The organism is Halomonas sp. KHS3, from assembly GCF_000830495.1.
In the GTDB taxonomy this organism is placed as follows: Bacteria; Pseudomonadota; Gammaproteobacteria; order Pseudomonadales; family Halomonadaceae; genus Vreelandella; species Vreelandella titanicae.
This window is the reverse complement of record NZ_JWHY01000011.1, coordinates 229,698-281,614: the sequence shown is the minus strand read 5'-3', so window position 1 is coordinate 281,614 and position 51,917 is coordinate 229,698. Positions and strand designations below refer to the sequence as shown.

Below are 51,917 nucleotides of genomic sequence, written 5' to 3'. Positions count from 1 at the left end.
CCACAACACTCATCTCAACAGACACCAGCGCTGATGCGGCCAGCGACGCGTAGCCAAACCACGGCTAGCGCTGAAGATGATTGGGAAGCTTTTTAAGCCAGCGTTTCTCGCCGCTTAGGCTGCGTTTCCCCCTCCGCCATTGCTGTAAGAGGGGGGGGGAGTGAGCGCTTAGTTACCTGACGAGTTTAGTGCTACTGCAACTTCTTCAACCTGTAGCGCCAGACTCTGCAGGCCGCCGCCGGAGAGGTACCACAGCGCGGGCGTTAGCATAATGACCCGCGCTTTCTCAGCTCCCGCATCTAAGAGCGTTTGCGCTAAGGCATCCGCGTCGGCGGGTTCATCGCCAATCGCGGCGCTGCGATCAATCACCAGTACGACCTGCGGATCAATTTCGCTAATCGCCTCAGGAGAAAGCGGGGTAAAGGTACGGGTACCGCGGGTTTCAGAAGTGACACTTTCGGGCATCTCTAATGCTGCAATGCCCAGTACGTCGTGAACGACCGGGTGCTGATTCAGCATCAGATTGCCGCCGTTGTGGGTTACCACCAGCGTGCGAGGAGCGTTGCTTAGCGCTTCGCGCTGGGTCTCAATCTCGGCATGCAGTGTACCAAGCGCCTCTTCGGCTTTGCTTTCCACTGCTAAACGACTCGCTAGTTCGCGTACATTAGCGTCAAAAGTAGCCAGGTAGTCGTCACCCTGTAGGCTGGTGTTGAGCAGCGGGGCGATTTCGCCAAGCCCCTCTTCCCACTCACCCTGGCGGCCAGTGTAAAGAATCAGGCTAGGCTCGCTTTCGCCAAGGGCATCCATATCCGGTGAGCGCAGGCCGCCAATATCGGTGACGTCATCGGCTGCATACTGCTCAAGATAGCTAGGCAGGCTGGCTTTCGGTACACCCACTACCTGCTCGTTTAAACCTAGTGCATCCAGCGTATCCAGGCTGCCTAAGTCGAAGGTGGCGATTCGCTGGTCGGCGCTCGCGGTGGCGCTGGCAGTTGCTAAGAGTATAGCGGTGGTAGTGGTAGCGAACTTCATTGGGTTTCCTTTTGTGAGAAAGAATTTTATATGCGATGTTTTCTCATGTTCTCAAGGATGCTGACTTTTGTCGCTATTGGGTGATGGAACAGTATGTTGCAGAAAACGCGACCGCCCTCACAAACTGAGGGCGGTGGGTAGCGCTTACGGCTGTTTAAAAAAAAGAGGGTAAAGAGGTTAAGAGGCGACCCGGAAAGGATTGCGTGGGTCGTTATCCCAGGCCAGGAAGGGTTGGCCGGTCTCCTGGGGCACCATGGTGATGCAGTTCTCCACTGGGCAGGTTATCTGGCACAGGTTGCAGCCCACACACTCCTCTTCAATCACTTCATAGCGGCGCGATCCGTCCTGCTCGGTGAGCTTGGCAATCGACTGGTGGGAGGTATCCTCGCAGGCGATATAGCAGCGGCCACATTCGATGCATAGATCCTGGTCGATCTTGGCGATGGTTTTGAAGTTGATGTCTAGGTGTTTCCAGTCGGTGGTTTGCGGTATCGCTTTACGGGAGAACGCCTCGATGGAGTCGTAGCCTTTTTCCGCCATCCAGCGAGAGAGGCCGTCTTTCATCTCCTCCACAATCCTAAAGCCGTTGAGCATCGCTGCCGTACACACCTGCACGCTGCCGGCACCTAGGGCGATAAACTCCGCCGCATCCCGCCAGGTGGAAATGCCGCCAATGCCGGAGATGGGCAGAGTTGGTGTGGCCGGGTCGCGGGCGATTTCCGCCACCATGTTCATCGCGATGGGTTTGACAGCGCTACCGCAGTAGCCGCCGTGAGTGCTCTGGTGGCCGACGGTGGGCTTGGCGACCATATTGTCCAGGTCGATACTGGTAATCGAGTTGATGGTATTGATCAGCGATACCGCGTCGGCCCCACCCCGCAGTGCTGCTTGGGCACCGACGCGAATATCGGTGATATTAGGTGTGAGTTTGACGATTACCGGTTTGGAGTAATGCTTCTTGCACCAGTAGGTGACTTTCTCGATCAGGTCGGGGTTTTGGCCCACCGCCGCGCCCATGCCGCGCTCCGGCATTCCGTGGGGGCAACCCAGGTTGAGCTCGATGCCGTCCGCGCCAGTGGCTTCCACTAGCGGCAGAATGTAGGCCCAGGCTTCTTCATTACAGGGCACCATAATGGAAACGATCAGCGCACGATCGGGCCAGTCCTTTTTCACCTGAGTGATTTCTTTAAGGTTGATCTCCAGCGAGCGGTCGGTAATCAGCTCGATATTGTTAAAGCCGATCACCTCGCGGTTTTTTCCGTAGTGGGCTGAGTAGCGGGAGGAGACATTCACCGCAGGCGGCTCTTCGCCAAGGGTTTTCCATACCACGCCGCCCCAGCCAGCTTCATAGGCGCGTACCACGTTGTAGGCTTTATCGGTGGGCGGTGCAGAGGCCAGCCAGAATGGATTGGGGGCTTTAATGCCAGCAAAGTTAACCGATAGATCAACGCCATTAACCACGCTGTCACCGCTGTCTTTCTTACCCGGTGGTGTAAAAGTGAGTGTGTTCATGCGGCCTCCTGCTTGGCGACAAGTGCCTGATGAATGGCGTGAGCCGCCAGTTTGCCGTGTTGCACGGCCTGAACGGTAAGGTCTTGACCGGGCTTCACACAGTCGCCACCGGCATACACATTGGGCAGTGAGGTTTGGAACATCTCATTAACGTGAATGCGCTCGCCGTCCCGGGCAAGCTCAGCGGCGGTGGTATCGCTTAGGCTCGCGCCTTCGAAGCCTTGGCCGATGGCGGTGAAGACAGCATCGGCGGCGATCTCAAAGGTTTCTCCAGTAGGGGTTAAGCGGCCCGCTTGATCATGGGTCTTGGCAAAGCGCATGCCCGTCACGCGGCCTTGATCGTCCAGCAGAATCTCGTCGGGCTGGGCCCAGGTCACCATCCGCACGCCGTTGGCTTTGGCAATCTCTTGTTCATGGTCGGTGGCGGACATGGCTTCAATGCCGCGACGATAAACCAGCGTGACCTCGGTGGCACCTAAGCGCGCCATTTGAGTCGCCATATCAATGGCGGTATTGCCCGCGCCAATCACGATACAGCGTTTGGCCACCGCAAGGCTGCCCAGATCGTCGGTCTGGCGCAGGGTTTTGATGTAGTCCACGGCGGGCATCAGCCCCGGTGCTTCATCGCCGGTTAGCCCCAGGGCGCGGCTGGTGCCCAGGCCCAGGCCGAGAAATACGCTGTTGTACTGCTGATGCAGGGTGGCCAGTTTCAGGTTATCGCCCAGGCGTTGGCCGTACTGGATGTCGATGCCACCGATCTCGAGCAGAAATTCGACTTCCTTACGGGCGAAGTCGTCGGTCATTTTGTAGCGGGCGATGCCGTACTCGTTCAGCCCGCCAGGCTTTTGTTCGGCTTCAAAGATGGTCACCTGATGACCGAGCATCGCCAGTCGGTGCGCGCAGGAGAGCCCGGCAGGTCCGGCGCCGACCACGGCCATATGACTGCCGGTAGAAGTGGCGCGTTTGAAGGGGTGGCCGTCGAACTGCATATGGTCGGTGGCATGACGCTGCAGCAAACCGATCAGCACCGGCTGGCATTCGGCGTCGTGGTTGCGCACGCAGCTACGCTCGCAAAGAATTTCCGTGGGGCACACCCGGGCGCAGCTGCCGCCTAAAATGTTGGCTTCCAGAATGGTTTCCGCCGCGCCGTTGATATTGTTCTCGCTGATCTGGCGAATAAAGCTGGGAATATCAATATCCGACGGGCAAGCCTCGACGCAGGGCGCATCAAAGCAATAGAGACAACGCTGACTTTCGATCATCGCCTGGCGATGGGTCAGCGGCGGATGTAGATCGCTAAAGTTGCTTGCCAGCGTATCCGGGTCGTAGGTGCCGACCTCTTTTGCGCTGGGTAGGTGGTTCAGTGGGCTAGTCACAGTAAAGCCTCCGCTGTTGTTATGGGCACAGCTGTTATCTTTTTACGGCCATCGGCGCATTCAGCTCGGCGCGCTTGGCCAGCAATTCGAAGACACCGGGGTAGGCGGGGCGCTCCAAATAGCGGCCCGCACCGCGCTCGGCACGCAGCTCACCATCCCGCCACACCCATTTGCCCTTGCTAATGGTGTGACGGGCAATGCCGCGCACCGTTTTGCCCTCGAAAATGTTGAAATCGACGTTCTGGTGGTGGGTTTTGGCAGAAATCGTCCGGGTGCCGTTGGGATCCCACACCACGATATCTGCATCGGAACCTACTTGAATCGCCCCTTTGCGCGGGTAGAGGTTGAAAATCTTGGCGGTGTTGGTCGATGTCAGCGCGACAAACTCCTGGGGCGACAGCTTGCCGGTGTTGACGCCTTCATCCCACAACACGGCGAGGCGGTCTTCCACGCCAGCGGTGCCGTTGGGGATTTTAGTAAAGTCATCCTTGCCCGCGGCTTTCTGATCGGCACAGAAACAGCAGTGGTCGGTGGCGGTGGTTTGCAGATTGCCCGACTGCAAGCCGTGCCAGAGCGCTTCCTGGTGGCCCTTGGGCCGGAAGGGCGGGCTCATCACGTGGGCAGCGGCGCGGCCCCAGTCGGTATCCTGGTAGACGCTATCGTCGATGAGCAGGTGCCCGGCTAAGCATTCGCCATAAACCGGATGACCCTGCTGGCGGGCGTAGGCAATTTCATCGACGGCATCTTTGGTGGACACGTGAACCAGATAGATCGGTGCGCCCAGGGTGCTGGCAATGCGAATCGCCCGGCTGGCCGCTTCGCCTTCCACCTGGGGTGGGCGCGAAAGCGGATGGGCTTCCGGCCCGGTCATGCCCTGGGCGAGCAGTTTTTGCTGCATGTGGTAGACCAGCTCACCGTTTTCGGCGTGAACCGTAGGCACCGCGCCTAGCTCCAGACAGCGCGAGAAGCTTTCCACCAGAATGTCATCAGTGGCCATGATCGCGCCCTTGTAGGCCATAAAGTGTTTGAAGCTGTTCACCCCGTGTTCATGAACCAGGGTGCCCATTTCCTCTCGCACGCTATCGTCCCACCAGGTAATCGCCACGTGGAAGGCAAAATCGGTGGCGGCTTTTTCCGCCCAGCCTTGCCAGGTTTCGAAGGCCTCAAGGAGCGACTGACCTGGCTGTGGGATCACGAAGTCGATGATCGAAGTGGTGCCCCCGGCCAAGGCCGCGGCGGTGCCGGTATAGAAATCTTCGCTGGCCACGGTGCCCATGAACGGCAGTTGCATGTGCGTATGGGGATCGATACCGCCGGGCATCACCAGTTGATCGCTGGCATCGACAATTTCACACCCTTCAGGGACATCTAGATCGGTGCCAATCGCATGGATTTTACCGTCGACACACAGTACGTCTGCGCGGTAGGTATCGGCGTGGGTGACCACGGTGCCGCCCTTGATTAATAAGCTCATCGTTCGCTCCTGTTGTTTTTAAATGGAAAACTTAACCAGCAACCTGTTTTTTACCAGCAGAATCATTCACCGTCGGTCAGGCGGGTATAGGTTTCCGGGCGACGGTCGCGGAAGAACTGCCAGTTGTTGCGTACCTCCCGCACCATGTCCAAATCGATCTCGTGCACCAGCAGCTCGTCTTCTGTTTCGCTGGCCTGAGCTTCGATTTTGCCGCGGGGGTTAACGATATAGCTGGAGCCGTAAAAGTCGCCGATGTTCCACGGCGCCTCGGTTCCAACTCGATTGATCGCAGCGATAAAGCAGCCATTGGCGGCGGCAGAGGCAGGTTGCTCTAACTCCCACAGGTATTGGGAAAGACCGGCCACGGTGGCGGAAGGGTTGAAAATCACCTCAGCGCCGTTGAGAGCAAGCGCCCGCCAGCCTTCGGGGAAGTGACGGTCGTAGCAGATATACACGCCGATTTTGCCGTAGGCAGTATCGAACACTGGCCAGTTGGATTTTCCCGGCTTGAAGAAGAATTTTTCCCAAAAACCGGCTACTTGGGGAATATGGGTTTTGTGGTACTTGCCTAAGTAACTGCCGTCAGCGTCGAATACCGCTGCGGTGTTGTAGTAAACACCGGTTTCAGTCTCTTCATACACCGGCACGATGATCACCATGCGGTGCTCGGCGGCGAGCTTCTGCATCATCTGGCAGGTAGGGCCTTCCGGTACCCGCTCGGCGGCGGCGTACCACTTGCCGTCCTGGCTGGGGCAAAAGTAGGGCTGGTTAAACACTTCCTGGAAGCAAAGCACCTGCACGCCCTGGTCAGCCGCTTGCTGAATCATTGGCAGATGTGCCTCGTTCATGGCGTCGCGAATAGCTTCTGGTTCAAGATCGGTGCTGGTTTTCAGGCCCATCTGAATCAACCCGATTTTCATATTCTGCATGAGACGCTCCCTCTGATTGTTGATGTGTAGCGTATGTTTGTAGTGTTCTTGAAACTAGTTTTGTAAAGCTGACGAAATAGACAGCTTTTGTTGAAAGTAGCGCTGGGTAGGTGGTTTTAGCAAGTCTTTAAAGGAGATTTGTTAAATCGTCTTTAACTCATTGAGTTTGCTTGTTTTTATTGTTCCATTTGGTGATATTCACTTTTTTGGTGAGGTCTTGCACTGTTTTGGATGGTTTTTTTATTCTTTTAAAATCATTGGTTTGGTATATTTCTAGCGAGTTTGTTTGGTTTTTTTCTGTTTGAAATTGGTGCAAATATTTTTTTTGATCTAGCTTTGTTTAGTTGGTTTTTGTTTTAGGTGGGGAAAATATAAAGATAACAAGCTAACAATAATAATGTTGTCCAGTAAGGCAGCTTTTTAATCAATGAGTTAATTGACCTGCTTTTTCAAGTAGGCATGCTTATTGCTTGTTTTCTAAAAGCTATGGTTTCTAAGAACGATGGTTTTGAAAAACAATGTTTTCTAAAAGCCATGATTTCTAAGCGCCTTTTTGAAAAGCTCCACTGGCCGTGGGAGCTAGGCAGCGCAATAACGCAATGCTGAGGAGATAAAAAATGACCGAAACAACCTCTCAGATGGTGGATCGAGGTGGGCTGATAGAGCTAGATGTAGGGGACGATGTACGCAGTAGTTCGCGCTTTAATGAGGATATTGCGCCTACCCAGGCCAGCGAGCGCACCTGGAGTAAGTGGAATATTGCGGCACTCTGGGTAGGCATGTCGATCTGCGTGCCCACCTACACCCTAGGCGGGGTATTAACCGCCTACTTCGGGCTGAGCGTGGGGGAGGCGTTGTTTGCCATTTTGTTGGCCAACGTGATCGTGCTGATTCCTCTTACCTTAAACGCCTTTCCCGGTACGAAGTTTGGTATTCCTTTTCCGGTGGTTTTACGCTCTTCGTTCGGTATTTTAGGTTCCAACGTACCCTGTCTGGTGCGCGCCCTGGTCGGCTGCGGCTGGTTTGGTATTCAAACCATGTTTGGCGGTTTGGCCATTCATCTGTTGCTCTCCGAGTTGATTCCCGCTTGGGCTGCGATGGGCGGTGTTGGTGAAGTCATCGGCTTTTTTGTCTTTGGTGCGATGAACCTCTATGTGGTGATTCGTGGTGCAGAGTCGATTAAATGGTTGGAAACCTTCGCCGCACCGCTGCTGTTAGCCGTTGGTGTTGGGCTGATGATATGGGCGTGGCCAAATATGTCGATGTCCGAACTACTGGCACAGCCGCCGTCGCGGCCTGAAGGGGCATCGGTATACGGCTACTTCTTCGCGGGCTTAACCGCCATGGTGGGTTTTTGGGCCACGCTGTCGCTGAATATTCCCGATTTCAGTCGCTTTGCCAAAAGCCAAAAAGATCAGATCGTTGGTCAGGTGATTGGGCTGCCGCTAACGATGTTTTTCTTTGCCGCACTCGGTGTCGTGTTAACCGCTGCTTCCGAAACGCTGGTAGGGGAAACCGTTGCCGACCCGGTACGTTTGATTGGCTATATCGACAGCCCCTTCTGGGTGGTACTGGCGATGCTGTTGATCATTATCGCCACGATCTCTACCAATACGGCTTCTAACATCGTGTCGCCTACCAACGATTTTCAGAACATTGCGCCCAAATTGATTAACCAGACGCGCGGCGTGCTGATGACTGGCGCGGTGGGCGTGTTGTTGATGGGCTACGATCTGCTGCAAAAAGCGGGCGTTATTCCGCCAGGGGTTTCTCTGGAGCAGATGTACTCCAACTGGCTGCTGGGTTACTCCAGCCTGCTGGGGCCCATCGCGGGCATCATGGCGGTGGACTACTTCCTGATCAAAAAGCAGCGTTTGGATGTGCCCAGCCTGTATATGGATAACCATGCTTATCCTGCGGTGAACATCGCGGGTTTTATCGCCTTTGGCGTGCCGGTGGCGCTTACGTTGCTATCGCTGTTAACTGGCACCATGAACTGGTTCTACGACTACGGCTGGTTTACCGGCTCGGCGCTGGGGGCAATTGTTTACTATGTGGCAAGCCAAGTGTTGGCGTCATCGCCCCAGGCGGGGCCAGCGCCGATAATGGCCAATGAGGCAACCGAGCAGCGTTAAACATACTGCCGGGTTTAGCTGCTTTTGATTAAGCGTAGAAACGCATCGACCACTCGGTTGGGGCGGCGGTCGTGGCGGGTGATCAGCACAAAGGGGATGCGGTAGTGCTGCGTGTTGGCATGCAACGCTCGCATCTTGCCCGCTGCCACCCACTGTGCAGCTACGTGTTCAGGCAGAAAGCCGATAAATCGCCCGGTAAGAATCAAAAAAGCGGCGCCTTCTCGGTCGGATGCTGAGGCACGAAGGCTTAGCGCATCATGCGCCTGTCGGGCCTCAACCGGTAGCGGATAGCGGGGCGAAATAGCTGAGTGTTGGGCGATATCAGCACCACTGAGCGTGTCGTCGTCCTCCGTAAACAGGGGATGGCCAGCCGCACAGTAAAGATATGATGGCTCATCATAAAGGTGCCGCGCTTCTAAACTGGTGGGCAGGTTCACTGCAGGCACTACGCCGACGTGCAAGTGGCCATCCATCACCCCTCGAATGACCGCGTCAGAAGGCTCCATATGAATATGCAGCGTGACCTCATGCTCCGGCGCGCTGAGCTCAGCCAGTGCATTGGTCACGTGCATGGCGGGTAGTGTCACCAAATTATCGGTAATGCCGATATTCAGCTCGCCTTTAATCGTTTGGTGCAGGGCGTTAACGTCGCTTTTAAACGTTTCAAGCGCGGTCAGTAGCGTTAACCCTGCCTGATAAATCTCTTTACCCTCTTCGGTTAAACTAAACCCGCCACGCCCCCGCTGGCAGAGCGAAAACCCCAGCCTCCCCTCCAAGTCGTTCATGTGTTGGCTAATCGCCGAACGACTAATGCCCAGCGTGGTTTCCGCCGCGGTAAAGCCACCGCACTCAACGACCGTCTTAAAAATACGGATTAGGCGTATCTCGTAGTCGCTCATTTGGCCCAGCGATGCCATAACAATTTCCTGGTAGATTGGCTATCCATGCATAACGTCACGCTTTTCAGGGCATTAACGGTGATAAAAACTGATATACATCCTAAAAGCACCGCGGCACTATCGGATAAAGCCACGTGTCAGCGCGTGTTATGTATCATTTTTAGTTACTTTTTACACTGTATCAGGTGTCCCCCTGGGTTACCTGAATAAGGCTTCTGCGCGATGTCCGCTACCTCCAATGATGTAAATGATGATGTATTGAAAGCCACCAAGACTTATCGCCAACAGCGCCGCCATGTGATTGGGCTATATCTGCTAGCACTGCTTGTCATGATGGTGCTTTTCGGCTGGCTGCTGAGTGAACAGTATCGGCAAGAAATTGAGGCCGCCGAGTCGCGGATTACCGCCCGCGCTAATGTGGTTGCTGAGTGGGCAAAAGGCGTATTTGCACAAAGCGGGCAAGCGCTTTTTGGGCTTGCTGAGATGCTAACCCTGCAAGGCATGCCAGATAGCGATAATGCCCAGGCCCTTCAGCGCTCGCTAGAAAACCTGACCCTGTATGTGCCCATGGTGGACGAAATCGCTGTGTTGAGCGCTGAAGGCCGAGTAATGGCGAGTGGCCGCAGCAGCCGAAGAGCAGGTGCTGATATCAGCGATACGACGTTGTTTAATGCCTTTAAGCAAGCAGGACAAGAAGAACTGATTACCCCGCTTTACTGGTCTATCAGCGACCAACGCTACTATTTGTACCATGGTCGACGATTAGAAACCTCGTCCGGCGAGTTTGCTGGGGTGGTCATCTCTAGCATTGTACCTGAAGTGTTTGCCGACGCTCTGGAGCAGATGAGTGTCTATGACGGCGAGAGCATTGCCCTGGTCGACCCCGGATTAAAATTTATTGCTCGCTACCCGACCCCCGAAAAGCCATTTTCGATTGGCAGTCAAATTGAGAGTCCAGAAACGGCCGAGTGGCTTACCCGTGGTGAGTCCACATGGTCAATCAACATTGACTCACCTATTGATGGCCGAAAACGGCTGTTTCGCATGCTGAGAGTAGGCGAGTATCCGATGCTGGCTGTGGTTGGCGTTGATCTTCACGAATTGCTCTCGGCCTGGCGGCAGCGTGCTTTGATTTTAATGTTGGTGACGGCAGTGATTGCCCTGCTGGGTGCTTGGGGGGCGCGCCACTACCTGAATCGTTTAGCGTTGTCGCATCAACTGCGTCAGCGTATTGAGGAGCGTGAACAGGCTCGTGCCGAGGCCCAAATCGCTGCTGCCGCCTTCCAGACGCACTTAGGCATCCTTATTACCGATCCACAGGGCATCATTCTTAAGGTGAATGAGACCTTCAGCCGCATTACCGGCTATAGCGAAGCGGAGATAGTGGGTAACAATCCGCGCATGTTTAGCTCTGGGCTACAAAACGCCGCCTTTTACCGCCGTTTATGGAAGCGTGTTATCAAAACCGGCAACTGGGAAGGCGAGATATGGAACCAGCGTAAGAATGGTGAACTGTTTCCCGAGTGGCTAACCATTAGCGCTGTCTACAGCGTTGAGGGCACCTTAACTCACTACGTGGCCACCATGAGCGATATCAGCGAGCGTAAAGCCGCTGAACAAGAGATTCATCAGCTAGCATTTTATGACACCTTAACCGGGTTGGCCAACCGGCGGCTGTTTATGGATCGCATAGGTAATGCTCTTAAAGAGCTTCAGCGCCATCAGCGTTGCGGCGCACTGCTATTTATCGATATCGATAACTTTAAGCAAATCAATGACACTCTGGGGCACTATGCGGGGGATCAAGTATTGCAGAGCGTTGCTCGGCGAATGGGGCAGATGTTGCGCGATACCGATACCTTGGCGCGGCTGGGAAGCGATGAATTTGCGGTATTAATCGAAGGCGTGGATAGCAATTACGCTCAAACCACCCGGCTGGCAGAGCGTATTGCGCACAAGCTGCTGGCAACTCTTAACGAATCAATCACTCTGGCCGAAGAGAGCATCACGGTGACGGGGAGTATTGGTATTGCGATCATGGCCAGCAATGAGTACGGCGTGGATGACTACCTGCAGCAGGTAGATATGGCGCTCTTTCAGGCTAAGAACAACGGCCGCCATGGCGTGTGCTTTTTTGACCCCTCGATGCAGGCTGCGCTTCTGGCCCATGTGAAATTAGAAGCGGATCTGCGCCAAGCGCAGGCCAGCCAGCAGTGGCAGCTCTATTATCAGCCCCAAGTGGATCACCATGGCGTGATCACTGGCGTTGAGGCGCTGCTGCGCTGGCATCATCCTGAACGCGGCATTGTTTCACCAGGCGATTTCATTCCGCTGCTGGAAAGCAATGAGCTGATAAACGATGTAGGCGAATGGGTATTGGAAGATGCCTGCTATCAATTAGCGCGTTGGGCGCAGCATCCACGGCTAAGCAAACTGACCATATCGGTGAATATTAGTCCGCTTCAGTTTCGCGATGAGCAGTTTCTGGCTCGTGTAGAGGGGGTGTTTGCGCGCACTCAGGCGCCGCTTCAGCGGCTAAAACTGGAGGTGACCGAGTCACTGTTTGTGGAAGCGCGAGACGACGCCAGAGATAAAATGCTTGCCCTTAAAGCGCGCGGTGTACGCTTCTCTCTGGATGATTTTGGCACCGGCTACTCGTCCCTGGCCTATTTAGCGCAACTGCCGCTGGATCAACTGAAAATTGACCAATCCTTTGTGCAGCAGGTGCTCGAAAGCCAAGCCAACGCAGCGATTGTCGAGAGTACCATTGCCCTGGCAGAGAGCCTCAATCTAGAGGTCATTGCAGAAGGCGTAGAGACCAAAGCGCAGCAGGCGTGGCTACTGGCGCACGACTGTCACGCTTATCAAGGCTATCTGTTTGGGCGGCCGGTTACTGCAGAGGCCATCGAGAGATTGATTACGGGCGCTTAACCCAGCGTCAGTAAGCGGAGTTGGCCTTCGATATCGAGAGCGGGGCTCGTATCGGGAAGAATAACTTCCAGCCGGGAGTCTTGCCGCCACGCGCTGCTTTCAACGCTCAGCGTACCTCCGGCGCGGTTAAAGCGTTTCCAGCCGCTATCGGTATGAAACACGCCTTTAATGCGTGCCTCTCTGGGGAGTTCTCCCAAACAGGTGGCCAAGCTATCCAGGTCGAAGCGCTCGCTTGGGTGCCAACGTAACCCCGTACTGGTGTAGCCCAGCGAAGTGCCGGTTTCACGCTGGGGCTTGCCGGGCGGGGGCGGAAAATCAAAAAAAGACCCGGCTAAGCTGGGTGTTGCCGCCAACTGTTGATGGTTGGCGGGTACGCTGATATCGCTCCCTTCGGCGCGTCCGCTCTGGGTCAACAGTCCTATGGGGAGTTCGCCTTGGGGAGCTTCCTGCACCCATTTACGCGGCGGCCAGCGCTGTGCCACAAACGCATGAGCGGCGCCGAGCTGCTCGGGCGTGCTCTGGTCGAGCATGGTGAGTGCCACGGCATCGGCCATATCGAGCTGGTCGCGGAAGGTGTCGTGCGTTCGGGAGCGGGCGTCATCTAATCGGCGTGGGTCGAGAGTAGCAATAATATCGCGTACCTCGACCACTTGCTGGAAGGCTTCCCCTCGCAGTAGATCCAACAGACCTGCCGGGTGGCCAAGGCCTGAGGGCTCGATGATGACGCGATCAGGCTTGCTGCGTGCGAGTAAATTCACCAGCGCCGCTTGCAGTACAAAGGCGAGCTGGCAGCAAAGGCAGCCGCCGGGAAGGCCCTTCACCACCACATCATCACGGGCATCAAACATCGCCTGGTCGATGCCGATTTGGCCAAACTCGTTGACCAAAATGGCCCAGGTTTCATCCACAGGCTTCTGTTCGATGAGGCTGTGGATAAGCGTTGTTTTACCGCTGCCGAGAAAGCCGGTAATGATATGCACCGGCACTTTTGCCAACCGTTCTGACGCTGCCAACGCCTAGCCCCCTGTCATATTCATAAAGCGTACTACCTGCACATCGCCATCGGTGGTGAAGTGATGGCGCTCGGGCTTAAGCGGCAGGGCGTTGATGATCGCCTCTTTTAGCGCCTGCATATTACCGGGGTGACGGCGTAGCACGGCGCGAAGATCGACCGAGTGTTCGTTGCCTAAGCACAGCAGCAAGCGGCCTTCCACGGTCACGCGCACCCGGTTACAGGTATCGCAAAAGTTGTGGCTATGGGGGGAAATAAACCCAACCCGGCTGTCGCTATCGGCCATCTTGAAGTAGCGCGATGGGCCGGGTGTGGTTTCGGTCGTGGGGATCAGCGGATAGCGCGTTTCGATCAAGTCTTGAACGTCATCGCTGGAGTAGAAGGTTTCCGCCCGTGAGTGGTCAGAAACATCGCCCAGCGGCATCTCTTCGATAAAGCTAATATCGAGGTTTTCCTGGCGTGCAAAGGTGACCAGGTCGATTACTTCGTCGTCATTGCGACCTTTTAAGATCACCGCGTTGAGCTTGATGCGTTTAAAGCCCGCTTCCTGGGCGGCATGAATGCCGTCGATCACTTTGGCTAAATCGCCGGTGCGGGTGAGCTGCTTAAAGCGCTCCGCATTTAGCGAGTCCAGACTAATGTTCAGCCGCCGCAGACCGCTTGAGTAAAGCTGCTTGGCGTGCTTGCGTAGGCTGGCGCCGTTAGTGGTCATGGTGAAGTCGTTAAGGCCTGGCATGGCGCCGATCTCATCGACCAGTTGCTCAATGCCGCGGCGTACCAGCGGTTCGCCGCCGGTAAGGCGAATTTTCTCGACCCCCAACTCGGTGAAGGCGCGCGCCACCATGGCGATCTCTTCCAGCGTCAGTACCTGGGCGCGGGGCAGAAACGTCATCTCCTCGCTCATGCAGTACACGCAGCGGAAATCGCAGCGATCGGTGACCGAGATGCGCACGTAGCTAATGCGCCGACCAAAGTCGTCGATCAGTTGCTGGTCAGCGTCTGGCTGGACAGATCGCTGCTGATTAGCTTGTGGTTGTGCGGGTCGTTGCTCGGTCATAGCCATCCCGTTAGTGGTTGTATGCTGACTACCTCGCCTGGCTGGGCGCCTGCCTGGTCGTCGGCAAGCTCAATCAAGCAGTTAGCAGCCACCATCGAGGTTAAAATGCCCGAACCTTGGGCGCCGGTGCTGCGCACGTGTAGCTGCCCTTGCTCATCAGTATGGTAGATGCCGCGAATAAAATCAGTACGCCTCAAGCGGCTTTTTATAACGTCATCGGCTATCGCATTGAGGCAATGGGGCGACCTTGTCGGCTGCCCACAAAGCTGATCCAGCAGCGGCGCCACAAACTGTAGAAAGGTTACCATGACGGCTACCGGATTGCCGGGCAGGCCAACAAACGGCGTACGTTTTGCGCCCAGCCAGCCACAGGCCATAGGGCGGCCAGGGCGCAGCGCCACGCGCCAGAAGGCCAGGCGGCCCAATTGTTCCAGCGCCGCACGGGTAAAATCAGCTTGGCCGACGGAAACGCCGCCGCTGGTGATCACCAAATCGCTCTGGGCGGCGGCCTGTTCAAGGGCTTCTGTGGTGGCTGCTAAGTCGTCCGGCAGAATGCCCAGGTCGATGACGTCGGCACCCTGTTCGGTAAGTAATCCGATCAGCGTAAAGCGATTGGCGTCATAAATGCCTGCTTTGGGTAACGGATCGCCGGGGGCAGTGACTTCATTGCCGGTGGAGAAGATCGCGACCTTCGGGCGTCGGCACACCGTTATTTCGGCATAGCCCAAGGAGGCTAAAAGTCCTAGGGATGCCGCATCAAGCCGTGCCCCCTCAGGCAGTGCCGTGTCACCTATGGCAATATCTTCACCGGCCTGGCGAACATGCTGGCCGTGTTTGAGGCGCTCAGGCGACTCAATGATCACATGCTCAGGCTGCTCATCTAGCGGTTCGCGCAGTTGTTCACTCATCACTACTGTGTCTGTGCCCGGCGGTAATGGCGCGCCGGTGGTGATGCGCACGCAGTGACCGGCTGGTACCAGTTCCCGGCGGTACTGCCCGGCCAACACCTCACCGGCAAGCGGCCAATGGGTTTGTTTGGCCCCAACACCTTCCCTAGGTAAGGCTAACGCGACGCCATCCATGGCCGCATTGGTATTTTGTGGCACGTTAATGGGTGCCTGAATGGTCCCCGCCAAGCGGCGGCCGTGTGCCCGTGCCAAAGGGATATTTTCGCTGCCTAGCGGGCGCTCAATCAGGGTGGCAAGCGCATGGCGTGCTTCTTCCACGCTAAGCATCTGCTCGCCAAGATCAAAGCAGGAGAGGGTCATTTCACCTCCTTGCTTGAAGAACCCATGAGTACTTTTTCCAGGTGCAGCTTCTCTTCCTCAGTATTAAGGTTAGCAAAGGCATCAGGGCAGTCCGACATATCAACCTTGCACCAAGCATGGCGAGCATACCAACGATCGATCTTACGCTCGCCCTCGGCCAAGGTGGCGGCCAAATCATCGGCCAGCGAGGTGCGCAGTAGTGCAACTACCGGGTGCAGCCGTTCGCCATCAAAAGCCACAGCGATATCATGCTGGCCAATACCTTGTACCATGCGCGCCACTAAATCGTCAGGTAGGGCGGGGGAGTCGCAGGGAACGACCAGTAGCCACGGCGTTTTTGCCGCCTGCAGGCCGCTATAGATCCCCATCAAAGGGCCTTTAAAGCCGCCTTCGGCACCGTCCATTACAACATCCGCTATAACGCGATCGGCGAAAAAACGGTAGGCGTCAGCATTGCGGTTGGCGTTAATCAGTAGCTCGGCCACCTGACCTTCAAGGCGCTTCACCACATGGCCGACGAGTGGCAGGCCCGCAAAAGGCTCCAGCCCTTTGTCACGACCGCCCATTCGGCGCCCTTCGCCGCCCGCGAGAACCATGCCAGTGAGGTCGTGAGTAGGGATCATGAGCTTGCCTTTTTTGATGAGCGGTATTCTTGCGATGAACGGGCATGGGATGGGCGCGGTGGAATAGCGTCCAGGGCTAAACGGTTTTGGGTGTTGATCGCTTGGAAATGGCGCCCTTTGGCGCGGGCAATTAACATCACGCCGAAGCGTTCGGCCAGTTCGACGCCTTTTTGGGTGACGCCTGAGCGAGAAACCAGCACGCTAATGCCCATTTGTGCCACTTTGAGTACCATTTCGGAAGTCAGTCTCCCGGTGGTGTAGAAAATATCCGCATTGGCGCTGTCGGCCTGTTGTAGCCATTGGCGCCCCGCCAAGGTATCCACCGCGTTATGCCGTCCTACGTCTTCAACAAAGTCGAGTACGTCGGTTTGCTGGCACAGCGCGCAGCCATGAACGGCGCCAGCGCTGCGGTAGGTCTCGTTGTAGGCGTTAAGGTTTTGCAGCAGCTGATAAAGCGTGGATTGTGCCAATTGAGTATCGGGCAGCGCCGTGAGAGCGGTTTGGTCGAGCAGTTTACCAAATACCGTGCCCTGGCCGCAGCCGGTGGTGACCGTACGGGTGCTTAAGCGTATTTCTAAATCCTCGGGCAGATGGCGAGTAATCACTACCGCGGCTTCTACTTCCCAATCGACTTGCACGGCCTCTAAATCAGCCGCGGCGTTCAGCAGCCCCTGATTGCGCAGATAGCCGACCACCAGAGCCTCCGGGTCGTCACCCAAGGTCATCAAAGTGACAATTTCACGCTTGTTGAGGTAGACCGTCAACGCTCTTTCAGCGGCAATCGCCTGCTGGCGTGCATCGCCATACTCGTCAACGATGCTGATCTCGGTAGTGGCCGGTAAGCGGGCTCGGCTTAACTGAAGGGCGTGCATCCGCAATCCTCGCTGCTGATATGAAAGCATCTGAGCCTGATAAAATACCTGAGTAAAAAGGTCAGAGTTGACGATGATGGCGCTGGAGAGGCTTACTTGTCTACCTGTTCGACTGCTATCCGTTCAAAGTCTAGGTGCTTCGCTTAAGTACTGTGCTCAAGTGCTGTGCTTAGATACTTCGCTAAGGGGTTTAACGCGATGTCTGATAATTTACGTTCACTGAGTATCACCCTGGTCGCCGAGGCTAAGCAGGTGAAAAGCTTTACGCTAACCCAGTGGCGTATTGCAGAGCTTACCCTGAGTGATCAGGGCCCCAATGTGCTTAACCTGCAGTTGTCGATGACCGAGCGTGCTGCCTACCGTTTCAACCTGACGTCTGCCACCCCACGGCTATTTGTGCGAGCGGGTTTTACTGGGCAAACACCCAAACCTGATGCGATTACCGCTAGTCAGGACGTGGCAGCCGGTTGGATGGACGGTGAGCAGCAGGTGCTCGAAGCACCAATGCCCATGGCCATTCAGGTCTGGATTGAGAGCTACCTCGCACGCCACGGCGAAGCGCCGATGGAGATGCGCAAGAAAAAACGCAAAGGAGCGGGGCGCGCCAAAGAGACCCCCACCAAGGAGCAGCCGCAATGAGCCGCCTAGAGCGCTGGTCGCGCCTAAAACGCAACGTTCCCCAAGAGCAAGATGCGCCGCCGGTTACAGAGCCCGTTGAGGAACTGGCGGCCAAATCGGATATTTCACCTGATGCCGCGCAGGAAGCGCCAGAGCAGACATCACTAGAACAGTCTCCTGCAGAACAATCGCCTTCAGAACCAGCACCTAAGCCCGGCAGCTTAGACCACACCTTGCCCGACCCTGAAACGCTGGAAGCGGGCAGCGACTTCAGCGCCTTTATGGTGCCAGGAGTAAGCGGAGCCCTGCGGCGGCGTGCTTTGAAGCGCCTGTGGGCCACCGGCAACTACAACGTTCGCGACGGCCTGGATGACTATGATGCCGACTACAATCAGCTGTTAAAGCCCATGGACTCCGAGCTCGCCAGCAAACTGCGCCGCTGGACGCATAAAGTGGAAGAGGCGGTTGATAAGTCGCTAGACGAGCCCGAGTCCCCAAAAGAGTTGGCAGAGAACGAGCAAACAAGTGAGAAACCGGTCGCGCTAGAGGACGACTCCTCAACACCTCGCGATGATGGTGTCAAAACTGTAGAAAACACCTTACTAGACGACCAGTCTGATTATTTATCTGATCCTAAGACGAAAACATGAGATTAGTGATAAAATTATAAAAATCAAATTATTGGGTGTGTTAACAGTCGCCAGCGTTGGCAGCGTTGACGGTAATTAATTTGGCAAAATACGTATTTCGCCATAGGCTGAACTTAGCTTCTATGCATTGTTATGCCACAATAGTTAGATAGTATAACTCAAAATTATAATAAGAATTATTCACTGACCGTGAGAGCGCATGAATCAACGAATCCAACTGGCGTCGCTAGACGACCAGCGCAATGCCGAGGCTCGGGAGACGGTACGCCAGCGTATCTCGTGGCCCGCTAACCTAACGCCTGCCAATGTGACCTATCACAGCCGTGGTCATGCGCTGCTGCTCGGCAGTGAGCGCGATACCCGACAAGCCGCGCGTATTCTGCAAGGGCGTGGTTTGGCTTCATTGACGCTGGTTTTTACCGCGCCCAACGCCGAAGGCGTTGACGACGGAGTTAATGATAGTGACTTGCTCGCTGCCACCGAGATCCTCACCACCCAGGCGCTAACCCGCGCCCAGGCAGAAAAGCTGCGCATTAGCGGCCATTTGGGCATGTTCAAAACGCTGCTTGATGGCGATGAGCCGCTTGATCTTGCCCGTGCGCTGATCGAGCGAGAGGCGTTTGACCTAGTCCTGGATTTAAATGCCTCTCCTTGCCTACCGGTGGAATTACCACCGCCTGGCTATGTGGTAATGCAGTGGCAGAATGTCGAGCAGCGCAACGACATCCTCGACGACTTTGTGGGGCTGGTGGGCGAATTCGACAAGCCGCGTTATTTTCAGGTCAATAGCGACTTATGTGCCCACTCTACCAGCGGCAACATTGGCTGTACCCGCTGTTTGGATGTTTGCCCCGCGGATGCCATCTCCAGCATTCAGGGGCGGATTGAATCTCACATCGAGATTGATCCCTTTCTCTGCCAAGGCGTGGGCAGTTGCACCAGTGCCTGTCCCTCTGGCGCTATCGAATTTCGCCTACCGGAAACGCGCCGCCAGCAGGATACGCTCTCTGCTTGGCTGGGCGCCTACCGCGAAGCGGGTGGCCAAGCCCCGGTGCTGCGTTTTATTACCCATGATTCCCAAGATGCTGAGCGCGCAGCGGGTGTAGTCACCGCAGGTCATATCATCGACGCACCGCTAGAAGAGCTGGGCGCAGCGGGCCATGACCAGTGGCTAACCGCTCTGGCCGCCGGTGCCGCCGAAGTGCGTATCCAACTGCACCCCAATATGCCCGCCCGCTTAAGCGCCTTTTTGACCGATCAGCTCACTCAAGCGCATGCCCTATTGGACGCCCTAGGCCATGACCGTGCTCGCATAAAGCTGATCGAGATAGCCGATGATGCAGGCAGGGATGCGCTACCGGCACTCACCCCGTTGACAGAGTCACCGCTAAGCCTGCCTGAGCCAGAAAAGCGTGCGCGCTTTAACCGTGTGCTAGCGCGGTTGGCTGAATTGGGCAACCCCAACGGCGAGCGGGCTGCTATGCCAGCAGGCGCTGCCTACGGCGCCATTCAAGTCGATAGCGATGCCTGCACGCTCTGCCACGCCTGTGTCAGCAACTGCCCGACCCCGGCATTAAAATCAGGCGGCAAAACGCCCGCGCTGAGCTTCCTTGAAGCGGACTGTGTGCAGTGTGGTTTGTGTGAGCAGGCTTGCCCGGAAAATGCGATTACTCTGATGCCAGGCTTTCTGGCATCCAATGCCCGCGAAACGCGCCACATCTGTCACGAAGAAGCGGCCTTTGAGTGCATCAACTGCGGTAAGCCGTTTGCCACTGTCAGCACGGTCGCTACTATTAAACAGAAATTGGCTAACCACCCCTACTTCGCCGGCGAGGCGATGATCCGCCTGGAAATGTGCGAAGACTGCCGGGTAAAAGATGTCTGGAAAACCATGATTCGCGACCCTGACGCGCAACTGAAGGTATAAGCCGATGACGGATGCACTGCCCACGCTCAAAGAAGCGGATGCGCTACGCGCCGATATCTACCGGCTGTTAGCCACGCTACTGCGCCAAGCGCCAGATCCAGAACTACTCGACTGGTTGGCTGAGCTAACTATCGAGCAAGATGGTAGCCGCCTGGCAGAGTGCTGGCAGTCGTTGGCGGTAGCGGCCAACGGTGCGGATGCTGAGAGACTGCAGCGAGCTCACTTTCGCCACTTGGTCGGTGTGATTCAAGGTGAGGTGGTGCCCTACGCCTCCTGGTACCGCAACGGCGAATTGATGGAGGCGGCGCTGGTGGCGCTGCGCCAAGACCTAAAAGTGCTTGGCTTTGAACGCAGTGAGCATACCCGGGATCCGGAAGATCATCTGGCTGCCCTGTGTGAAGTGATGGCGATGCTGATCGACGCCGAAAGCTCTGAGCAGGGTTATTTCTTTAGCCAACATTTAGCCCCCTGGGCGGCCAGCTGTTTTGCCGACCTGGGGCAGGTAGACACCGCTTTCTATGCAGCGCTGGGGCAGTTGGGTAGCGCTTTTATGGAGAGCGAACAGGCTCGCTTGAGGGTTGATGCGGGCCATACGCCAGTGCGTATTCTTGAGCCTTAACGCAGGCTTCATAAAAGAAACAGCAAAAAAAGACCCGCATAAAAAAGCATGCAAGAGGAGAAACCCATGCAACCGTCACACAACGCTGAGCGCCGTCGGTTTATGAAAACCGTTGGGTTGGGAACCGCCGCTGCTGGCGCCGCGGCGGCAGTCGGTCATGTCACTCTGGCACAGGCTGACACTGCCCCGGTGAAAAACGAAAAACCAACGGTTAACTACCGTGAGACTGATCACGTCCGTGCTTATTACGCCTCGCTGCGTGACTGACGGCGGAATGCCAGGAGATTTGCCATGCGCTTAACTCGCAAAACAGACACCCCCAAGGCCTCAGGGCTGGGTATTTCCCGTCGCCAGTTTCTCAAACGCAGCGGTGCAGCCACTGGCGGTATGGCCGCCGTTGGCTTTATGAGTGCGCCCATGATGCAGCGCTCAGAAGCAGCCGATAAAACACCCGTGCTGGACTCGCCGGTCGAGACCAAACGCACCATCTGCTCCCACTGCTCAGTAGGTTGTGGCGTGTATGCTGAAGTTCAAGAGGGCATTTGGACTAAGCAGGAACCCGCTTTTGATCACCCTATCAACCGTGGCGCGCACTGTGCGAAAGGTGCTTCGCTGCGCCAGCACGGCCACTCCACGCGGCGTCTCAAGTACCCAATGAAGTTAGTCGCGGGTGAGTGGGAGCGTATGAGCTGGGATGACGCCATTAACGAGATTGGCGACAAACTGCTTGAGCTGCGCGAAGAGCACGGCCCGGACAGCGTTTACTGGTTGGGCTCGGCTAAGTTCAGCAACGAGCAGGCGTATTTAATGCGCAAGCTTGCCTCGCTGTGGGGCACCAACAATACCGACCACCAGGCGCGTATCTGCCACTCCACCACCGTGGCCGGCGTGGCGAATACCTGGGGTTATGGAGCGATGACCAACTCGCTCAACGACATGCATAACAGCAAGGCGATTCTGTTCATTGGCTCCAACCCCAGTGAAGCGCACCCGGTGGCGATGCAGCATATCCTGATCGCTAAAGAGCGCAACAATTGCGACATTATCGTCGCTGACCCTCGCTTTACCCGTACTGCCGCCAAGGCCAACAAATACGTGCGTCTACGTCCCGGTTCGGACGTCGCCTATATTTGGGGCTTGTTATGGCACATTTTTGAAAATGGCTGGGAAGACAACGAGTACATCAATCAACGCGTTTACGGTATGGATGAAGTGCGCGCTGAAGTCGCCAACTTCCCGCCCAGCGTTGTAGAAGAAGTCACCGGTGTCCCCGAAGCCGAGATGTACGATGTCGCTAAACGCCTCTCCGACAACCGGCCTGGCTGTGTGGTCTGGTGTATGGGCGGCACCCAGCACACCACCGGCAACAATAATACCCGCGCTTACTGCATTCTTGAGTTGGCGCTGGGGAATATCGGTGTGGCGGGCGGCGGCGCTAACATCCTGCGTGGCCATGATAACGTACAGGGGGCGACCGACCTGGGCCTTGGCTGCGATTCATTGCCTGGTTACTACGGTTTGGCGGAAGGTGCCTGGCAGCACTGGGCGCAGGTGTGGGATCTCGACTACGAGTGGCTTAAAGGCCGCTATGACGATACCGAGTATGCCGATGGTAAGCCCATGTACACTGCCGGTATTACCGTATCGCGCTGGGTCGATGGCGTGCTCGAAGAGGACGAGAATATCTCCCAGCGTACCGCGCTGAAAGCAATGTTCTACTGGGGCCACGCGGTTAACTCCCAGACTCGCGGCGTCGAGATGCAAAAAGCGATGCAGAAGCTTGAGATGATGGTCATCGTTGACCCTTATCCTACCGTTGCTTCGGTTATGCATGACCGCAGCGACGGCGTGTATCTGCTGCCAGCGGCCACCCAGTTCGAAACCACAGGCAGTGTCACCGCGACTAACCGCTCGATTCAGTGGCGTGACCGCGTGATTGAGCCGCTGTTTGAGTCCAAGCCCGACCACGAAATCATGTACCTGTTTGCTCGTAAGCTGGGCTTCGGTAATGAGTTGGTCAAGAACTACCAGATGAACGGCGACGAGCCGCTCATCGATGACATTCTGCGCGAAATCAACAGCGGTATGTGGACGGTCGGTTACACCGGGCAAAGCCCCGAACGCCTCAAAGAGCACCAGAAAAACTGGCACACGTTCAGCTTCGAGAATCTGCGCGCAGAGGGCGGCCCGGCGGACGGTGATTACTACGGCTTGCCGTGGCCCTGCTGGGGCACGCCAGAGTTCGGCCACCCAGGCTCGCCTAACCTTTACGACACCAGCGTGCCGGTGATGGAAGGTGGCATGGGCTTCCGTGCCCGTTTTGGTATCGAGCGTGACGGCGTCAACCTTCTGGCGGAAGGTTCAGCGCCGGTAGGTGGCGATATCGACGACGGCTATCCAGAGTTCAACGACCAACTGCTCAAAGACCTAGGCTGGTGGGACGACCTGACCGCCGAAGAGAAACAGGCGGCGGAAGGCAAAAACTGGAAAACCGACCTCTCTGGCGGTATCCAGCGTGTCACCATTGAGCATGGCTGCGCGCCTTACGGCAACGCCAAGGCACGCGCTGTGGTCTGGACTTTCCCCGACCAAGTGCCGAAGCACCGTGAGCCGCTCTACACCACGCGTCGCGATTTGGTTGAACGCTTCCCTACTTGGGACGACTTCGACTCCATCATGCGCCTGCCGACCATGTACAAAACCATTCAGGATCGCGACAACACTGGCGAGTATCCAATGATTCTCACCTCTGGGCGCCTGGTTGAGTATGAAGGTGGCGGTGAAGAGACGCGCTCCATGTCGTGGCTTGCCGAGCTGCAGCAGGAGATGTTTGTCGAAATTAACCCGGCGGACGCCAACGACCTCAGCATCAAAGATGGTGACGATGTTTGGGTAGAAGGGGCAGAAGGGGGCCGTGTGAAGGTCAAAGCCCTGGTCACTCCTCGCGTCGATCGTAACGTAGCGTTTATGCCGTTCCACTTTGGCGGCATGTTCCAGGGCGAAAGCCTGCGTGACCGTTACCCGGATGGGTCTGATCCGTACATCATTGGTGAGGCGGCCAATACCGCCACCACCTACGGCTATGACCCGGTGACACTGATGCAAGAGACCAAGTGCACCATCTGCCGCATTGAGCGGGCTTAAGCTTCGACCGACCTGACAGCACGGCGGTGCGGGAGCCATCCCGCACCGGCATGAGGAGAACACCATGGCTCAAATGAAATTTATGTGTGACGCCGAACGCTGCATTGAGTGCAACGGCTGCGTCACCGCCTGTAAAAATGCCAACGATGTCGAGTGGGGCATTCAGCGCCGTCGCGTGGTCACGCTCAACGACGGTGAAGCGGATGAAATGTCCATCTCCGTCGCCTGCATGCACTGTGACGACGCCCCTTGCATGGCGGTGTGCCCCACCGACTGCTTCTACAAAACCGATGACGGCATCGTGCTGCACGACAAAGACCTCTGCATCGGCTGTGGTTACTGCCTCTACGCCTGCCCGTTTGGCGCCCCGCAGTTTCCCCAGCAGGATGCCTTTGGTGAGCGCGGCAAGATGGACAAATGTACCTTCTGCGCGGGCGGCCCGGCCGAAAGCAAAGAAGAGGAGTACGAGAAGTACGGTTCCAACCGTATTGCCGAAGGTAAACTGCCGCTGTGTGCTGAGATGTGCTCCACCAAAGCGCTGCTTGCCGGTGATGCCCAAGACGTGGCCGATATCTTCCGTCAGCGTGTTGTCCATCGCGGGCACAAAGATGGCGCCTGGTCTAATAACCCTCAGGCCAGTGCCGACAACCTAGCCTATGATGCTGCCCATAAAGGGTAAGGAGGCGTGTCATGAACCTGTTGACTGCACAGGCATCCGGTGGGGTGCCACGCTCAGGTAAAGGGCTCGCCCTGGGTATTTGGCGCTTTATGTTGGTGGCGTTTGCTCTGGTGCTTAGCCTCGGCTTTACGCAAGTGGCGTTGGCTCAAGCGGATCCTGACCGTGAAATGAACACCGCTGCCCCCGGCATTACCGCCGACCAGTGGCGTCAGGTACGTAGTGGAGAGACCGGGCCTAACTACCGTGACTCGCGTTATGAAAGCGACTACAGCTTGATCAATGCAAGCGGTGAAACCTGGCGGCAGATTCGCAACCGCTGGGTGTCGCCGTTTGGTTTGATTGCGGTATTTGGCATGGCGGCGCTGATCGCGCTGTTCTACTTCATTGTCGGGCGTAAAGAGCTTGAGGCGCCACGCACGGGGCGTCTACTTTTGCGTTGGACGCTGATGAAACGCGCGCTGCACTGGACGGTAGCAACGCTGTTTATCATTCTGGCGCTGACTGGGATGACGCTGCTGTTCGGTAAATTCGTGTTCCGCCCACTGTTTGGCGATGGGATTTGGGCCTGGATGATTGCGGCGACAAAAGTGCTGCATAACTACCTGGGGCCGATCTTTGGCATTCTGCTGGTGATTCTGCTGGTCAGCTTGATCAAAGACAATATTCCCAAAAAGCACGACTGGGTATGGTTCAAGAAAGGCGGCGGTATGATTGGCAAAAAGCATGTGGATGCTGGTTTTGCCAACGGTGGTGAAAAAGCCTGGTACTGGCTGTTAGCGACGGTGGGAATCTTAGTGGTTGCCAGTGGCTTCGTGCTCGACTTCCCCAACTTCGACCAGGGCCGTGACACCATGCAGTGGGCCAATATTATCCACGCAGTGGGCGCATTGGGGCTTACGGCGGTTTCCCTCGGACATATCTATATCGGCACGTTGGGTACCGAAGGCGCGCTAGAAGGTATGACCACGGGCTATGTGGATGAGACCTGGGCCAAAGAGCACCATAATCTTTGGTACGAAGAGGTCAAAGACCAAACGCTATCGGAACAAGAGGTGGCGGCCCGCAAGTCATCTGGCGGCAGCAGTGAACCGTCGGCAACGCGAACCAGTTAATAAGCATTTAATGGTCGCTAAGACACCGCCTTTCGGCGGTGTCTTTTGTTATGCTTCACCTTAAGTTATTAAATAACCCAAGCCATGTATGAGAGGAACGGTTATGTCAGCGTTTGATGAGTTAGACCCAACCACGCGCACCGAGCTTGAAGCCGCCGCGTTTCGCCGCTTGCTACAGCATCTGGACGATAACAAAGATGTCCAGAATATCGACCTGATGATCCTGGCGGACTTTTGCCGCAACTGCTTATCGAAATGGCTGGTTAGCGCCGCGGAAGCGCGGGATGAAAGCCTCAGTTACGAAGAGGCACGTGAGTACGTTTACGGTATGCCTTACAGCGAGTGGAAGGAGCTTTACCAGCCGCCCGCTACGCCTGAGCAAATGGCGGCCTGGGAAGCTCACCACGCCAAAAAGAAAGCAGCCAAACAAGGGTGACGTCAATGAGTGAGCCAATGGTGCCCCTCAACATAGCCGTACTCACGGTCTCGGATACCCGCACGGAAGAGACGGATCGGAGCGGTCAAGCCTTGGTCGAGCGGCTAACCAACGCCGGTCATACTCTCGTTGAAAAGCGCATAGTGCCTGACGATGTCTATCGTATTCGTGCGGTGGTCGCGAACTGGATCGCCGAGGCGGATGTGCAGGTAGTCATCACCACCGGAGGCACTGGCTTCACTGGGCGTGACTCTACCCCTGAAGCCATCTCGGTGCTGCTGGATAAGCGCATCGAAGGCTTTGGAGAACGCTTTCGTCAGCTAAGTGGTGAGGAAATTGGCAGTTCCACCATCCAGAGCCGCTGCCTCGGCGGCTTAGCCAACGCCACGGTAGTGTTCTGCCTGCCTGGCTCAACCGGCGCCTGCCGCACCGGCTGGGACGGCATTCTGGCAGAGCAATTGGATAGCCGCCACAAACCCTGCAACTTCGCTAATCTGGTCATCCCAGGTCGAGGCCAGCATGGTTGAATGAGTGGCATATTTTCCAGGCTGCCGCTTGCTGTAGCAACAAGTTTGCGTGGCGACTTGTATTGGGGTTGCGCTGTCGTCGCGCTCTTGAAAGTTAGTGTCAATGCAATAGCTGCATTGGTTTTAACCGGCTAGCTCAGTGCTTCTTCCTTTAGAAAGTTTAGTAATAAAGGGTGATTCGCTAGAGCAATATTGATTCGAAGAGCTGACCCTGACTCGTCATTGCCTAAAGTAAACAAATTTCCAGGTGCTAGGAAAATCCCCTGTGCAGAGGCTTTTTTTGCTAGCTCAAGGCCGTCTACGCTTTTTGGTAAAGGGCACCAAATGTAGTAACTCCCGGTGGGTGGCTGAATTTGCTTGAAACCAATATTTTTCAACGAGGAGATCGCTGCTGCGCTAGCCTTGGCCACTCTCTCGCGTAAACGAGTCATTTGGCGACGATAGCGACCATGAATGATCATTTCATGGATCATCCTTTCAATAATGCTTGAACTGGTAACCACCGTGAGCATTTTAATATCAATCAGTGACCGAACCAGCGTCTGATTAGCTGCAATGTAGCCACAACGCATACTGGCAGATAGCGTTTTGGAAAAAGTGCCAACGTATATGACTCGGTTAAGGCCATCGAGCGAAGCAAGGTGAGGCGTTGATCGGGGGAGAATATCACCAAAAGGATCGTCTTCAATGATGGTTAAATCATGCTGTTCAGCGATACGTAATAAGGCATGCATATTCTGGAGAGACATGGATGTGCCGGTAGGGTTGTGAGCCATAGGCTGAACAAACAAAAGCCTTGGCCGGTATTCCCGGATACTCTGTTCCAGCATATCGAGATCCAGCCCTTGAGGTCCTCTAGTGATGCCGATGGTTTTGGCACGCTGTAGGCGTAATTTACCAAACATTGGGTAATAACCAGGGCTTTCAACTAGCACCACTTCACCGGGCTCTACAAAATGCCTAACAATCAGGTCGAGTGCATGGTTGGCGCCGAACGTCATCAAGATTTGATTTGGATGAACGCTAATTGCACGATCGTTTAGCGTTCTGGCGATATCTTCTCGCAGGCCGATCAATCCCTGAGGGTTGCCGTATTCGAACTCATCTCTGGCGTCATTATCCTGATTGCTGCGTTTGAAATAGCGGCGTATGTCCGAGCTTTCCATCCAACTTGCCGGCAGGCGTCCATCTCCGGCTCTGACTTCATAATGCTGATTCAATTGTTCTCTTAATAGAGAAACCAAGTCGACCGCTTCAGTAAAATGTTCAGGCTTGATAGCTGGGTGAGCTGGTCTGGTTGCTTCCACATAAAAGCCAGAACCGCGCCGAGGGCTGATATATCCAGTCGCGACTAAGCGGTCATAAGCATCAATTATAGTATTTTTTGAAACCCCAAAGCTCAGGGTTGCATTGCGAATGGAGGGTAATCTTGTCCCCGCCGTTAGCTGTCCCTGCTCAATGCGCTCAATAACTGTATTGGCGACTTGTTGTGCTCGAGGTGGTTTTTGCTTCATAAAAGGCTCAATTGTACCCATTAAGGAAAGGGTACAGTACATGGGTCAATTTTGAATATTGTACCTTGTCCAGCTTTCTCTATCACCCTAATTTAAGATAAGAGTATGTTTTATTTCTAACAATAATCGGTGATGCAGCGGTCTCTAGTTCGCGCTAATAGCACTGCCATTCACCATGGAGAACATCGTGAACTTAACAACCATAAATAAAAGCTGGTTCTTTTTAAAAACGGTCGCAGCTGTGTCCACTGTGACAGCCTGTGTGGCTCCTTCTATTGCTATTGCCGAGGATCTGCCCAGCGTAAACTGGCGAATGCAGGCGCTTTGGGATGCGGGGACGACGCCCTATGAATACGAAGAAAAATTTGTAGAGCGGGTGTCCGAATTAACTGATGGGAAGTTTGAAATTCGATTGTTTGCCGGTGGACAATTAGTGCCAGCGGCCCAAGCATTTGAAGCTGTACGTGCAGGTGCCTTCCAGATGATGAAGACATTTGACGGCTATGAAGCAGGTTCTATACCTGCTTTCGCGTTCACCAGCACAGTACCGTTTGGTTTTCCTGAGTCTGACCAGTACGAAGCTTGGTTCTATGAGAAAGGGGGAATTGAGCTGGCTCGTCAGGCCTATGCGTCAGCTGGTCTCTACTACATTGCACCTACGGTTTATGGGCAAGAACCCATCCATTCTAAATTTCCTATCGAATCTCTGGATGATCTGGATGGCAAAAAAGGCCGTTTCGTTGGCTTGGCCAGCACGGTGATGAGCGAATTTGGTGTGTCTACGACAGGATTGCCTACGGCAGAGGTGTATCAAGCACTTGAAAAAGGGGTCATTGATCTTGCCGATCGCGGCGACCTGACCGCTAATTTTGAAGCAGGCTTGGGAGAAGTGGCCGGATATATAGCTGTACCTGGCTTTCACCAACCCACGACAGCTACCAGTTATGTAGCGAACCAAGCGGCTTACGATAGTTTACCTGACTCTTACAAAGCGGCCTTGGAAGTGGCTGCCCGTGAGATTTCGTCTTCTTTACGGCAGCACATCCTTGCCCAGGATACTGTTGCTCTCGAAGAGTTCGAAGCGCAAGGCGTACAGATCACCCATTTGAGCCCCGATCTCATTGCAGAAGGGCGCCCGACCGCGATGAATGCATGGAGGAGAGCGGCTGGAGATGACGAATTGGCTAACGAAATTCTTAATAGCCAAATCGAATTCATGCAAGAACTTGGCTTGATTGACTGAGTTCCTACCTTACGGTTCCGCGCGCTGGCAATCCGGTAATAGGCCGGATTGCCTTCCCATCGAGGTTCAATTATGGCTGTTCTTCTTGGCTACTGCCGCCTTATAACGGCTCTTAACCGTTGGGTGGCCACGGTTGTATCGGCTTTTGTCTTCATTATGGTGGCCGTCATCAGCTACGAAGTAGTGTCCCGCTATTTTTTCAATGCACCCACTACCTGGGCTATGGAGCTTGCGACACTATTATTTGGCCCTTACTTCTTACTGGCTGGCCCTTATATTCTACATACTGCTGGACACGTCAATGTTGACATACTTTACCGTAAACTGCCGTTTAAGTTGGCAGGCTTAGTAGACTGTCTAACATATGCGCTGATTGTTGTAGTAACGGTGATTTTTATAGACCAGAGCCTACCTATAGCGCTGAATGCCTATGCAAGTGGTGAAACTTCATTTACCTCTTGGAATCCCCCCGTCTGGCCGGTGAAAGCGCTTATTCCGATCGCTTTTTTATTGCTTCTCATGCAAGCGCTGGCTGAAATTATTTGGGCAGTTAAGCGTATTCAAGGCCAAGAGGTGAAAGCATGAATTCTACTCTTGTCCTTTCAATGATGTTTGTCTCACTGTTGGTATTGTTGCTCAGCGGGATGCCTTTAGCATTTGTACTGGCATTTTTGGCAATTTTATTCACAGTCATACTGTGGGGAGCTGATGCACTAGTGCTGACTGTTCTCCAAACCTTTGATGCAATGACATCAGATATCTTGCTGGCTATCCCACTCTATGTGCTGATGGCAAGCGTGCTTCAGCGCTCAGGTATTATTGAAGCGTTATATCGTGCAATGGAGCTCTGGTTCCGACGTTTGCCGGGAGGATTGGCCGTCGGTACAGTGGCGATCTGTACGGTGATGGCGGCGATGACCGGCATTGTTGGGGCGGCTGTTGCGGCAATGGGCATCCTCGCATTGCCATCTATGCTGCAGCGCGGTTATGACCAGCGATTAGCACTGGGAACAATCTGTGCAGGAGGCACATTAGGCATTCTGATCCCTCCCTCAATTATTACTATTGTATATGCTTCTACTGCCCAGATATCAGTTGGCAAAATGTTTGCTGCCGGTATTGTTCCAGGAATAATACTGGCAGGACTGTATATTTTTTATATTATTCTGAGAGCAATTATCCAGCCAAACCTAGCTCCTCGGCAGTCTGGAGAAAAGACAAACCTAGGGGAGATGTTGAGTTCTCTTAAAGCTCTGATACTACCAGTACTGATTGTTTTATCCGTGCTGGGTAGTATCTATGCAGGTATTGCCACGCCCACCGAGGCAGCAGCAGTGGGTGTTGTTGGGGCGTTGATTTCAGCGGCCTTTCAGAAGCAGCTGACATTTAAAAACTTATCTGCTGCATCTATGGATACCTTGCGTGTGACCACTATGATTATGTGGATCACGATTGGGGCGAAGGTATTTGTATCCATCTTCACCGGCACTGGCGGGGCGGACTCGCTTCTACAATTCATTCAAGACCTTGAAATGAATCGCTGGTTAGTACTGCTTTCCATGATGCTGGTTTTAGTCTTCCTTGGGTTATTCCTGGATGAAATTGGCATCATCCTTTTATGTGTGCCTGTCTTCTTACCTATCATAAACGCCTTTCAATTTGATCCGGTCTGGTTCGGAGTGCTTTTCCTTATTACTGCTCAGATGGGTTATATCACCCCGCCTTTTGGCTACACGCTTTTTTACATAAAGGGAGTACTGCCACCTGATATTGGTATGGGAACTGTATACCGGGCCATCGTACCCTTCTTGGTTTTGCAGCTCATTGCATTAATTTTATTTATGCTTTTTCCCGAAATCGTTACTTGGCTGCCTGAACAACTTTCACAGAAAGTACGCTCTTAAAAAAGGAGATAAAAACAATGACTACAACGACTTCTCGTATTCCAGGGTTGCACAAAATGTCACCTGAAGAGCGGCTACAAAAGGTAGTGGAAGTCACTGGGTTGAGCGAGGATGTTGTCAGGCACCTGGGCAACACCGGCAACCTGGATTCAGCCACAGCCGACTCCATGATCGAGAATGTCATTGGTACCATGAACATTCCTTTGGGTGTGGCGACCAATATGCTGGTAGATGGGCATGATGTCCTAGTGCCCATGGCGACAGAGGAGTCTTCGGTGGTAGCCGCTGTCTGTAACGCAGCCCGTCAGTGCCGCTCGACCGGTGGTTTTAAGACAGGCATGTCGAATTCTCACATGATTGCCCAGGTTCAGTTGCTGGGTGTTCCGAATCCTGAATTCGCTCGTTTGCAGATACTAGAGCATAAGTCGGACGTTCAGTTGATATGTGATGAAACAGATCCGGTCTTGCTTAAACACGGCGGCGGGTTCCGTGATATGGAGGTGCGTGTTCTGAAAGGACGCACTGGGCCAATGGTGGTCACCCATCTGATTGTCGATACTCGTGATGCAATGGGCGCTAACGCAGTGAATTCCATGGCGGAAGCCGTAGCCCCCCATATTGCAAAATGGACGGGAGGGAAGACCTATCTGCGTATTTTGTCCAACTTGGCGGATCGTCGGTTAGCGAGAGCACGGGCTACTTGGGCTTTGGACGAAATTGGTGGTGCAGAGGTTCGTGATGGCATATTGGCCGCCTATGACTTCGCCGATATTGACCCTTATCGCGCAGCCACGCATAACAAAGGCATCATGAATGGGGTAAGTGCTGTGGTACTGGCAACTGGAAATGATTGTCGGGCCGTAGAGGCGGGAGCCCATGCTTATGCTGCCCGTACAGGACAGTACAGCTCATTAACACGATGGGAAGCCGATGCTGACGGAAACCTGACCGGCACTATTGAAATGCCTTTGGCGGTAGGCTTGATTGGTGGAGCCACGCGCTCTCACCCTACAGCGCGTATTGCGCTGGATATAATGAACATAACGACTGCCGAACGGCTTGCCTGCACTATTGCTGCAGTCGGTTTGGCTCAGAACTTCGCTGCACTCAAAGCACTAGCGACGACTGGCATCCAAAAGGGGCATATGGCACTCCATGCGAAAAATATTGCGGTCATGGCAGGTGCGGTTGGTGACGAGATTGAGAAAATAGCCGACGCGTTGGTGAAGCTTGGTAAGGTAAGGGTCGATGTAGCAGAAGAAATTCTCAACGAGGTGCGACAGTAACGCCTTAGCCAGCTTATATAAAACTGACTAGTCGTCTAGCTAGATGTAACCACTACGGGCTGTTTCTGACCGTTGATCGTGGCATTCTATCTACATCGGTAATCTACTCGTTGGGGTTAACGACTCCGATTTTTCTGTTTTAGAGACGACTATGCCATCACTTCATAATACCCGGTTCATGCTCGCCAACCTGGTCATCCCTGGCCGAGGTCAGCATGAGTGACTTGCAGCCGATATCAGCCGCGCTTGAGGCGCTACTGGCAGACGTCAGCGTAATAGGCGTCGAGAGTGTTCCGCTGGAAGCCGCTGCCGGGCGTGTGTTGGCCCAAGCCGTCACCGCACAGCTGGATGTACCACCCTTCGATAATAGCGCGATGGATGGCTACGCCTTGCGCGCTGCTGATGCGGGGCAGTGGCTGCCGGTGAGTCAACGCATTGCCGCCGGCACACAGGCGAAAGCGCTTGCGCCAGGAAGCTGCGCACGTATTTTTACCGGCGGTGAGATTCCTCCCGGTGCCGACTGCGTGGTGATGCAGGAGCGCGTACAAGTTGACGGTGATCGTGCGCTGATGCCTGCGGATATTCCCGCAGGTGATAATGTCCGCCGCCAAGGGCGTGACGTGCGCCAGGGCAGCGTACTGTTAGACGCTGGTGAGCGGCTCGAAGCAGCGGCCCTTGGCCACTTGGCAGGTCAGGGGATTACTCAGGTCAGCGTGCGCCGGCGCCCCTGTGTGGCGCTGCTTTCGACGGGCGATGAGATTATTGATCCGGGTACGCCACTAAAGCCGGGGCAGCTTTACAACTCAAACCGGCCGATGCTTAGGCGCCTGTTAGAGAACTTTGGCGCCGAGGTGGTGAGTACCGTTAGTGTTCCGGATGACTATGCCCGCACTGTGGCACTGTTAACGGCCGCCGCTGCTGAGGCAGACCTGGTGGTCACCACTGGCGGCGTCAGCGTCGGCGAAGAGGATCATGTCAAAGCTGCGCTGGAAGCGATTGGCCAGCTCGATATGTGGAAGCTGGCGATCCGCCCCGGTAAGCCGCTGGCACTGGGTCGTTTGCCTCGCGATGACGGCAGCCAGGTGCGGTTTGTCGGTTTGCCAGGCAATCCGGTCTCGGGGTTTGTTGGTGCCTGGTTGTTTTTGCGTCCCTTACTGGGCGCAATGCTTGGTTGTCCAGCGCTAACATCGCTGCCAGCGGTGACCGCGAAAGCGGGGTTTGCTACCTTCACCGGCCCACGTGAGCACTATATGCGTGTAACGCTTGAGTTCACGCCAAGCGGGGTGACGGCGACGGCCTTTGAGGATCAGAATTCCGGGGTGCTTTCATCCTGTATTAACGCCGATGCTTTTGCAGTGATTCCGGCCAATAGCGACATAGCCGAGGGCGATGCCATTAGCTGTTTGTGGTTGGCTGGCTAAGAGCAGGGGCTGAGAAAGCTAAGGATTAAGCTTGCGGGCATCCAGTAGCAGTACTAGCTGTTGCTGGACGAAGGTTAACCCGCATAGCGCCGTGGAAAATCGGCGGGAAAGCAGCAGTTTAGGCAGCGGGTAGAGGGTGTTGGCAGGCAGTTGCTGAAGCGTTATGTCACCGCTCACGCCCAGTTGCCAAGTGCTGTTGTTGTCGCTGGCTGCTTGAGCGTCGCGTAGGGTGAGCCAGCGGTTAGGTGGGGAGCCATGGTCACCACCTTCATAAAGCAACGTTTGAGCATTGGCAGTGCGCGGTGCCGTGGGGTGATCGGTCATGGCCAGCACATGGCGCGCTTCCAAGGCGGTACGGTAAGGCCCTACGCAAAACAGCACCAAGGCAACCTGGGCCTGTTCATGATGGCCGCGATGCAAGGGCACTTTAACCGAGCCCCTGCTGGTAGGCGTCGAAGAGCGCCTCTGGGTCAAGCAGGGCAAGCGCTTCTTGCTCATCTATCTGCCATAGCGCGCTGACATAAGGGCGCAACGTGCCGGAAAGCGTCTCTGGCGGCGCTTGCAGCATACTTTGAGTGACCTCGCACACATCATCAAGCTGTTCAATACGCACACCGCTAGTAATCCCTGCCGCGCTCACTAACAGAATCATCCCCTTACTGTTACCTTCCGGTGCAGGTAAACCGAGTAGTCGATGCAGGCTAATGACGGACTCGATTGTGCCCCGCAGGTGCAGCACACCTTCGGTAGAGGAAGGCAGTCCCGGCACGTAATAGACGGGTTGGTCGCTGGATAGAATTTCACTCACCGCGCTGCCGGGTAGTGCAAAAGGCTGGCCGTTGAGCCGGAAGAGCACTAGCTGTTGGGTAGGCTCATCAATATCTACCACCGCCTCAGCATCGCCGTGTGCTGCTAATGCCTCGTCAAGGGTTTGGGTAGCGGGCGGCTGGTCATTTGCCTCGCCGTTGCGGGGAAATTCAGCGGTCATCGGCCAGCTCCGGCGATATCACTACCTGATTGCGACCTTGGTGTTTGGCGCGGTAGAGCGCTTGGTCGGCGCTTAAACGCAGCGGCTCGGTAGAAGGTTGTGCGGGGAAGCTGCTAATGCCTGCACTGAAGGTGCAGCGAAAGCGAACCTCACCGGTGTGAAAATCAATCAGTGCAAAATCCTCGCGCAGGCTATCGATCAATGTGGCGGCTTTCTCGGCATTAATGCCCTTTAGCAGCACAACAAACTCTTCTCCGCCGTAGCGGCCGATAATATCGGAGAGACGCAGGCGACTCTTTAATAGTCTTGCCAGGGTGATAATGACCTGGTCACCCGCCAAATGACCGTGGGTGTCGTTGACGTGCTTGAAGTGATCAATGTCGATCATCGCCATGGCGTGCTGGCTATTATCACGGTGCGCCTGAGCGAGGTTTTTATTGATCAGTTCAGTGGTGGTGCTGTGGTTATACAGCCCGGTCATGCTGTCGCGGGTCATTAATGAGCGCAGCAGACGCAGGCGTTCGGCGCGCAGTTGCACGGCAGAGACCAGCTCTTCGGGCTGAACGGGTTTGGTGAGAAAGGCTTCAACCCCCGCAGACATAGCGGATATCTGCTTTTGGCTGTCGGTTTCACTGGAGAGATAGATAATCGGTAGACCCAGGTGTTCCGGCTGCTGGCGAATAATCGATGCCAGCTCTTCCCCAGAACACACCGGCATATACACATCGACCAACAGTAAATCGGGGCTAAAGCGCTCCATTACCGTGAGCGCATCGGCGGGATGGTGAACCTGATGAGTCAGCATTCCGCTCTCTTCAAGCAACAGAGCGTGGTAAGCGGCTGCTTCGGGCTCATCATCCACCACTAGCACCTTGAGTGGCTCTTCTGCCGCCGGAGCGGTCAGTTCATCCACTGCCAGCATCAGATCCAGCGGTTTTACCGGTTTGGTAAAGTAGCCGCCGCAGCCTGCACGAACGGCACTCAGGCGCGAATGAAAGTCGCTGTGGGCCGACAAAACGATGGCAGGAAGCGGTTGGCCTGTCAGCTTGTTCAAGCTGGTCAGGGTTTCAGTGCCTGCCGTCTGGCCTTGGGGGAACTGCACATCCATGATGACCGCGTCAGGGCGACGAGTGAGCACAGCGTTAAAGAATGTGTCTGTATCGATAAACTGAACGACTTCGTGACCAAAGCAGCGTAGGTGATGGATTAATTGATCGACCTGCTCGGGCTCATCGTCGCACAGATAAATTAACCGCTGGCGCTTATTGCGCAGTGGCTCAACCTGGCTGGAAAGCTCGAAGCTGTTTACGGCCGCCAGCGCTTGCTGTTGACCCTGGTGGGAGCGCAGGTGCTGCTGCTCGTGACCCATCAGGAGAAGCAATTGACTGATAAACGTATCGATATCGGCGCGGGCGGGAGAGGTAGTGAGCGCCTCCTGCGCCTGATCCGCCAGCTGGGCAAGCCGCTCAAATCCCAGCGACCTCCCGGTTCCTTTCAAACTATGAAAGAAACGGTGCAGCTCTGGCGCGAGTCGCGCCTGTTCTTCGCTCGTCGTGCGACTCTGCTGCCACAGCTCGGCGGTTTGCGCTAAGCGGGACGGAAGCTGCTCAATAAAACGCTCACGCAGCTGGTTCAGCTTATCGTGCAGCGAAGGGGCGGGCTTAGACATCAAACTACCTACGTAAGTGAACGAAAGCGGCGATCCATTCCATCAGTGATCCATTCCCTCTAGCGATGGTTACTCATCAAGCGCCTGTTTTACTGCGGCTTCCAGGTTGGATGCCAGCTCGGCATCTTTACGCAAACAGGCATCCAGGCCTGGTGTTTGCTGAAGCGTTATGTCCGGCGTGTCTCCGGTGAGTAAAATAAACGGTAGGTGATTAGCCTGCTCGCGCAGCATCGCCAGCAGTGCTACCCCACTGATGAGGGGCATGTGCATATCGCTGATAATCAGCTTGATATCGCTGCGATTATCTAGCTGCTCAACGGCTTCCATCGCGTCAATGGCCAGCAGCGTCTCATGGCCCTGATGCTCAAGCAGTGCCGCCGTCATTTCCCCGGCAAGCGGATCGTCGTCTACGACCAGGATAGGCATTCCATGACCTCATGGTAGTTGTGTCTTTAATGGCTATGTCATTAACCGTCGTGTCAGTATCACTCGTGATTAACCCAGTAGGGCCTGGAGTGTCTCAACTAAATTGTTTTGGTCAAAGCTACCTTTGACGATATAAGCGTCAGCACCGACTTCAATACCGCGTCGCCGATCAGCCTCCTTTTCCCGCGAGGTGATAATAATAATTGGCCGATAACGATAAACCTCATTTTCGCGCAGTCGGGCAGTCAGCGCAAAGCCATCCATTACCGGCATTTCAACATCGGTAAGTACGGCATCAAACGGCTCTGCCAGTGCTTTGGCTAATCCGTCGCGACCATTTTCGGCCAGGGTAACGTGGTAGCCCCACGCTTCGAGTACATCTTTCTCTATTTCGCGGGTATTCAGTGAGTCGTCGACCACCAAAATGCGTTTCGCGAGAGCGGAGGATGCACGCTCTTCGTTAGCACGTTGGGCACTGTGTCGGGTGACTTCCAGTAAAGCGGGTACGTGGAGTAGGCTTACCAGCGCATTGCGTCCCATGGAAACCATGCCCGAGACCAGCGGTAAATAACGCAGATGTACGGGCAGTGGCTTGATGATCATATCGCGTTCATCAATCAGGGAGTCAATAATCAGAGCAAGCTTCTGGTGCCGCTGGTGGACGACCAGCAGTAGGGTGGTATCAGTACCGGACTCCGTCTCTGGTAGCTCAAGCAGTTGGGCTAGCGATACCACCGGCACAAATTCATTGCGTAAAATCAGCGTGCGCTGACCCGCAGCATCAATAAATGATTGTGATGAGCACTCTACCAACTCTGATACGTAAGGCGCCGTTACCCCTAGGTTGACGCCGCCGACGCTGACCAGCAGTACCCGCATCATCGCCAACGAGAGTGGCAGGCGCAGAGTAAAGCGGGTGCCGTTACCGCGTTCGCTGGCAAGCTGCAGGTCGCCGTTAAGCTCATCCACCACGGTGCGCTTGACCACATCCATGCCCACACCGCGGCCAGAAAAGTCGGTAATCATGCTCTTGGTAGAGAAGCCCGGCAGGAATATAAGCTCTAGCGTTTCCTGTTCGCTCAGTGCATGGAGCTGCTCTTCGCTCACCAACTGCTTGGCGAGCGCTTTTTGACGTACCGCTTCAAGCGAAATACCCGCGCCGTCGTCACGCATCTCTACCACCACCCAGCCAGCATCCTGCCAGGCTTCGATAATCAACTGCCCACGGGGAGGTTTACCCGCTACCTGGCGCTCGGCAGGCAGCTCTAAGCCGTGATCCAAGGCATTGCGCAGCAGGTGAATAAGCGGATCCGACAGGCGATCAATCATCTGGCGATCAAGTTCGATTTCGCTGCCTCGCACCCGGCAGTCGACCTGTTTGCCGAGTGACTGGGCCAATTCCCGGGACATATGCGCGAGTGGATCAAACACCACGCTTAGCGGCAGCATGCGCATTTGCAGTGCGCGGTCGTGTAGGTCGCTCATCAGCGAATCGTGGCTTAACACGCTATCTTTCAGCTCACGGTGAAAGGCGTGAAAAGGCCCCTGCTGTTCGGCAGGAGGTGTGATGCTTAGCTCACGGGCTTGGTCAACCAGGGTATGTAAATGATGATGGCCGGAAAGTACTTCGCCCATCAAACGAATAACATCGTCCAGTCGATCCAAGCGAACCCGCACAGTATCGCTGAGCCGCAGTTCGCTCTCCGCCACCAGCGCAGCGGAGGAAGGCGGTGTTGAGGAGGACGGTAGCGCAGGCACAGAGGATGGCGCCGCCTCAGCGGGAGTAATGGGCGGGGGTGGGGCCTGACCGAGGGCAGCCGCTTCCAGGGCGCTACATAGCGCCTCATCAGCCGCGGGTAGGTCGTTACCTGTCGCTCCTTCGGCGAGTCGACTGACTAAGTCAGAAAGACCGTCCACCGCCTGGCTGAGTAGGCTGGTCACCTTCGGCGTTGCGGTTAGGGTGCCGTCGCGCAGAGCGCTGAGCAGTTCTTCAGTGCTATGTGCCAGCGCCGTGATCGGCACCAGTTTAAGCATTCGCGACGAGCCTTTCAGCGTATGCGCTGCGCGGAACAGGTCGTTGATCTGTTCGCGATCAGCATGGCCCTGCTCCAGTGCGCTAATTCCTTCTCGTAAGCGGGGCAGGTGGTCGGCTGCCTCTTCCACAAATCGTTGTATAAAGCGGCGAATATCCAGCGCCATAATTAACCCACTCCCTGGGTGGTACTGGTTGATGCCAGTGTTAGGTTAACCGCGTCTAAATAACGTTCGGCTAGAAAGCGCGCATCGCCTGGCGGTAGTGGTGGGGTGATGGTGTCTAGCCCTCCATCAGAGGTGGGCGCAGTGGTCAGCAAACGAACCACCGCAGCATAGCGCTGCTTGCGCTGTAATGGCTTATCGGCCAGTTCGCCTTGGCGATAAAGTTCAGCTAAGTAGAAATGGGCCGGCCAACACTCCGGGGCGACGTAAATGGCCCGCTTAAAATGCTCGTAGGCGAGCTGGGGCCGCTGCTGCCAGCGGGCGACCAACCCGGCCAGCACCAGCGCATCGATCGACCACGGCTGTTGCTCAAGCAGCGCCTCAAGCAGCGTAGCGGCGTCGTCAAACGCATTTTGGTTGAGCAACCGATGGGCGGTGTGCAGTTGGTGGCTAATGCTGTCCGTTGGCTCTTTTTCCGTTGCATGCTGACGTGGCGCCTGGGGTGCCACGTCAGTGCAGTTGTCTAACGCTAGCTGTTTATTTGCGCTCTCAGCAACGCTAAGACTGTCTTCAGTAATACTGTCTTCAGCCATGTTGTCCATCGCAAGTAATGAGGGCTGAAGGGGCGTCTCTGGCACTATCGCGGGTTGCTCTGCATGGCGAAAGTAAAATACGCCCTGAGCTTCGGTCAATTCAAACACGCCGAGATCGTTACCCAGGGTTTCGGTGACGCCGCAGAGTAAAATGCCATTGGGGGCCAGCAACTGGCTAAGTTGCTGATGGATATGGCGCCGCGTCTGCTGGTCAAAGTAGATCGAGACATTGCGAAACAGAATTACATCAAAGGGGCCGACGGGGCTGTCTTCGTTGGCGTTTAACAGGTTAAACGGCCGAAAGGTTACCCATTGGCGCAGCGGTTCGTGAAGCTTGTAACGCCCCTTGTGGGGGCTGAAGTAACGCTTTTTGAAGGCGGGGGAGAGGGCGCGAAACGCCATACCGCCATAAACGGCCTGGCGTGCCTTGGCGAGAACCTGGTGATCCAGGTCGCCGCCGGTAAGAGTAAACAGCGCTTTGGCCCGCTCGCCAAAGCGCTCAAACAGCATCATCGCTACGCTATAGGGCTCCTCACCGGAAGAGCAGCCCGCGCTGAAGATAGAGAGCGGCGGCTGCTCTGTCGTTAGGCGTTGCGGTAAATAGGTGTTGACCAGCCAGTCCAGGGCGTCAGGTTCGCGAAAAAAATAGGTTTCGTTGACCGTTAACTGGCTGACAAATTGATCGAATAGCGCCGTGTCACAGCTTAATTGCTTGAGGAGCTGAGTGATGTCGGTTAGCCCCGTGGAGGCCTGTAAGCTGGCTACTGCTCGGAATAGCCGGGCTTCGGCCAAGCCATCTAGGTGTAAACCGCAGCGTTGATGCACCAGAGCTTTGAAGGGAGCAAACGCACTCATGCCAGAGGCTCCGGTCGGCTATCCATGCAGCCATGGACATCGCGTAGCAGTCGATCCGGAAGGCTATCGAGCGGTAATTCATACTGTATGACGCCTGCTTTGACGGCTTCCTGATTCATGCCATAAATCACCGAGCTGGCTTCATCTTGCGCGAAAGTGGTTCCGCCTGCGCGATGTATCGCTCGCATGCCATTCACTCCATCGCGGCCCATGCCGGTCAAAATAATACCAATCGCATCGCTGCCGTAGACCGCCGCGACACTTTGCAGCAGCACATCGCAACTGGGGTGGTACAGGGAGCATTCAGGACTGGGTTGAAGCTGGAAGCGGTGGCGGGAGGATACGCATAAATCACGCTCGGAAGGTGATAGGTAAATATGCCCAGGGCGTAGCCGTTCGCCCTCTTGGCCCACGCTAACCGGCATAGTGCAAAGGGATGCCAGCCATTGCGCCATGCCATCAATAAATCCATGACTGATGTGCTGGGCGATCACAATGGGGGCTGGAAACCCGCTGGGTAGCCTCCGCAGCACCCGCACTAAGGCTTGCGGGCCACCGGTTGAGCAGGCGATCGCGACCACGTGCTGGAAGTTACGCGGCACCCCCCGTGGCGTTACAGTAAACGTCGCTATTGGAGGAGTGGGGGGAGGTGCTAAGCCGCGTCGACGTAGACGAGTGATGACTGCCACGCCGGAAAGCAGGCGTACACGCTCCAGCAAGCGTTCGGCATCGGCTCCTTCCAGAGTGGGTTTAGGCATGACCTCCAACGCGCCTACCTCAAGGGCTTGATAAGCCGTTTGCGCATCGGAGCGGTCGCTGACTACCAGAATGGGCACTCCTTTGCTGTACATGATCTCTTCGATCGCGGACAAGCCGTCCATCACCGGCATGTTGAGATCCATGGTGATCAGCTGCGGCGCAAGGCGCTTGGCCAGTTCCACCGCTTCGCGACCATTAGTGGCTTCCCCCACGATCTCAATATCATCGTCCCGGCTGAGGATATCGCGTAGCACGTCGCGGGCTACTTGGCTGTCGTCGGCAATGACTACCCGAATTACACTCATCCGGTATCCTTATCAGCGATTTTTATTTGTTAGGGTGAACTCCTGCACCAGCGCGTTAAGCTCAGCCGACATATGGATCATGTCCTGGCTAATATCGGTAATACTGCGCACTGAGTGTGCGTTGCGAGAACTGGCCGTATCGATATCGCGTAGGGCCATCACCACCTGGCTGCTGGCGGTTTTTTGCTGCTGTGTGGAGAGCGATATCTGCTGGGCCGCGCTGCTGGTTTGACTCGCTGCCTTGAGCAGCGCCTCCAGATCCTGGGCGGTACTCATGCTTGCCTCAACGCCCTGCTCGATTGAGGAGGCACCTTTTTCAGAGGCCACCACCAAGCGATTAATCGCCGTCTGAATATCATCGGTATGCGCTTCAATCTCTTGGGTTGAGTCGGTCACGCTGTCAGCCAAGCGGCGTATCTCACTGGCGACAACCGAAAAGCGGCGGCCCGATTCCCCTGCGCTTGAAGCTTCCAAGGCGGCATTAAAAGCGATCAGCTTGGTCTGAGCGGCCAGGGTGTTGATCAGCTCCATAACCTTGTTGATCTGTTTGGATTTCGCCCCCAGCGTCATGATCTCTGTCAGGCTCTGTTCGCTGTCGCTACGGATATCCTGCATTTTTGACTGTAGCAGCTGCATGGCCGAACTGCCTTTCCGGCTGCGCTCCAGCGTCTGATTGGCAACGTCGACCACCGACTGAGAGTGATCGGCAATTTGGGTTGATGAGGTAGAGAGTTCTTCCATGGTGGAAGTTATTTCCGCTACCGAAGAGGCCATTTCCTCGACCGCTGCGGCCATGGTTTGGCTTGCTTCATGATCGATATCGCTACCGTGCACACCGGAAAGCCCGGCGGTTTTCGCCAGCCGGTCAGCGACTTGCGTTAGTGCCTGAGCGTTTTTGGCCACTGCCGCAATAGCGCGGGAGAGGCGCTCAAGGAGCTCGTTGGTTTGGTTGGCTAAGTCGCCAAGTTCGGCTTTGTCATCGGTGCTGACCCGCCGCGAAAGATCCAGGCTGTAGGTGATGTCTTTCAACTGGCGCTGGAAATCAATCAGCGGGCGGATGAGGCTGCCAGTCAGCGGGTAGAGTACCAGCAGCCCAACGAGCAGAATGAGCAGCCCTATACCGCTGGACTCCAGGAAGCGCTCGTGGGTGGACGCCAGGTACGCCTTTTTATCGACTTCCACCATTAGGTAGCGCTGCAGCTCGGGGAGCCAGATCGTGCTGACCAACACTTCTTGACCGTCACGGGTCGCTTCATGCACCTGTAGCTGCTCGTTTTGCAGCAAACGCTGCGACGCTTGCTCTGGTAAGGCCTCGGTGGCTGTTGCGACAGTAGGAGCTGATTCATCACTACGCTTGGCTTCGCCGCTGCGAACAAGCAGCTCACCCTCGGCGCTGAGCAGCGAAGCGTGTCCGCTACCGCCTAAGCGAAAGTCATCAATCAAACTGGCCATTTGGGAGAGATCAAGCCCCGCACCGGCCACGACCAGCGGTCGACCGTTGGCGGCATTTACCGTGCTGCGATAATTGACGTACACAAAGGCATCGTCGGGTGAGAAGGTGTCGCTATCTAAATTTAGCTCGTAAGCGTTGTCGCTGTCAGTAAAGTGGTAGTACCAGTCATCTTCGCTGCCGGGGGGCTGGATAATGCGCTGCAGAAATTCACCGTTGCGCAGTTGGAAATAGTAGCCCCGACCCTGGTGTTGAGCGGCGATAAACAGCAGCTCGGTGTCTAACTGCTCCATAAGACGCGCTAGATACGCCGCAATGTCGTTTTGTCGCTCTTCCGGTAGGCCTTCGCGAACCCACTGCTCAATAAAGTAGCTATTGGCCAAGCTTTCGGAAATGGCAAGATCCTGGCTAAGGCTGAGGTTTATATGCGCTGCCAGCCCTTTGACCTGTGCCGGTAGCTCTTGATTAAGCAGGTTATCCAGCCGCGCTTGGCTGTGTGAACGTGCTTGAAGATAGAGCGCCAAAAGCATCGCGAATGCTAAGACTGTCCCAAAAGAGAGAAATAGACGAAGCCGTAAAGGTAGGGATTTCCAGCGCGCCATCATGTTCGCCGTTGCTCCAAAGTAAACGGTGGCCCTAACGGCGCTGCTCAATAGCGCTCAGGGTTAGAAGTAGAGTGATACTTACCACTCTACTTAGGGTAGTGGCAACGATTTCAGCTTTTTTTGTGAGGACTGGCTAGCCTGTCATAAGTGTATTTTGGTACTTGCGCTTACACGATCGCGTGGGGCACAAAGCAGGAGGAGTCTTTGGTGATGCGACCAACGTCTTCACGAATGCCCATGCCGCAGGCACGGTCGCCCACTACCCAGCTGCCAATTAAGGCGTGGTTATTACCAAAGCACGGCATCGGGTGGTAGGCCTGACGAATCCATGGGCTGTCGGTATAGGGGCCGTCCACGGCCTCCCGCTGGCCAGTTGGAGTGATCAGCTCCACATTGCTGCCTTCCCGGGAGAAGAACGGTTTACGCACCCAGCCCGCAGGCAGTGGGGGGCTGTTGGCATCCTCAAAAAACGCTGGTAACAGATTGGGGTGGCCCTTAAAGTGCTCCCATAAAAGGGGCAGAATCCCCTTGTTGGAGAGAATGGCTTTCCAGGGCGGCTCAAACCAGTGGGTGTTTAGCTGCGGGATATATTCGCCAAACGCATCGTCGGCCATCTCTTCCCAGGGGTAGAGTTTGAACAGGGCGTGGATAGGCTGGTCATCAAGGTCAACAAAGTGTTCCGTCCCTGGGCGTAGACCAATATCTTCGGTGAAGATAAAGGGCGCATTGAGGCCTGCCTGCACCGCCACGTCTTGTAAATAATGCACGGTGGCGCGCTCTTCGGCATTATCTTTGATACAGGAGAAGTAGAGCGTACGCGCTTCAATGCGATCGCCAAGGTGCGCCATAGCATTGATCAAGCGCTCTTGAATCGAGTTGTACTGATCCGCATGGCGCGGCAGGATGCCTTGTTGGATAGCTTGCTCAAGCCACACCCACTGAAAGAAGCCTGCTTCGTAGAGTGAGGTAGGGGTGTCGTAGTTGAGTTCCAGCAGTTTCGCCGGGCCATCGCCTGAATAGGCAAAATCCATCCGCCCGTAGAGGTGCGGTTGGCCCGACTTCCAGGAATTATGGATGCTGTCCCACATGTGTTCAGGCAACGCCAGACGCTGCATAAGCGCATTGGAGTGGCAAACCTTGTCCACCAGCTCCATGCACATCTCATGCACTTCCTCGGTAGGCGCTTCGATATCTCGCTCTACCTGCTCTAGGCTGAACTGGTAGTAGGCATCCTCTTTCCAGTAAGGCTCCCCGTCGATGGTATGAAAATGAAAGCCCAGCTCGTGGGCCAGGGCTTTCCACTCTTTCCTTTCAGGGATATCGATTCGCAGCATAGTAATGTTTGCCTGGGGGTTATGAGCCCCAGCCGCCGCGGGCAGAAGAGCGTGAGCCAAAGCCTCGGCGCTGAGACGCGGCTTGGCGGTTCTGAGCCACTGAGCTACGCATGGCATCGTTACGCTGAGTGACGCGCTGAGTCGCCTGGCTAGAGGCCGTGTTCCAGTTGCCCTGGTTCTGGCGATTGCGGTACACCGGCTCCTGATACACCCGCTCGAAGGAGCGTCCACGATTGGTGTTGGACATCATGCTGCCGACCATATAACCCATCATGGCAGGCATGAACCAGCTGCCGCCGGTGCTACCCGTAGCCGCTTGAGACTGCTCTTCGGTCGGCGCGGTACAAGCGCCTTCACCATTCTCCGCTTCGCACTCCTCCAGGGTGCTATAGCGTGGCACCTCTTTTAATGAGGCTTCGTAAGCATCTTCACAGGCGCTACGGGTATAGACATTCTCCGCAACACAATCCTCAACGCTTTGAAAGCTGCGCGGCTGGTCGAACTCTATATCGGTGATTTGCTCTTCCTGGGGCGGTTGGCCACAGGCGGTAAGGCCAAAGGCGCTGGCGCCCATCATTGCCAGTGACAAGCGCCCGCTGCGCTTGCGGCGCGGCAAATGAGGGGTACTATCGTGTTTTGACATGCAGGCTCTCCTTTACCACGTCGTTACCAAGTCATCGAAGCGGCGTTGAGTAAGCCGACTGCCACGGCCACGCTGGCCATTAAAATGCCGTAGGCCTGGTGGCCTTCGGTAATGTGCTGAGACAGGCTTTCGCCCTGCTTGCGCAGAAACAACTTAACGCCAAAGAAGGTGGCCAGTTGAACGATAAAGGCGACAATGCCCCAGAGCACAAAATCGATGAAGCTAATGGAGTTTGCCATCGCGCTGTACAGCGGAATGGTGAAGCCTAAAATGGAGCCGCCATAGGCAGAAGCAGCGGCCGCATTACCTTCGCGAATCAGCGTCCACTCGTGGTGCGGGGTAATCCGGCTGTAGCAGTACATAAAGGCGGCGAGCAGTACAATCGCCGTGACTAGATAGGCGATAAATGATGGCAGGCCGTAGAGGTAATTCACCATGGTGGTTGCTTCCTTTTCAGTAGCTTAAAAATAGACTTGCGGGTCAAACAGCGTCGATATCGACGGAGGCCACATCTACCCCCACGTTGTGCACCACCATAAAGCTGCCTTCGCCATCGCTTTCTGCGCTCAGCAGTAAGTACTCCATACGCTCAGCGCCTTCGATGGTACGCTCATAGAGCATGGCATGGTGGGTCACATGGCGCGCCGACACGCTCTCGGTGGTCATTACCTGCTCTTCGAAAACCACCGGCGGCGACCACAGGCTGTCATCATTCCCCCACACTCGCTGATAGGTGCAACTGCGCGCCTCCTCAGTGGTTGAGGTGAGCGCGATGGTTTGGGCGCCGATGCTGTCGGGCTGTTTATCTTCACCGTTTATCAAATGATCAAATTCGGCATCCGAGAGATGGGCAACACGGTAAAAGTCGAACAGCTTATATTCAAGCACCTGACCGTTCTCAATATTGGCCTGCAGCCAGGTGTCGTTATCCAGATAGAAGCGCACCAGGTACGCTCCTTGGCCAAGATCGACGTGCCCCACGGCAGCTATATGATGGTAGGCATCGTCGTTCCAGCGAAACAGCGCATCGGGGTGGGCGCGCAGGCCGATCAGCTTAATATTGACGCGCCCATCCAGGCGTAGGTCCTCAAGGTCTTCTTGGCTGATACTCATAGGCAGGCCAGCGGCCACCGGGCGGCCTTCGTTAGGCTCGTGTGGCTTCTCCGTCGTAGCGCGAAAAAGTGCCTTGAGGGTGTTAAACATGGCCTGGCTCCCTAATAAATTTAAACGCTGACTTGCTCTTAACGCTTATTCCTGTGCGGCGTTTTTCTTCGCTTTCAGGCGCGCTAACACGTCGTCTGCTTTGCGATTCTGGCCACCCACACCGGCTGCTTTCAAGCGGGCTTCCAGCGAGCTGCCGCTCTCTTCTGCGGCCATATCGTCAGCAGCCTGCATTTGCGCTGAGTTAAGCTGTTGGCGCTCTTTAATGCGCTCCAGGGATTCCATGGCGCTGCTCATGGCGCTGTTCTGACCCGAGTGGCGAGCGGCCACGGCGGATTGGGCTTTCTGCGCCGACTCGGTGGCTTTGACCACGCTCACTTGTTGCTTGAGTTGGCGAAGCTGGTTGTCGGTACCGCGAATAGCGCCGCGCAGTTTTTCGATGCTGGCGTCGTACTCGCTAATAATGGCACGTTCCGCCTCCAGGTCATCCTGTAGCGCCACCATGCGCTCGGCGACTTCCACGGCCAGCGCTTCCTCGCCTTTATCCAAAGCGGCTTCAGCGCTTTTTTCCAGCTCGGCAATTTTGCTTTCCAGCGTGTCGGCTTTATTGCTGTTCAACTGGCGCTGGCCCATCAGGCGGGTAAGCTCAGTTTTAGACTGGCTCAGGCTATTTTCTGAGTCGCGGATTTCCTGGTCTAAAATGCGCAGCGCCTGGGAGTCCACCACCGCTTGACCGGTTTCATTTGCTTTGCCACGTAGCGCCGTCATGATTTTGCTTAACATAAGAAATTTCTCTTAAAAAAAGGACTGTAAAGTGCCACTGTGCAAGTGACATTGACCAATTAACTAACGTTAGGCGAAATGGGTCTGAATCAGTTCGGCAACATCCATGGCCGCACTGGCCGTGGCGTGGAGCTCGGCGCAAATTGATTCAAGTTTTGAGTCGCCAAACAATTGCCCGTAAGCCACATAGAAGTCGTGACCGTCGATCTCGACAATCCCCACGGAGGCCAGCGGTAACGCAATGCCCTGGCGCAGCAGTACTTCGTTGAGCTCAGCGGTGTTTTTAACGCTCTCCACGGCAACGATAGGCGCCATGGCGACCCACTCATTTTCGCTGCGCGACAGGGTAATCGGCAAGTTGCCGTAATCGTTAAGCTCCCAGATCAGGGTCTGATTCGTCTCATCCAGGCTGATAGTGCCCTCAGGCCACTCAAGGGGCGCATCTCCAGCGCTGTTGTGCGCTGGCTGACTGACTAACTTATATAGCTCGGTGGCGGTGATGCCGTTGGTAACGGTAGGCGTAGTCAAGGCAATCTGCTCCATCGTTTGTTAAGTGACCTTACCTTAACATTTAGTAGAGCAAATGGTTCCTTTTCGCAAAAAAACGCCCCGCCTCTTTGCCGTATCGTTCCGGGCTAAAGAGTTGGGGCAAACGTTCAGGGATGGGTAAACCTTAGGAGTCGCGACTAAGGGGTTTGGTAGGTGTCGTTGAACCGCTTGCGCAGTTCATTTTTCTGTACTTTGCCCATCGTATTGCGGGGCAGTTCATCGACAAAGAAGACCCGCTTGGGCTGCTTATACTTAGCGAGCCGACCATCTAAATGGGTGATTACTTCCTCCTCTTCAAGCTGGTTTTCTCCAAGATCAGCGCCTTGCTGGCGTACGACCACGGCGGTCACGCCCTCGCCAAAGTCGGGATGCGGCAGGCCGATTACCGCGGATTCGGCGACTTGATCGAGCTCGTCGATCACCTGCTCTACCTCTTTGGGGTAGACGTTATAGCCGCCGGAAATCACCAGGTCTTTGTCGCGGCCAACAATATGTACATAGCCCTGATCGTCGACCATGGCTAGATCGCCGGTAATGAAAAAGCCGTCGTCTAACAGCTCCTCACGGGTTTTTTCAGGCATCCGCCAGTAGCCGATAAACACATTCGGGCCGCGGATCTGCAGCATGCCAATTTCGCCAAACGGCACCTCATCGCCGCTTTCTCGGTTGGTAATGCGCATCTCCACGCCGGGTAGCGGCATTCCCACAGTGCCTGCTCGGCGGGCGCCGTCATAGGGGTTGGAGAGGTTCATATTGGTTTCGGTCATACCGTAGCGCTCAAGAATCGCATGGCCCGTTTTGGCTTCAAACGCCTCATGGGTCTCGGCGGTGAGCGGAGCAGAGCCGGAAACGAACAGCCGCATGTTGGCAGTCGCTTCTGGGGTCAGTCGTTCGTCCTGAACCAAGCGCGTATAGAAGGTAGGAACGCCCATCATCACAGTGCCACGGGGCAACTCTTCAAAAATGACATCGGAATCGAACTTAGGCAGGAAGAGCATGCTGGCGCCCGCTATCAAGGTGACGTTGCAGGCGACGAATAAGCCGTGGGTGTGGAAAATCGGCAGTGCATGGATCAGCCGATCATCAGCGCTGAAATGCCACGCTTTGGCCAGGGTCTCGGCATTAGAGGCGAGGTTTTTGTGCGTTAGCATGGCGCCTTTGGAGCGCCCGGTGGTACCCGAGGTGTAAAGAATAGCGGCCAGGTCGCGTTCGCCAAGTGCCACGATGTCCTCTCTTGGGGCTGCCGCTTGGGCGGTTTTCATCAGGCTGCCATCGGCGGCGCTGCCCAGGGTGACCACCGCCGGACAGCCAGTCTCAGTAGCAAGTGACCGCGCTTGCTCTTCTATTTTGGGGCGACAAACAAACAGCGCCGGCTCTGCGTCATTTAAAAAGTAGCGAATCTCATCGCCGGTATAGCCCGTATTGAGGGGCAGATAGACGCCACCGATGCGCAGGCAGGCCAGGTAAAGCAAAATAGCTTCAGGGCTTTTATCTACCTGCACGGCAACGCGGTCGCCTTGCTTAACGCCTAACTCGGTTAGCGCTCCGGCAAGCTGCGCACTGATGGTCAGCGCATCGGTATAGCTATAGCGGCGGCCATCGCGGGTAGTAATAAAATCGGCCTCTGCGCGCTCACGCATTTTGGCCGCAAAGGTTTCAAATAGGTTGTGGCTCATTTGGTGGTCTCTCCCTTGGCCAGCTTGCGGGCGCGTTTGGCGAGGTCACGCACCTCACTTGAGCAAGCAACGGTCGCCTTGGCGGTATAGTTTTCGTGGTTGCGTTCGATATCGTCCAGCACATAGAGGTAGTTGACCATCAGTCCCGCGGCCTGTTTAAAGCCCTTCTCAGAGATATCGCCCAGCCAGTTAATGCGATGAAGTTCGGCGCCGTTGCCGAGGTGAAAGCGGGCCACCGGGTTGAGCGGCAGGCCGTGACGGTTCTTCTCTTCAATCAGGTAACGGGCGGCCAGTGGGCGAATGGCGGCTTTGAGCTGCTCTTCGCGGGTTTTGTTCTGATGCCACCCCGGTGTTTCAAGCCCTTTGAGTGATTGACGCAGCGACGCGGGAAGCTGCTCATCATCACGCTGCTCCTGAAGCCACTGGGCGAAGCCAGGCACCGGCGAGAGGGTGACAAAGTATTTAAGCTGCGGTAGCTCCTGGGAGAGCTCTTGCACCACCTGTTTGATCAAAAAGTTACCGAAGGAGATGCCGCGTAGGCCGGTCTGGCAGTTGCTAATGCCGAAGAACGCTGCGGTATCGGCATCCTCGGGCTCATCGATGGCTTTTCGATTTCCAGAGCTATTTCCAGAACTTTCGCCCGATAAGATCGGTTGGATACGGCTTGGCAGACCCTTGTGCAGGGCGACTTCGACAAAGATCAGCGGCTCGTCGCCAATCGCCGGGTGGAAAAAGGCGAAGCAGCGCCGATCGCGTGCATCCAGCCGTCGGCGCAGGTCGTCCCAGTCTTGAATTTCGTGTACTGCCTCGTAGCGAATGATTTTCTCTAAAATCGACGCGGGGGTGTTCCAGTCAATGCGCTTGAGCATCAAAAAGCCGCGATTGAACCAGGAGCCAAACAGGTGAGCAAAGTCGTCGTCGATGGCCGCCAGTTCCGGCTGTTCGCGCAGCAGCGCCAGCAGATCCTCACGCATTTTAACCAGCTCATAAGTACCGTCGCTGGCCAGGTTTAAGCGCCGGAAAAGCTCTTGGCGCCGCGGCTCGCAGGCTTCAAACAGGCGCTGTAGCGATTGGTTATCGCGCACTTCTTGATACGCCAGATAGGCTGCATCAATGGGACCGGGTTCAGCAGCAAAGTCCGTCGTTAAACGGGCAAAAAAGCTACTTTTCTCAACCGGTGAAAGGCGCTGATAGATCGCCAACGCGCGGCTTGCCAGCGCAATACTTGAAGCTTCGCCATCACTTTCCAGCAGCTTCTGGCAGGCTTTGACCAACTGCCCATGGTCGGGCGTTGACGTTTCGTGTTGGCGGCGGCGCAACAGGGCATCACGTTGGGTGATGTTGTTGAACAGCTCCTGCAAAAACAGCATGTTCATGGTCGAACTCCTTAACCCATGATCAAGTTAGGTAGCCAAAGCGCGATGCCTGGGAAAAGACACAGCAGCAAGATACCCAGCACCATGCACAGCGCGTAGGGCAAGCTCCCCATCAGAATATCGCGCAGCGAAATATCCGGCGCGATGCCTTTAATAATGAACAGGTTGAGGCCCACCGGTGGGGTAATCAGGCCGATCTCCAGGTTGATGGTCAAAATCACCGCAAACCAGTAAGGGTCGAAGTTAGCCGCCAGGATAATGGGTAACAGAATCGGCGCGGTCATCACGATCACGGCCACGGGAGGCAGGAAAAAACCCCCCACCAGCAGAAAGAGGTTAATGACCCCCA

At 55.4% G+C, this 51,917-nt stretch carries 46 protein-coding genes (1 of these 46 only partly in view); 17 read left to right on the top strand and 29 right to left on the bottom strand.

Going from position 1 to position 51,917, the window contains the following annotated elements; all coding sequences use genetic code 11:
- Positions 1-168 precede the first annotated feature (168 nt).
- From RO22_RS21345 to RO22_RS21325, 5 genes are all read right to left on the bottom strand, one after another.
- A complete protein-coding gene (locus RO22_RS21345) occupies positions 169-1,032 on the bottom strand; it encodes an ABC transporter substrate-binding protein (RefSeq protein WP_041159353.1) in 864 nt (287 codons plus the stop codon).
- Between the two features lie 177 nt (positions 1,033-1,209).
- Positions 1,210-2,544 carry an NAD-dependent dihydropyrimidine dehydrogenase subunit PreA gene (preA, locus tag RO22_RS21340; protein ID WP_041159352.1) on the bottom strand — a complete coding sequence of 445 codons (1,335 nt, stop codon included), beginning with the start codon at positions 2,542-2,544 and terminating at the stop codon, positions 1,210-1,212.
- Positions 2,541-3,920: an NAD(P)-dependent oxidoreductase gene (locus RO22_RS21335; RefSeq protein WP_041159351.1), complete on the bottom strand. Its 1,380-nt coding sequence runs from the start codon at positions 3,918-3,920 to the stop codon at positions 2,541-2,543. The genes preA and RO22_RS21335 overlap by 4 nt, the downstream gene beginning before the upstream one ends.
- 34 nt (positions 3,921-3,954) lie before the next feature.
- Positions 3,955-5,394: a dihydropyrimidinase gene (hydA, locus tag RO22_RS21330; RefSeq protein ID WP_009285886.1), complete on the bottom strand. Its 1,440-nt coding sequence runs from the start codon at positions 5,392-5,394 to the stop codon at positions 3,955-3,957.
- 62 nt (positions 5,395-5,456) lie between these two features.
- Complete coding sequence (locus RO22_RS21325) at positions 5,457-6,323, bottom strand: nitrilase-related carbon-nitrogen hydrolase (RefSeq protein WP_009285885.1); 867 nt, start codon at positions 6,321-6,323, stop codon at positions 5,457-5,459.
- 617 nt (positions 6,324-6,940) lie between these two features.
- Between RO22_RS21325 and RO22_RS21320 the strand changes: the two genes are divergently transcribed.
- Positions 6,941-8,458 (top strand): NCS1 family nucleobase:cation symporter-1, encoded by a 1,518-nt coding sequence (locus RO22_RS21320; RefSeq protein WP_009285884.1) that lies wholly within the window; start codon positions 6,941-6,943, stop codon positions 8,456-8,458.
- Between the two features lie 14 nt (positions 8,459-8,472).
- Here the strand turns inward: RO22_RS21320 and RO22_RS21315 are convergent, their stop codons facing one another.
- Positions 8,473-9,375 (bottom strand): LysR family transcriptional regulator, encoded by a 903-nt coding sequence (locus RO22_RS21315; RefSeq protein ID WP_022521820.1) that lies wholly within the window; start codon positions 9,373-9,375, stop codon positions 8,473-8,475.
- Positions 9,376-9,579: 204 nt separating this feature from the next.
- On the opposite strand from RO22_RS21315, the gene RO22_RS21310 reads away from it, so the two are divergent.
- Positions 9,580-12,288: an EAL domain-containing protein gene (locus tag RO22_RS21310; RefSeq protein ID WP_041159350.1), complete on the top strand. Its 2,709-nt coding sequence runs from the start codon at positions 9,580-9,582 to the stop codon at positions 12,286-12,288.
- Here RO22_RS21310 and RO22_RS21305 read toward each other — a convergent pair.
- Genes RO22_RS21305 through RO22_RS21285 form a run of 5 tightly spaced genes read right to left on the bottom strand, consistent with a single transcriptional unit; the run spans position 12,285 to position 17,120 of the window.
- Positions 12,285-13,301, bottom strand: a complete 1,017-nt coding sequence (locus RO22_RS21305) for a CobW family GTP-binding protein (protein WP_027957024.1) — start codon at positions 13,299-13,301, stop codon at positions 12,285-12,287. The genes RO22_RS21310 and RO22_RS21305 overlap by 4 nt on opposite strands.
- A 3-nt stretch (positions 13,302-13,304) precedes the next feature.
- Positions 13,305-14,357, bottom strand: a complete 1,053-nt coding sequence (gene moaA / locus RO22_RS21300; protein WP_022521823.1) for a GTP 3',8-cyclase MoaA — start codon at positions 14,355-14,357, stop codon at positions 13,305-13,307.
- Complete coding sequence (gene glp / locus RO22_RS21295; protein WP_041159349.1) at positions 14,354-15,625, bottom strand: gephyrin-like molybdotransferase Glp; 1,272 nt, start codon at positions 15,623-15,625, stop codon at positions 14,354-14,356. Before glp (RO22_RS21295) ends, moaA begins: the two co-directional genes overlap by 4 nt.
- Entirely contained in the window at positions 15,622-16,248 is a 627-nt protein-coding gene (gene mobA, locus RO22_RS21290) for a molybdenum cofactor guanylyltransferase MobA (protein ID WP_009285880.1), read from the bottom strand. The genes glp (RO22_RS21295) and mobA overlap by 4 nt, the downstream gene beginning before the upstream one ends.
- Positions 16,245-17,120, bottom strand: a complete 876-nt coding sequence (locus RO22_RS21285; RefSeq protein ID WP_022521826.1) for a formate dehydrogenase accessory sulfurtransferase FdhD — start codon at positions 17,118-17,120, stop codon at positions 16,245-16,247. The genes mobA and RO22_RS21285 overlap by 4 nt, the downstream gene beginning before the upstream one ends.
- A 198-nt stretch (positions 17,121-17,318) precedes the next feature.
- Between RO22_RS21285 and RO22_RS21280 the strand changes: the two genes are divergently transcribed.
- From RO22_RS21280 to moaB, 10 genes are all read left to right on the top strand, one after another.
- The gene (locus tag RO22_RS21280; protein ID WP_022521827.1) at positions 17,319-17,759 is read left to right on the top strand and encodes a DUF3305 domain-containing protein; all 441 of its coding nucleotides are present in this window, start codon (positions 17,319-17,321) and stop codon (positions 17,757-17,759) included.
- A complete protein-coding gene (locus RO22_RS21275; protein ID WP_041159348.1) occupies positions 17,756-18,388 on the top strand; it encodes a DUF3306 domain-containing protein in 633 nt (210 codons plus the stop codon). The genes RO22_RS21280 and RO22_RS21275 overlap by 4 nt, the downstream gene beginning before the upstream one ends.
- 199 nt (positions 18,389-18,587) lie before the next feature.
- Complete coding sequence (locus RO22_RS21270; protein WP_041159347.1) at positions 18,588-20,315, top strand: 4Fe-4S dicluster domain-containing protein; 1,728 nt, start codon at positions 18,588-18,590, stop codon at positions 20,313-20,315.
- 4 nt (positions 20,316-20,319) lie between these two features.
- Complete coding sequence (locus RO22_RS21265) at positions 20,320-20,934, top strand: molecular chaperone (RefSeq protein WP_041159346.1); 615 nt, start codon at positions 20,320-20,322, stop codon at positions 20,932-20,934.
- A 66-nt stretch (positions 20,935-21,000) separates the two neighbouring features.
- Entirely contained in the window at positions 21,001-21,201 is a 201-nt protein-coding gene (locus tag RO22_RS21260) for a twin-arginine translocation signal domain-containing protein (RefSeq protein WP_022521831.1), read from the top strand.
- A 24-nt stretch (positions 21,202-21,225) separates the two neighbouring features.
- On the top strand, positions 21,226-24,078 hold the full coding sequence (locus RO22_RS21255) for a molybdopterin-dependent oxidoreductase (protein WP_009285876.1): 2,853 nt from the start codon (positions 21,226-21,228) through the stop codon (positions 24,076-24,078).
- A 64-nt stretch (positions 24,079-24,142) separates the two neighbouring features.
- On the top strand, positions 24,143-24,757 hold the full coding sequence (fdh3B, locus tag RO22_RS21250) for a formate dehydrogenase FDH3 subunit beta (protein ID WP_022521832.1): 615 nt from the start codon (positions 24,143-24,145) through the stop codon (positions 24,755-24,757).
- Between the two features lie 11 nt (positions 24,758-24,768).
- Positions 24,769-25,869, top strand: a complete 1,101-nt coding sequence (locus tag RO22_RS21245; RefSeq protein WP_009285875.1) for a formate dehydrogenase subunit gamma — start codon at positions 24,769-24,771, stop codon at positions 25,867-25,869.
- Positions 25,870-25,972: 103 nt separating this feature from the next.
- A complete protein-coding gene (locus tag RO22_RS21240; protein ID WP_022521834.1) occupies positions 25,973-26,305 on the top strand; it encodes a DUF1244 domain-containing protein in 333 nt (110 codons plus the stop codon).
- A 5-nt stretch (positions 26,306-26,310) separates the two neighbouring features.
- Positions 26,311-26,832 (top strand): molybdenum cofactor biosynthesis protein B, encoded by a 522-nt coding sequence (gene moaB, locus RO22_RS21235; protein ID WP_022521835.1) that lies wholly within the window; start codon positions 26,311-26,313, stop codon positions 26,830-26,832.
- A 131-nt stretch (positions 26,833-26,963) separates the two neighbouring features.
- Here moaB and RO22_RS21230 read toward each other — a convergent pair whose 3' ends face one another.
- On the bottom strand, positions 26,964-28,346 hold the full coding sequence (locus RO22_RS21230) for a PLP-dependent aminotransferase family protein (RefSeq protein ID WP_022521836.1): 1,383 nt from the start codon (positions 28,344-28,346) through the stop codon (positions 26,964-26,966).
- Positions 28,347-28,533: 187 nt separating this feature from the next.
- Between RO22_RS21230 and dctP the strand changes: the two genes are divergently transcribed.
- The 5 genes from dctP (at position 28,534) to glp (RO22_RS21205) (ending at position 34,200) form a co-directional block, all read left to right on the top strand.
- The gene (dctP, locus tag RO22_RS21225; protein WP_022521837.1) at positions 28,534-29,589 is read left to right on the top strand and encodes a TRAP transporter substrate-binding protein DctP; all 1,056 of its coding nucleotides are present in this window, start codon (positions 28,534-28,536) and stop codon (positions 29,587-29,589) included.
- 72 nt (positions 29,590-29,661) lie between these two features.
- Positions 29,662-30,174 (top strand): TRAP transporter small permease subunit, encoded by a 513-nt coding sequence (locus RO22_RS21220; protein ID WP_027957017.1) that lies wholly within the window; start codon positions 29,662-29,664, stop codon positions 30,172-30,174.
- Positions 30,171-31,493, top strand: a complete 1,323-nt coding sequence (locus RO22_RS21215; protein ID WP_041159345.1) for a TRAP transporter large permease subunit — start codon at positions 30,171-30,173, stop codon at positions 31,491-31,493. Before RO22_RS21220 ends, RO22_RS21215 begins: the two co-directional genes overlap by 4 nt.
- Before the next feature lie 8 nt (positions 31,494-31,501).
- Positions 31,502-32,779, top strand: a complete 1,278-nt coding sequence (locus tag RO22_RS21210) for a hydroxymethylglutaryl-CoA reductase, degradative (RefSeq protein WP_268747830.1) — start codon at positions 31,502-31,504, stop codon at positions 32,777-32,779.
- A 215-nt stretch (positions 32,780-32,994) separates the two neighbouring features.
- Complete coding sequence (gene glp / locus RO22_RS21205) at positions 32,995-34,200, top strand: gephyrin-like molybdotransferase Glp (protein ID WP_041159343.1); 1,206 nt, start codon at positions 32,995-32,997, stop codon at positions 34,198-34,200.
- Between the two features lie 18 nt (positions 34,201-34,218).
- On the opposite strand, the gene RO22_RS21200 is transcribed toward glp (RO22_RS21205), so the two are convergent.
- The 17 genes from RO22_RS21200 to RO22_RS21120 all read right to left on the bottom strand — a co-directional run.
- Positions 34,219-34,626 carry a hypothetical protein gene (locus RO22_RS21200; RefSeq protein ID WP_027957015.1) on the bottom strand — a complete coding sequence of 136 codons (408 nt, stop codon included), beginning with the start codon at positions 34,624-34,626 and terminating at the stop codon, positions 34,219-34,221.
- A 1-nt stretch (position 34,627) separates the two neighbouring features.
- Entirely contained in the window at positions 34,628-35,188 is a 561-nt protein-coding gene (locus RO22_RS21195) for a chemotaxis protein CheW (protein ID WP_041159342.1), read from the bottom strand.
- A complete protein-coding gene (locus RO22_RS21190) occupies positions 35,178-36,857 on the bottom strand; it encodes a diguanylate cyclase (RefSeq protein WP_027957014.1) in 1,680 nt (559 codons plus the stop codon). The genes RO22_RS21195 and RO22_RS21190 overlap by 11 nt, the downstream gene beginning before the upstream one ends.
- A gap of 69 nt (positions 36,858-36,926) precedes the next feature.
- Entirely contained in the window at positions 36,927-37,283 is a 357-nt protein-coding gene (locus tag RO22_RS21185; protein ID WP_027957013.1) for a response regulator, read from the bottom strand.
- A 69-nt stretch (positions 37,284-37,352) separates the two neighbouring features.
- Positions 37,353-39,482: a response regulator gene (locus RO22_RS21180; RefSeq protein ID WP_041159341.1), complete on the bottom strand. Its 2,130-nt coding sequence runs from the start codon at positions 39,480-39,482 to the stop codon at positions 37,353-37,355.
- Positions 39,483-39,484: 2 nt separating this feature from the next.
- Positions 39,485-40,927, bottom strand: a complete 1,443-nt coding sequence (locus tag RO22_RS21175) for a CheR family methyltransferase (RefSeq protein WP_041159340.1) — start codon at positions 40,925-40,927, stop codon at positions 39,485-39,487.
- On the bottom strand, positions 40,924-41,991 hold the full coding sequence (gene cheB, locus RO22_RS21170) for a chemotaxis-specific protein-glutamate methyltransferase CheB (RefSeq protein ID WP_041159339.1): 1,068 nt from the start codon (positions 41,989-41,991) through the stop codon (positions 40,924-40,926). Before cheB ends, RO22_RS21175 begins: the two co-directional genes overlap by 4 nt.
- A 12-nt stretch (positions 41,992-42,003) precedes the next feature.
- A complete protein-coding gene (locus RO22_RS21165) occupies positions 42,004-44,046 on the bottom strand; it encodes a methyl-accepting chemotaxis protein (RefSeq protein WP_027957010.1) in 2,043 nt (680 codons plus the stop codon).
- A 167-nt stretch (positions 44,047-44,213) separates the two neighbouring features.
- Positions 44,214-45,380 carry a glutathionylspermidine synthase family protein gene (locus RO22_RS21160; protein ID WP_041159338.1) on the bottom strand — a complete coding sequence of 389 codons (1,167 nt, stop codon included), beginning with the start codon at positions 45,378-45,380 and terminating at the stop codon, positions 44,214-44,216.
- A gap of 19 nt (positions 45,381-45,399) precedes the next feature.
- Complete coding sequence (locus RO22_RS21155; protein ID WP_027957008.1) at positions 45,400-46,023, bottom strand: DUF1190 domain-containing protein; 624 nt, start codon at positions 46,021-46,023, stop codon at positions 45,400-45,402.
- 23 nt (positions 46,024-46,046) lie between these two features.
- Positions 46,047-46,460: a DUF350 domain-containing protein gene (locus RO22_RS21150; protein ID WP_041159337.1), complete on the bottom strand. Its 414-nt coding sequence runs from the start codon at positions 46,458-46,460 to the stop codon at positions 46,047-46,049.
- A 43-nt stretch (positions 46,461-46,503) separates the two neighbouring features.
- Positions 46,504-47,226 carry a DUF2491 family protein gene (locus tag RO22_RS21145; RefSeq protein WP_041159336.1) on the bottom strand — a complete coding sequence of 241 codons (723 nt, stop codon included), beginning with the start codon at positions 47,224-47,226 and terminating at the stop codon, positions 46,504-46,506.
- Between the two features lie 45 nt (positions 47,227-47,271).
- Positions 47,272-47,967 (bottom strand): PspA/IM30 family protein, encoded by a 696-nt coding sequence (locus RO22_RS21140; protein ID WP_035580781.1) that lies wholly within the window; start codon positions 47,965-47,967, stop codon positions 47,272-47,274.
- Positions 47,968-48,036: 69 nt separating this feature from the next.
- Positions 48,037-48,495, bottom strand: coding sequence for a DUF2170 family protein (locus RO22_RS21135; RefSeq protein ID WP_235270540.1), 459 nt, complete (start codon positions 48,493-48,495; stop codon positions 48,037-48,039).
- A 158-nt stretch (positions 48,496-48,653) separates the two neighbouring features.
- A complete protein-coding gene (locus RO22_RS21130) occupies positions 48,654-50,192 on the bottom strand; it encodes a malonate--CoA ligase (protein ID WP_041159335.1) in 1,539 nt (512 codons plus the stop codon).
- Positions 50,189-51,568 carry a malonyl-CoA decarboxylase gene (locus RO22_RS21125; RefSeq protein ID WP_041159334.1) on the bottom strand — a complete coding sequence of 460 codons (1,380 nt, stop codon included), beginning with the start codon at positions 51,566-51,568 and terminating at the stop codon, positions 50,189-50,191. Before RO22_RS21125 ends, RO22_RS21130 begins: the two co-directional genes overlap by 4 nt.
- Positions 51,569-51,579: 11 nt before the next feature.
- A protein-coding gene (locus tag RO22_RS21120; RefSeq protein WP_041159333.1) for a TRAP transporter large permease crosses the window boundary here: on the bottom strand, positions 51,580-51,917 show its final stretch. It continues 997 nt past the right edge of the window; only the last 338 of its 1,335 coding nucleotides appear in the window; the start codon falls outside the window, past its right edge; the stop codon is at positions 51,580-51,582.

Coding starts and splice junctions, on each gene's coding strand:
- RO22_RS21180 (WP_041159341.1), bottom strand. CDS start 39,482: ATGGCGCTGGATATTCGCCGCTTTATACAACGATTTGTGGAAGAGGCA.
- RO22_RS21345 (WP_041159353.1), bottom strand. CDS start 1,032: ATGAAGTTCGCTACCACTACCACCGCTATACTCTTAGCAACTGCCAGC.
- RO22_RS21195 (WP_041159342.1), bottom strand. CDS start 35,188: ATGACCGCTGAATTTCCCCGCAACGGCGAGGCAAATGACCAGCCGCCC.
- RO22_RS21275 (WP_041159348.1), top strand. CDS start 17,756: ATGAGCCGCCTAGAGCGCTGGTCGCGCCTAAAACGCAACGTTCCCCAA.
- RO22_RS21245 (WP_009285875.1), top strand. CDS start 24,769: ATGAACCTGTTGACTGCACAGGCATCCGGTGGGGTGCCACGCTCAGGT.
- RO22_RS21150 (WP_041159337.1), bottom strand. CDS start 46,460: ATGGTGAATTACCTCTACGGCCTGCCATCATTTATCGCCTATCTAGTC.
- preA (WP_041159352.1), bottom strand. CDS start 2,544: ATGAACACACTCACTTTTACACCACCGGGTAAGAAAGACAGCGGTGAC.
- RO22_RS21265 (WP_041159346.1), top strand. CDS start 20,320: ATGACGGATGCACTGCCCACGCTCAAAGAAGCGGATGCGCTACGCGCC.
- RO22_RS21325 (WP_009285885.1), bottom strand. CDS start 6,323: ATGCAGAATATGAAAATCGGGTTGATTCAGATGGGCCTGAAAACCAGC.
- RO22_RS21140 (WP_035580781.1), bottom strand. CDS start 47,967: ATGTTAAGCAAAATCATGACGGCGCTACGTGGCAAAGCAAATGAAACC.
- RO22_RS21255 (WP_009285876.1), top strand. CDS start 21,226: ATGCGCTTAACTCGCAAAACAGACACCCCCAAGGCCTCAGGGCTGGGT.
- glp (WP_041159349.1), bottom strand. CDS start 15,625: ATGACCCTCTCCTGCTTTGATCTTGGCGAGCAGATGCTTAGCGTGGAA.
- hydA (WP_009285886.1), bottom strand. CDS start 5,394: ATGAGCTTATTAATCAAGGGCGGCACCGTGGTCACCCACGCCGATACC.
- RO22_RS21185 (WP_027957013.1), bottom strand. CDS start 37,283: ATGCCTATCCTGGTCGTAGACGACGATCCGCTTGCCGGGGAAATGACG.
- RO22_RS21315 (WP_022521820.1), bottom strand. CDS start 9,375: ATGGCATCGCTGGGCCAAATGAGCGACTACGAGATACGCCTAATCCGT.
- RO22_RS21130 (WP_041159335.1), bottom strand. CDS start 50,192: ATGAGCCACAACCTATTTGAAACCTTTGCGGCCAAAATGCGTGAGCGC.
- glp (WP_041159343.1), top strand. CDS start 32,995: ATGAGTGACTTGCAGCCGATATCAGCCGCGCTTGAGGCGCTACTGGCA.
- RO22_RS21215 (WP_041159345.1), top strand. CDS start 30,171: ATGAATTCTACTCTTGTCCTTTCAATGATGTTTGTCTCACTGTTGGTA.
- cheB (WP_041159339.1), bottom strand. CDS start 41,991: ATGAGTGTAATTCGGGTAGTCATTGCCGACGACAGCCAAGTAGCCCGC.
- RO22_RS21310 (WP_041159350.1), top strand. CDS start 9,580: ATGTCCGCTACCTCCAATGATGTAAATGATGATGTATTGAAAGCCACC.
- RO22_RS21160 (WP_041159338.1), bottom strand. CDS start 45,380: ATGCTGCGAATCGATATCCCTGAAAGGAAAGAGTGGAAAGCCCTGGCC.
- RO22_RS21165 (WP_027957010.1), bottom strand. CDS start 44,046: ATGATGGCGCGCTGGAAATCCCTACCTTTACGGCTTCGTCTATTTCTC.
- RO22_RS21190 (WP_027957014.1), bottom strand. CDS start 36,857: ATGTCTAAGCCCGCCCCTTCGCTGCACGATAAGCTGAACCAGCTGCGT.
- RO22_RS21230 (WP_022521836.1), bottom strand. CDS start 28,346: ATGAAGCAAAAACCACCTCGAGCACAACAAGTCGCCAATACAGTTATT.
- RO22_RS21220 (WP_027957017.1), top strand. CDS start 29,662: ATGGCTGTTCTTCTTGGCTACTGCCGCCTTATAACGGCTCTTAACCGT.
- RO22_RS21155 (WP_027957008.1), bottom strand. CDS start 46,023: ATGTCAAAACACGATAGTACCCCTCATTTGCCGCGCCGCAAGCGCAGC.
- moaA (WP_022521823.1), bottom strand. CDS start 14,357: ATGACCGAGCAACGACCCGCACAACCACAAGCTAATCAGCAGCGATCT.
- fdh3B (WP_022521832.1), top strand. CDS start 24,143: ATGGCTCAAATGAAATTTATGTGTGACGCCGAACGCTGCATTGAGTGC.
- RO22_RS21125 (WP_041159334.1), bottom strand. CDS start 51,568: ATGAACATGCTGTTTTTGCAGGAGCTGTTCAACAACATCACCCAACGT.
- RO22_RS21260 (WP_022521831.1), top strand. CDS start 21,001: ATGCAACCGTCACACAACGCTGAGCGCCGTCGGTTTATGAAAACCGTT.
- RO22_RS21145 (WP_041159336.1), bottom strand. CDS start 47,226: ATGTTTAACACCCTCAAGGCACTTTTTCGCGCTACGACGGAGAAGCCA.
- mobA (WP_009285880.1), bottom strand. CDS start 16,248: ATGATCCCTACTCACGACCTCACTGGCATGGTTCTCGCGGGCGGCGAA.
- RO22_RS21270 (WP_041159347.1), top strand. CDS start 18,588: ATGAATCAACGAATCCAACTGGCGTCGCTAGACGACCAGCGCAATGCC.
- RO22_RS21240 (WP_022521834.1), top strand. CDS start 25,973: ATGTCAGCGTTTGATGAGTTAGACCCAACCACGCGCACCGAGCTTGAA.
- RO22_RS21175 (WP_041159340.1), bottom strand. CDS start 40,927: ATGAGTGCGTTTGCTCCCTTCAAAGCTCTGGTGCATCAACGCTGCGGT.
- RO22_RS21320 (WP_009285884.1), top strand. CDS start 6,941: ATGACCGAAACAACCTCTCAGATGGTGGATCGAGGTGGGCTGATAGAG.
- moaB (WP_022521835.1), top strand. CDS start 26,311: ATGAGTGAGCCAATGGTGCCCCTCAACATAGCCGTACTCACGGTCTCG.
- RO22_RS21285 (WP_022521826.1), bottom strand. CDS start 17,120: ATGCACGCCCTTCAGTTAAGCCGAGCCCGCTTACCGGCCACTACCGAG.
- RO22_RS21280 (WP_022521827.1), top strand. CDS start 17,319: ATGTCTGATAATTTACGTTCACTGAGTATCACCCTGGTCGCCGAGGCT.